This is a genomic window from Corynebacterium sp. HS2168-gen11 (assembly GCF_024834075.1).
Lineage (GTDB): Bacteria > Actinomycetota > Actinomycetes > Mycobacteriales > Mycobacteriaceae > Corynebacterium.
In genome coordinates this window covers 115,344-173,014 of record NZ_JANUXR010000001.1, presented here as the reverse complement: position 1 = coordinate 173,014, position 57,671 = coordinate 115,344, and the positions used below count along the sequence as shown (strand labels likewise).

Below are 57,671 nucleotides of genomic sequence, written 5' to 3'. Positions count from 1 at the left end.
AAGGCAAAGTTTGCTGATTCCATTACGGAATCCTTAGAAGATTCGCAGATCGCAATTTTCCGCGCATTGGTCAAGCAATATTCCGAAGAGCACGATGTTCCTTTGGAAGATATCGCTGCCGCTCTTGCAACTCAGGCTTCTGCTGGTAGTGAGTTCTTAATGAAGGAACTTCCACCAGAGCAACGTCGTGATCGTGGTCGCGATGATCGTCGCGGAGGTCGTTTTGATGATGACCGTCGTGGTGGACGCTTTGACGACGACCGTCGTGGTGGCCGTGACCGTGATCGTGGAAGTTCTCGCTTCGAGCGTTCTGGCAAAGATATGGCGGTATACCGTCTTGCTGTTGGACGTCGCCAGCATGTTCGCCCAGGTGCCATTGTTGGTGCGTTGGCAAACGAAGGCGGACTCTCGAATAAAGACTTCGGTCGTATTAGCATTGCTGCTGATCACACCTTAGTTGAGTTGCCAACAAATATGCCAAGCTCTGTTTTAGACAATCTGCGCGATACTCGCATCAGTGGCCAATTGATTCATATTGAGCGCGATCAAAACGCAGTTATCCCTGCTCGTGAAGAACGCGAAGATCGTGGTGGCTTCCGTGGTGGTCGTGGTGGTGGTCGTGATGACCGTCGTGGCGGTGGTTTCCGTGGTGGTCGTGATGATCGTCGCGGTGGCGGTTTCCGTGGTGGTCGTGATGACCGTCGTGGTGGTCGTGATGATCGTCGCGGTGGCGGTTTCCGTGGTGGTCGTGATGACCGTCGTGGCGGTGGATGGCGCGATTAACCTGAGCCGTTCGATAACCTAGTTTCATGAAAAGGAGCTTTCAAGCATATTGCTTGAAAGCTCCTTTTCATGATTGCAAGACATATAAAAACTTGGTGCCGTGAAAGAGAAAACTTCTGGCACCAAGTTCAGAGTTGGCAATTAGAAACCGAAGGAATGCTTAAACTGCGCAACTAATTTCTGAATCTGGTCTGAGAACAGGCCGAGTACACCTGCGATAGTAGCGAAAATGCCAACGATAGATGCGATAATAGCCATTTTGTTATTCAGACTCGACAAGTTCTGAGTGTCATATGGAGCTGGTGGCTTTGGTGTCGTGCCAGGAGTTTCTGGTGTGGTTGACACCTGTGGATCTACGCCAGAATTACCTGAGCCGGAGTTACCTGTATCACCCGTATTACCGGTATTGCCCGTGTCACCTGAATTACCGGCATTATTACCATTAGTATTGTCGGTCGACTGGTCATTTTGACTTGGTACAGTCGCGTTCGTGACAGTCAGTGGCAAGCTCGCATCCAAGCTACGATTCGTTTGCGAGAGTGCGTGTGCTGCAAAGGTACCAATTGCATACGTTTGGCCCTCTGCTAACACACCAGCTGGAATAGTGACGGTTTTCGTGAAAGCACCATCACGGATTTCAGCAATTTTCACCCATTGTGCACCAATGAACTTCTTGCTTTGAGCTGGAATCGTACCTGGTGTCCAGTCAGTAGTGTTATACACTACAACATAAACACCTTGAGCCGCACCATCACCGGTATAACCGGTGCCTGAAACCTCAATAGTGCCACCTTTTGCAGCATCAATGGTGGTGGTATCGGCAGTGAGCACTGGTTTTGCCACAATTGGATCGGCAAGTTTCAGCAATGCCTTGGTTAATTCAGTCTCACCCTTATACGTGAGAACAGCATACTTCTTGGTTGGATCAAGAGTTTTCGCAGGAATAGCAAGCTCGTGACTAAACGCACCAGCAGTGATTCGAACCTCTTGTTCCAAAATCTTGGTAGTTTCATCTGCAACATCGACAATTGCCAGCATGACGGTACTCGTCTTGCCATAGTCAGTGCCAGAAACCGTGAGAGTTTGTGGCTTGGAGGTATCGAGGAGCTTATCTTCGACGGTCAATTGTGGATCAGCGACAAGGGATTCACCAGTGATGGTTGCTGATGCCTCCGACGTTCCTGCAATGGAGCTACCAATTTTGTTTACTGCGTAGACTTCTGCAGTCCACGTTCCTGCTGGAACATCCGAGATATCTAAGAGCGATTCGTTTGGCCCCACCTGTCGCACGATTGGATCTTTGCCTTCACTGCGCAAAATCACATTAAAGCCGGTCAGCGCAGCACCACCATCATTATCCGATTCGAGCCACGAAACTCGCGCACTGTTGTCAGTTGCGCCAGGATCAATACGAACACTTTGTGGCGCATCAGGTGCGTGTTGCTCAGGAGGCGCGATCGTGACAGTTTGAGAAAATACTGGTTCAGTGTAATTCACATCCCAGTCATTCGATGAAATGTTGGCACGAACCGAAACCACGTACGTACCAGGTCGTAGATCTAAGAATTCGGCATTCCGGAACATCGGCCCTTTTGTCAGTGTCCGTGCTACTTGCGTTTCACGCTGGCCGTTTGTCACTGGATACAATTCGATGCGATATTCTCGGGCTCGAGTATCGGAGCTTGGTGGCTCCCAAGAAGCGACGATCTTTCGGCCTTCAGCACGTGCGGTCACACTTTCAGCTGGCTGACCTTTGAGACGAATGCTCATCGCGCGATCATATCGACGATCGTAAGCAATCGCCTTGCCTCCGGCGATCGTGCCGACGAGATATTGGAGGGAAGGCTGAAGATCAAAAGAGTTTGCAGGAACGGTGATTTGCTTGCTGAAGTGACCATCGTGAATTTCATCTGGAGCAACTTCAATACTGGTTGCATAACCAAAGGTCTCAACAGTTGGGCGATGGCCTGGGTCCCATGAAGCACGGTTACGAACGACAATATACAGTCCGTTTTGTGCTGCGGCACCGGTATAACCAATGCCTTCTACAACAAAGGTATTCTCCTGTGTTGGGTCGACTTCATGAGGCGTCACAGTGAGCTGGATATCTGCTGGATCTTCGGTGACTGTCAGCGCAGTGGATGCTTCAGAAGCAGGGGAGTCACCAAGAGCATTTCTAGCCTTGACAGTTGCTTTGTATGCTTTACCAACGGTGACACCCGAAACGATTGCCTCTTCGACATTGGCAGGTACCACCTTCGTAATTGGGGCAGTGCCGTCTTCTGGAGTCAGAGTGATTTCTTGGGAGAGCAGCCCAAGACCGCCAGTAGAGTTTTGCCGCCACTCAACATGAATGTTTTGGTCACGAAGCAACTCTAAGACAGGAGCATCTGGAGCTTCTGGAACGGTGACATCGGCAGAAACGGTGACGGGCTGAGACTCCGATGGTGTCGAATATTCAGTGTTCGAGGTCCATGTCACGATGCGTGCTTTGTACGTACCAGGGACCACATTGGTGAAGTATTCGGTGGTGTGAACAGTATTCTTTTCGCTCTGGTATGTGCGATCGGTTGCGGTATCAATCAGCTCGACAGTGTAATGGTTTGCGCCGGTGACAGTTTCCCACGTGATTCGCACAGTGGTGCCATCAGCGCGGACATATACTCCCTTGGTGCCTGCCGGTTGTTGTGCACTGACTGCATCAGTTGCAAGAACCACAGGGGCGGTTGTGCCAAGACTTAATGCAAGGACTGTTGTGGAGCTGATAATGGCTGTACGCCAACGTTTGTTATGCATGTCACCACTTTCTTGGAATGGAGTATTGGAGAAGATAAACAACTTCATCTTATTAAGGAGAGCCAAACCTAACTAAAAAATATAATATTTCTCACATGAAAGCGCATTACCATTACGTCATTTATATATTTGTAAAAATATTACAATGGCCTATTTTGGGGGCAATTTTCATAGGTCGATACTTCGTCTCTATGATCAATTCTGTAAGGCTTGGCTTAGCTGGTGAAAACTGTTGTAAAGCGAAGGTAAGAATGAAGATTCACACGATTGGTATTTTAGTAGCAGTTGCTGGATTGTTGATGCTTGCAGGTGATATTTCTCCAGCTCATGCTATGTCGAATGCGACAAATGCGGGGCGCTATGATCTTGCAGCAAATCATGTTGTGCGCATTGGCTCACCTGGGAATACCTGCACTGGAGTGGCAATTGATGAGCATTGGATTCTTACTGCAGCGCATTGCAAATCAACGCAATCTATTTATGATCTGTCGTTTGGCACCAATAAGTCTTATCGCACCTATGGTGACGGCTTCGTGGTCGCACCAGTTGGTGATATCGCCTTACTCAAATCTTCCAAAGGTCTTGGTTGGCACTGCTATGCCGAAGTAGGAGCATCTTCACCTGCAGAAGGAACCGCAGCTGTGGCCTATGGCTGGGGTAAAAATGAATCCAATAGTTTCCCACAACGGTTACGAACGACTGCTGCACATGTCACATCAAAATATCAGAAGGCAGGTTCACAGATGTTCGTCGCAACCTATGAAGATCCGGCACAAGCGCGTCCAGGAGATTCTGGTGCGCCGATATTCGTAAATGGCCAAGTTCGTGGCGTTTTACATGGCGGACTTTTCGATGCGGAAGCGCATTACACTGACGTTGCACAAGCGTTTGACTGGATTGCTGCAACAATTAATGCCGATCGTAGTCCAGATCAGCGAGTCGAGAATCCAACGGGCAGCTGTCATAATAAAAATCTGATTATTAATCCTCGTGCGTTCTCGGCGTATCCAACAAAACAGATCCCAGCGTGGTTGAAGAATCCTCGATATGAGCAAGACCTTGAGAAATGGCTGCGATTATCAGAACCAGAGCGTGCGAAATTTGAAACCGAAATGGCTGGAAAAGTTTCACCGCTCGATCGCATGTTGATCAATCCTCGTGATCCGTATCCTGACACAGTAACTCTGCCAGCACCGCCGACGACGTCTTCTGCAACTCCAACATTGCAGTCACAACCTGCGAAACCATCTGAAGATACCCAAGTAATGCTAACGACTTCGAAAGAACCTGCACCAGCAGTACCATCAACGCAGCAAACACCTGAAACAGACCACACGAGATCTTCCGCGCTGCAAGGCTGGCAAACTGCACTAATTGCCCTGATCACCGCAATTTTTGCGATAGGTGGACTCGTACTTGCTGTGATGCGAACAGGACTTACCAATGCACAATGGCCATTGCGTGGATAATGGTGATTGCGATCATTATATAAGCTTGACGACGCTTCTGTGCATTCTGATTCCTCGCGAATACGCGCATCAGGGCAGTTGTCGCGGATAGAAAAAGCTGGGCGTTGAAAGATATTCAACGCCCAGCTTTGGTCTCAGCTGCGAAGCGACTGTTACATGAACGAAGTCAAACGTGGCAGCATCATTAATAATGCAACAACAACCCACAGCAACGAGAAGATGCCACCAAACATCGACAGCTGTGCTTTGGCTTTGTTCCAATCAGAAACTGCGAACGTACCAGCTTCTTGCTCGTCGTCGTCAAGCAGCTCTAAGGCGCCCATCATATTTTTCTGACGTGGGCTAATTACGAAAAACAGCAGACCCCATGCAATGACCGACAACAAGATGGATGCATGGAAACGTCCGTCAGACCAGTAGTCGCCGGTGAACATCACAGCGAAGCCAAGCAATGGAACCAGTAGTGAGAGCATGCCGTAGGTCTGAGTAGTCTTGTAGAGGACTTGCATTGCACCCATGGCTTTTTGATCGCCGTCTTTAGCTTTGAGAGCTTTGACTTGGAATGAAGAAATGGCAACTGTAATCGGGCCAAGGAATAGTACAGCAGCAAGAATGTGCAGCACAATAATAATGGAATTCATGAGAATAACTCGCTTTCATCGTGTGCTCGCTGTTTGAAGCGAGCACGTTATAACGTAGATCTCACACATTAGCCTAATATGCACTGTTTGCGCATCACAGCAACATCGGATTCTGCAAGATATAACTGGTAGATGGAGGCCACCTCGGCCAAACGATTGACATACCAACAGCGTTGAGCTCGTAATGGAGGTAACCATTTACTTGGCAGTTGATCAGACTTTTCACGATTTTCTTGTTTGGAAACAGCAACGAGATTCTTTGGATCATTCGCAAAGGCTATTCGAGTAGCCTCATCCCAGTACACTGCACCTAAATCCCAGGCAGCGCGTAAAGGAAAAATATGATCCACCTCAATCGCTGCTTCCTGCTCATGTGGGTGTGTGGCAATTATACGGTCGCTGTAGAGATCTTTGCCGCGGAGCGGCTCTCGTACGTGCGCAGGTGTTGAACACCACTGCTGAAACGAAATCGTGTGATCGTTGTGAAGCTGATCGTAAATTATGGCTTCTCGTGTTGTGCACGATCCAATTCCGGTTGGCTGCCAGCCGTGCCCAAAGGCGTCGCGCTGGTACCCATAAATATTGCCACGCTGTGGAACGGTTGCAATCGTTGCCAGATGTCCACTGCTCTGTGCCAGAACGGGCAGTTGTTCAATAAGGAGCCACGTACCAAAGCCAAGGCTGGCAACCGTGAGCACAAGCGGAACTGTCGCAATTTTCGGTTCCAATGATTTCCACGCATATTTTCGACGCATACCGTATTAGACTCATCTACGGTGAAAAATGGTTCCCAATATTTGAAACGCCTTCGCGTTCGAGTATTGGGAACCAAATATGTGTGCTCAGGTGGACTATCCGCTCTGGTGTGATTGGAACGTGTTATTTACTGTTTGGAGAACTCTACTGCGCGATCAAATGTTTCGACTACCTGTGCCTGCGGCGATTTGGTTGCAAGAGAAACCACGACAGTGATGGTGGTTGCTGCAAGCACGCCAGGCACCATCTCATAAATAACGTCGCCAAGCTGTGAGCTACCCCAAATAAACACCACAGCAGCACCGGTAAGCATGCCACTTAATGCACCCGCGATTGTCAGGCGCTTCCAGTACAAACTCAGCAATACTAGTGGGCCAAATGCCGCGCCGAAGCCAGCCCAGGCGAATCCAACCAAACCCAAAATTGAGTCGGAAGGGTGCACTGAAATAATGCCGGCAATAATGGCAACGAGCATCACGGCTGTGCGCGATAAGTTCATTAAGATGCGCTCATCTGGCTTGCGCTTGGCAAAGACCAAATAAATATCTTCAATGAGGGAAGTTGCTGAAACCAAAAGCTGAGAGGAGATCGTTGACATAATAGCTGCAAGTACCGCAGTTAAAATCAGACCAGCGATAAATGGGTGGAATAACAGTCTGCCCATATCTAAGAAGATGGTTTCAAAGGATGTGCGATCGACAATAGCGATGGCAGGGTCTTGGCCGAAAAATGCCGTACCAATAATTGCGACAAAAGTGGCGCCACCCATCGTGAGTATCATCCACGTAATGCCAATTGTTCGACCGTGTTTCGCATCTTGCGGACTCCGCAGCGCCATGAAGCGGACAATAATATGAGGTTGACCGAAATAGCCTAATCCCCATGCCAAATTACCAATAATTGCAGCTACCGAGACGCCAGAGATCAGTGAGAAGAATTGTGGATTACCAGTTCCACCAGTGTATGGGCCGTAATCGTGGGAGGTTGCCCAAGTCCAAATCGAGCTTGGATCGTCCAAAGCGAATAACGCCATCACCGGCACAATGACCAATGAAAGGAACATGATCGTGCCTTGTACGGCATCGGTATAGGCGACAGCTAAGAAGCCACCAATGAAGGTATACACCACAGTGATACATGCAACAATGAGCATGCCGTCAAGATAATTGCCGCCGAACGTTGATTCGAAATACCTGCCACCTGCGACCATGCCAGAGGACACATAGAAGGTAAAGAACACCACAATAATCAGCGCTGAAATCATGCGTAACGCACGTGATTGGTCTTGCAAGCGGTTTTCGAAAAACGAAGGAATGGTGACTGAGTCTTGTGCCATCTCGCTATATGCACGCAGTCGTGGTGCAACCCACTTCCAGTTCGCCCATGCGCCAGCAGCTAAGCCAATAGCAATCCAAAGCTCACTCATGCCGGTGACAAATAATGCTCCCGGAAGGCCCATAAGCAACCAGCCTGACATATCCGAAGCACCTGCCGACATCGCAGCAACAAACGGATGAAGATTGCGTCCTGCCAATACGTAATCGTCATATTCATTGGTTTGCTGGTAGCTCCAATAGCCAATAAACAGCATTACTGCCATATATATGACAATGGCCAGGATGTACCATGTGTACTCAGTCATCTTCAATCCTTTGCAAATATTTAAAGTTCTATCCTATCGAAAAACCTTTGATATGAGGGTATTGGTGATCGCTGACGCTGGAGTACAAGTGTGCGGCTGACATATTGATGATGCTGCAAGCAGCAGCGTCGTCAAGCTCAAAGTCACGAGGATGTTGCACGATATGATGCACCGATCAGCTGCTTCTGTGATGGGCAGTAGACGATGGATTTGAAGGGCACGAAAACTTGTGCCGGTAATGATAGCGCGATTCAGATTGCGTTATTCCGCAGGATGAGGGTGCGTAAATTGAGATAAGTGTCACAAAATGGTGTAAATATTGAACTTTTTTTACACCTATTTATCAGGATTCCCGCGGAATGGAAATGCCGTTTGGTAGAAATAGAAATATGGCTTCTCATTTACTCCACGCGCTTTGGCTCAAATCCTCTGGGCTGCATCTTTGGGTGGAACAAACCGAGGGCCACAAAATCGTGACGCCAGAGCTTATCGACGCAGGTATTTTCCCTCCGGCCATTGATAGTTTGCTCCGGTCTGTACCGTTTCGGCATCGCGTGGAAACCAAGTTGCTCACCCCGAAAGGTCGCGAGGTTAAACTTGCGATGCCAACGCTGGCCTTTGCTCCAGAAGACGCAGTGAAAGTGTTAAGCACACTTGCATCCTTGAATGCAGTCAATACTCCCGTTGAACAACTTGCCACACTCGCACCAGATCTACAATGGCTGGTCCATCTATATCAAGGTCTGGAATCGTTTGTGCGCGCCGGGCGAGTGACGATCAAGCTGCACTATCAGGATCATCAATGGTATCCCATGTGGCAGTTGAGCACTGGGCTTGGTGAACGCGGCTGGCTTGCGCAGATGCTTGCAGCATGTCCACGAGTGATTATCGATAATTCTGGTTCAACTGTCGCGGAAGATATTGCGGCAGAATTGCCACACTGGATTACGAACGCAATTTTGCGTCCATTACACCTTGCCCCACGCAAGCACCTCTGGCATGAATTTCACGAAGCCTTATTGGCATCTAAGCCACTGAAGCGAGGAAATGCTGCACTTGTCAGTGCGCTGAATAAGTGGAAAGACTCAGTGACAAGCAGTGATATTCAATTTGTGATTCAAGTTGAAGAACCGCTGACTGATATCAACACACATCATGATCAGCTGATCGATCATCATCGTGAAGATGCCACCTCTGATTTAGGCGATGTTGACCGCGCATTGTGGGCCGTGCGTGTGTTAGTGCGGAGTGGGCAAGAGACGCCAATTCCTGTTCGGTTGCGTGAATTTGATCGCGCAACCAAAGCTCAACTTGAAGCCATGCGCAAAGAAATGGCATTTATTGCTCCGAATCTGGGCCTACAATCGAACCTTGCTTTGTATGGAATACAGACTCGCACGCAGCCAACACACGAATCAGATATTCTCAACATTCGCGAACCCGATCATGTTCTCCCAGCGAATACTGTTTCGGATACAACGCTTACAGTCGTATCGCAGGAGTATTCATTCGTATCGCAGGAGTATTCATTTGCTGGCTTTGACGCTATTTTTGATCAGCCAGAAACGCCAGCTCTGCCCGAATCATCGCTGGACGCGCACCAGCAAGAACTGCTCCGAGCACTCCAGCAAGTTCCACACGCTGGCGACTTTGATGTGTATTTATCCACAGAAGCGTTTGTTGAATTTCTTAATAAAGATGTGCCGGCATTGCGCAGCCACGGCTATAGCGTGTTAGTGCCAAAAGCTTGGAGTGTGCATGAGGTTCATGCACTGGTAAATGTTTCTAATCCAACAGAATCTACTGGCGTAAGTGCCGTAGGATTCGACAGCATTGTGAACTTTAATTGGAAAATCTCGATTGGGGATCACGCACTTGATGATGCCGAAATGGCACAACTCATTGCTTCCAAAACTGGATTAATTCAGCTGCGTGGCAAATGGGTGATGGCTGATGCTACATCGTTAAAAGCGGTGCGCAATTATATGCAAAAGCTGGCTAAAACCCAGTTCAAACACCTGCTAGCAAAACGCGATGAAGTGCTTGAGTATCTTGCACTCTTAGATCCGAATAGTTCGCGTGCAGCCCAGTTACAAGAAGAACTCGCGGAACTTGAAATAAAATTGCGCGCAGAACAGTCCTCAACTGGAGAGCTTTCTCGTGCAGAGATGCGGCAACTGATTCTCGAACAAGACAAAGAATCACTGATTGCTTACGAAGGCACACAATGGGAATTAGCGTTGTTAGGCCAAACTACCGCCTTTGAGATTCCCGCACCAACGGTTGAAGATATTCCCGATACCGTACATGCTTCCTTGCGTCCATATCAGCATCGCGGTGTGAATTGGATTCGTTGGATGGCGCACAATCATATTGGTGGCGTGCTTGCCGACGACATGGGCCTAGGTAAAACTCTACAAATCCTGACAGTTCAAGCCTTAGATACTCGTGATGCACTGGAACACGGCCATGACAGGTGTATTACTGTGCCAAACAAAGGTGAACCGCAGCCGGAATATGGTCCGTCCTTAGTAATAGCGCCGACCTCTGTGGTTGGAAACTGGGCACGCGAAGCAAAGAAGTTTGTGCCGAGTTTACGAGTGCTTGTGCATCATGGTCAGCACCGTATTCGAGATGCTGCAGATTGCCAGAAGTTCCAAAAATATGATCTTGTGATTACCTCTTATGGCACCGCAAGCAAAGATGCTGATTTGCTCTCGCAAGTATTTTGGCAACGGGTGAGTTTAGATGAAGCACAATCTATTAAAAATTCTGCGACCCGAATCGCAAAAGTCGTTCGTGCGATTCCTGCAAAACACCGCATGGCATTAACGGGTACCCCAGTTGAAAATCGTCTTCTTGAACTGCGCGCCTTACTCGATTTTTGTAATCCTGGCATGTTGGGATCCGTTTCATTTTTCCGCAACCATTTTTCGAAACCAATCGAAGTCACTGGTGATGAACTCGTGGCGGATAAACTGCGTGCGTTAACGCAACCATTTATTTTACGGAGATTGAAATCTGATCCAGCAATTGTGGCTGAACTGCCAGAAAAAGAAGAAAATATTGTCACTGTGAGCATGACTCCAGAACAAGCAGCAATGTATCAAGCTTATGTGCAGCAATTGCAAGTAGCGATTCAGCAGTCAGAAGGCATGAGCAGGCGTGGATTGATTTTAGCGTCGCTGACGAAGATTAAGCAGATTTGCAATCACCCAGCACACTTCTTAGGCGATGGTTCACCGCTAGTCCTGAAAGGTCGGCATCGATCTGGCAAAGTTGAAGAATTGATGATGATTGTGGACAATGCTCGTGCGAATGGCGAAAAAATATTGATTTTTACGCAGTACAAGGCATTCGGAGATCTCTTGGCTCCATATTTGAGCCAGCATTATGATCGTGAGATTCCATTTTTGCATGGGGGAGTGTCAAAGATACAACGTGATCACATGGTTGAAACCTTCCAAACGCCACAAGGACCACCGGCAATGGTGCTTTCGTTAAAAGCTGGCGGTACTGGTTTGAACCTGACGGCTGCAAATATTGTGGTGCATATGGATAGATGGTGGAATCCAGCGGTTGAAAATCAAGCAACAGACCGTGCGTATCGGATTGGGCAAGATAAAAATGTGATGGTCTATAAGCTCATCACTGCTGGCACGTTAGAAGAACGGATCCAAGAAATTATCCAGGGAAAATCTCATTTAGCCAATAGTCTTGTCACGCAAGGTGAAGGCTGGTTGACTGAACTTGATGATGAGCAGCTTGCTGAACTTTTGACCTATCGTACGCAGGAATCGTGATACGAGAGTATGGGAAAGAACGGATACGGAAGGAGGGCCACTCATGGCGCCACGACGCCCGCGCATTGATAATGTGATTTTTGCGAATTTTCATGCCAAACAATCGATTCGACGCGAGCCAGAACAATTAACGCAGGCACAGAAAATACATGAGTATGGCACTTCTGACTTTTCTCGTGCGTTCAGCCGTTTGATTCTTGCCCGTGCCGAACCAAAACGTCTCACGCGAGGGAAAACCTACGCTTTGGCAGGAGCTGTTGAAGACTTAGTGTTTCGCCACTCTGTGATCACCGCGTCTGTGCAAGGATCACAGGTATATCCTTTTGAAGTTGATATTCAATTTCCAATGCGTACAGCAGCTGATTTTGAGCAGCTGTATCAGAACATCTTGGCCAACCAGCGTGGAATTGAACAACTTCGCGTAGGGAATGCATCCGCAGCCGTCTTAGAGTGTATCTTTGCCGAAGCGCCAATGGATCTTCGATTGCGCTGTAGCTGTCCAGATCACGACGCGTGTTGCAAACACGTGATTGCTACCGCTTTATCAGCATGTACTGTGCTTGATAATAATCCAGAGTTGGCATTGCAGTTACGAGATACCAGTTTTCGAGATATCGAACACGAAGTGATTGCCTACGCTGCAACACAAGCATCGCGAGTGCAGCAGGCGACTCCTGAGGAGTTTTGGAAAGGGCGACCATTGCCTGCTATTCCGAATGTGCAACCGCAACCGGTGATTGAAGATTCTGATATATCGCTCTTGCATCAAGCAATGCGAATGGTCAGTTACACAGGTATTGAGGAATTGCGAGCAGTTTCGGAATTGGAAGATCTTTATTATTACCTTGTACATGAAGCTGTTACAGCACCGAATCAAGAAGGATAACGTATGACACATTTTAAATTTTTGCATACCTCTGATTTGCAGCTTGGTATGCAGCGTTGGTTTCTCGAAGGCGAAGCACAAGCACGATATGATAGTGCTCGTAAAGATGTCATTGCGACCTTAGGCCAAGCGGCAGTCGAGCACAAGTGTTCCTGCATTTTGGTGGCAGGCGATGTTTTTGAACATAACGCCATTGACCCAAAAATTCGTGAGCGCGCGATCGCCGAGTTTTCGAAATTGCCAGTTCCTGTCTATTTGCTGCCAGGAAACCATGATCCATTAACCGCCGACAGTATCTTCCGGAGCGTTGAAAAATATGACAATATTCATGTCATTGGTGATAACGCGCTAATTCAGCTTGCGCATGACGTTGAACTTGTCGGAGCGCCGCTAGTCTCCAAGCGCTCAGCTCGTGATCTCGTCGCTGAAGCATTGCGACCATTGGCTCCAACGCAGAAAATCCGTATCGCTATCGGTCACGGCCAAGTATTGGCTCGAGGCAATGATAGTAGCTTTGATGTGATTGATCTTGGATTCGTTGAGCAAAAGCTTGCCGACGCTACCATCGATTATCTCGCTCTCGGTGATACCCACTCGGCGATGAGCCTGAGTGAAACCGGCAAAGTGTGGTACTCCGGAGCGCCGGAAGTGACTGATTTCTTGGAGTATCCGGCCGGCAATGGTGAAAACAACTCAGGGAAAGCCTTAGTGGTTGAGATTGAAAAAGCTGGTACAGCAGCAAGCGTCAATGTTACTGAAATCGAGGTTGGGAAATGGCGGTTTGTGGCACCAACCTGGCAGGTCAATAGTGCTGCGGATGTTGAAGAGTTTTGCCAATGGTTGGATAGCTTCGAGCATAAAGACACAACTGTTATTAAATATGCCTTGATCGGTAGCGTTGATGCGACGACCATGCAATGGCTTGAAGAGCAGTTGACCAAGCAAAAAGTTCTATTCGCTGCACTGTATCATCGCGAGCGGACGCATAATCTCGTGTTAGAGCCTACCGATGAAGATCTAGCGGCAATGAATGTCAGTGGTTTTGTTAAGCAAGCATGTGAAAGTTTGTTAGATGATCCAACGCCACAGGCGAAAGATGCTTTGTCATTATTATTCAAACTGAATCGTGAAGTAGAGGGGCGCTAAAATCATGAAAATTCACGAGATTGAAGTTCGTAATTTCCGTGGAATCGAACATATATCTATTACTGATATTCCAGATACTGGATTGATTTTATTGTCTGGCCCAAACGAGGAAGGTAAATCTACGATCCTCGAAGCGATTCATCTGGCATTAACGATGAAATCCAGTTCAACTGCGAAAAACGTCAAGAGCGTCAAACCAGTTGATCGTGATGTTGCACCATTCGTCTCGCTGCAGTTCACATTAGGTGATCAGCGCATGAAACTGACGAAGCAGTATCTGAAAAGCGCTAAAACCGAATTGCGGCTTTCCAATGGTACAACCTTGACTGCAGATGATGCTGAGAACTATTTGGTGCAGCAAAGAGAACAGTATCTGGATGATTCGTTATTTACGGCAATGTTTAACCGCCAAGATAAGATGGTGGCAGACTTAGCTTATGCGGAGATTACTCCATTGGAAAAGATGCTCCAAGAAGGCAATGATGAGGTCGATCCGCATCAGGGCAATACTCTGGTAGAAAAAGCGTACTTGGAATATCTGAATTATTTTAAGAAAACCGGCAAAGAAAGTACCCGCGTCGTCGAGCTGCGAACGCAGCTACAAGAGGCTCAAGCTGCGACCGCTGTGCTGCGAGAAAAGTTGCATGAGCTTGATGAAGACGTGGTGATTTATGAGACCAATACGCGTCGGCTGACTGAACTTGAAGCTAGCATTCCAGAACTAGACGCTGAGGTAGCGTTACGACGAACAGAGTCGAAACAAGTTGAGCAACTACGCGCGAATCTTGAACAAGCACGTCATAAGTACGAAATTGCACAACAAACACATCGTACGGCACAAGAAGCATTGACTATTCGTGACGAAGTGCTTGCCACAATGAATGCACAGGCAGCAAAAGTAGCAGAGCTGGAAGCAGCAGTGCATGTTGCAACGGAAAGTGCAGAAGCTGCGAAGCGTGCGCAGGATCAGCTTAAACATGAATATGACGAGTTAGTTGAACAGCAGCAGGCTGCAAAACAGGCAGTAGAAGATGCGACGACTCAACTACGGTCGGCGAAAACAGTAGCGCAAGCAGCTGAAGCACGGCAAAAACTTGCAAAGCTTGCAGAACTTGAGCAGCAACTCGAAGCTTTGGCTGAAATACCTGTATTTGAGCAGGATGCGGTTGCAGAGCTGGAAGATGCTTGGCGCGCAAAAATACTTGCTGCTGAAAAATTAAAGTTGAATGCGCCAACAGTAACAGTTGCGGCAACCGTGCCAACTGATATTCATATCGATGATGCGGCAGTAACTGTTGATGCTCAAGAACTCCAGCGCACTTTGACGGACGAGATGGTTGTTCGTGTTGGCGATGTCACGATGACTGTTACACCAGCTGCGACAACGGCACAGGAGGACGCGCAACAAGCAAATCAAGTATGGCAACAGCTATGTGAAAAATATGATGTTGATGATGTTCTGACAGCGCGCGAGCGTCGTCAAGCATGGGCGCAAGCAGAGTTGGAGCAGCAGTCATTCCAACGTGACAAGCGTGCGATTCTTAGTGAATATACGCAAGAAGAGTTAGAAACCTTATCTGCTACAAGTGATGGTGAGGTTGTCGTAAGCGTTGAGGAAGCAGAATCGGCGGTAGCTCAAGCGCAGCAGGTGCGTGAAGAATTGGCACAGCGCCGTGAAGAATTGGATGCAAAACGCGAGGCAGCTGCAACCTCACCAGAGCTTGTGAAGCTTCAGGAAGTCAAGCTTGAGCATGCGCAAGAAGCCGAGTATTTCACACGTGAACAAGCAAAAATTGCTGAACTAGAACAGCGGCATTCGTATGAAAGTTTGCAAGAAGCAGTGGCTGAAGCGACAGCAGCAAAGGATCGCGCGTTTGCAACATTCACGGTTCGCGAAGAAGAATTTGCGGAACTTCGAGCAGATGAATTGCAAAGTTTGCTTGAAATTGCAGAAGCAAAGGCCACGAACACCAGGCATCAGGTGACCCAAGTTCAGCTTGAACTGAGCCGGTTGCAAGCCAAAATTGAGCAATCTGGAAACGTAGCCACACAATACGAGCAGGCCAAGAGCCAAGAGCATCTTTTAGAGCGCAAGTATCATCAGCAACAAAAAGATGCACAAGCTGCACAAACGCTCTATGAGACGTTGAGTCACTATCAAAAGATGGCACGTGAACGCTATACGACACCATTTGTGACCGAATTGCAGCGCTTAGCGCAATTGGTCTTCGGGCGAGACGTGACGTTTAACGTATCTGAGGACTTGAAGGTTCAGTCGCGTATTGACGCTAACGGGGTTTCGATAGATAAAGCACAACTCTCAGGTGGCGCGCAAGAACAGGTTGAGATTCTTTCACGTCTTGCAGTGACGAAAATGATTGCATCAGCTGGTATGCCAATCTTCTTCGATGATGTATTAGGTTCGTCGGATGAAACCAGGCTAGATTTCATGGGTGCTGCTTTTGATGCTGTCGCTCAGAATCAGCAAGTGTTTGTGCTCACCTGCGTGCCGCAACGATATCAGTCGGTGAAGCTGCTGCATGAATATTCGTTACCAGCGTTAAAACGCCAATCAAAGGCATAAGCACTATGTGTGTTGAATCGTACGCTGCGTAGAGTTCAGGTCTGAGCTGGTTGGAACGCTGGCTGCAAGCCTGTATGAAATCTACGTGAATAGTTACGCGCCGAGTGGGTTGCTGTCTTGTCCTGCAACCTGCTCGGCGCACATGCTTGTGCGACGTCCAAGCTCGATCATAGTTTTAGTGTTCTTTTTACGAAATAGCACTGAAGCATGCAGGAGGTGGACATTATAGCCATTCAAACCTGGTTGTTAAGGCTGCTGGTACATACCATGCATGAAGGCCGGTGAGAGCGGAGTGTTGCGTCAAGAATCAAAAGTGAAGGACATATCAACAAAAAAGTATGTTGATATGTGTAATTATTAACAATGCAGGTAGCGCTGTATCATTATAGGTATGACTGAAGTTAGATGGCTCAATGATGACGAGCAAAAGCTGTGGCGTTTGCTACTAGGTGCCATACGGAAAGTACAAAATCACAATGATCGGATGCTGCAGACCGGGCATGATCTTACCAGTAGTGAATTTGCAGTACTTGTCAGTCTGTCAGAAAGCACGGAACAGCGTATGCGTCTGCGTGAATTATGTGCGAATCTCGAATGGGATCGCAGCCGCACTTCTCACCAAGTGACCCGTATGGAAAAGCGTGGCTTAGTTTCGAAGAGTCGGTGCATGGGTGATGGACGTGGTACCCATATTTCTTTAACCGATGAAGGGCGTCGTCGTTTGATTCAAGCTGCGCCGTATCATGTGGAGCTTGTTCGTGAGGTTATTTTTGATTCTATTCCATCAGAATTCGTTGAACCGCTTGTGGCATGTTTGGAAAAGATTAATAGCAAAGTTGAAGCTGACGGTGAATCATCAGCGCCCTAAGCCAGAACTGCAGTGACAACGAAGAGTGGTTTCTTCAGCATTGACGAAGAAACCACTTTTTGTGTTTTGGTACATCAAAATGTGTTGATGCGACAGTTCTAGCCGGAACGGCAAGCAGTAGCTCAAGCTTTTGTTGCTGGAAAATACGTGGTGTCGCGATGTCTGCCGAGGGACACAAGGGGAGTTTTTCGGCTCACGCGCAGTGCTTGTAGCATCAGCGCGAGGATGTATATGGCACAAAGAATTTGCCGTTGCTGTTCCAGGTATTTTGTATAAGCCTGAATACGTGAATGTGTAGCATAGATGCTCAATCAAGATTCGGCACGAGAGTAGCATTCCAATTTTGAGATGCTCTATGTATGAGGAAACGGGATGCGCGTGGCTGGGTGAAGATATAAAAAGTGCCCTCGACAGGATTCGAACCTGCGACCTTTGGTACCGGAAACCAATGCTCTATCCACTGAGCTACGAGGGCAATACGGTTGCGCTTGGCTGTATGCAAGACAACGAAAAGCATTCTATCACGAAATGTAATGATCGTTCTACTTTACAGCTCGATCTGCTGAAAAACATTGTGACCTGCGCAAAGCGGCACCTTCTCGAATAAGAAGGTGCCGCTTTGTGAGAACATGCTACATGCTCATTGATTAATCTACGATTACGCAGATCAAGGTACGTGGACCATGCACACCTTCGACACGATTCAACTCGATATCAGAGGTAGCAGATGGGCCAGAAATCATCGTGACTGGGCGAATAGTTGCACCTAAGCGATCGATCATTTCTGGAACACCGTAGACTACGTTTTCCATGCGTACGATCACAACGTGGCAGTCTGGTACCAGTGTGAGAGCACGACGGCCACACAGCTCATTTGATTCCAAGCAGATGGTGCCAGTTTGTGCTGATGATACGTGGGAATCGGTGACCACAGCATCAACATCGTTGAGAGTGCGTGGATCGATGGTGCGATCATCTGGCAGTGCCTGACCCTTGAAATCAGCGAATAATGCTGGATCTAAACCTTCTGCATAACGAATATCTGCAGCGTTACGCTCGTGAAGAATTTCAGCGATCTTTGAAGCCAAGCTGTCTTGGCTTGCTTCATGCACGATTGCCTTGTAGTCCAACAGGCGATCGATCAGAATCTCTTTGAGTTCTTCACGCGAATACTTGGAAGTTTCATCAAGATTGTACTCACGAATGATCTCAACGTCTGCCGGCATATTGGAGAGCTGGTGAGCATTGCGAATGCGGTTGAGGATTTCTGCTTTTGCATCCATGATTAGTTCTCCTTCGCCTCGTTGAGTTTATTGGTTGGCAGGCCATTCTTACGGGCGTCGGCAAGCAATTGTTTTGCCTCGTCGGTTTCAAACCAGTGACGGAACGCAGTCTTTGGTGGAACAGCGGTATCACGAACATCGGTCCAACCAGCCAAGAAGGAAGGCAAGTGAGTGATTTTACCGTTGAAGCCACCCATGATGCGGCCCATGAAGACCAGGCGAGTAGCAGTATCCCAGAGCTTTGCAGAACCCCATGTCAACTGCATTGCGCCCATCAAGCCGCCTTCGATCTTTGGCTTATGTCCGGAAACTTTCTTGTGACGCAGTTCCAGCAAGGTTTCCACAATTGGAATCTTCACTGGGCAAACTTCGTTACAACGTCCGCAGAGGGAGGATGCATATGGGAGGTAACCGTTTGGATCGTGTGAATTATCGATACCGGTCAACTGTGGCGTCAAGATTGCGCCAATTGGACCTGGGTAGGTCGAACCATAAGCGTGGCCACCAGCGCGTTCATATACTGGGCATACGTTCAAGCAAGCCGAGCAACGAATGCACTTTAATGCTTCGCGACCAATCTCATCTGCCATTGCAGCGGTACGACCGTTATCGAGCAAGATGATGTGGAAGTTCTTTGGACCGTCGTTCTCCGTAACGCCAGACCACAGAGAGGTATATGGGTTCATACGCTCGCCGGTGGAAGAACGTGGGAGCAACTGCAAGAACACTTCGTAATCACGGAAGGTTGGCAGAATCTTTTCGATACCCATAACGGAGATCAACGTTTCTGGCAGCGTCAAGCACATACGGCCGTTGCCTTCAGATTCCACAATGGTTACGTGACCGGTTTCAGCGATACCGAAGTTCGCACCAGAGATCGCAACTTTTGCTTCCATAAACTGCTGACGCAGATACACACGAGCAGCTTCAGCAAGTTCTGCTGGTTCGGAAGTAATCGACTCATCGATGTGATCCATCTTATTTAAGAAGATGGAACGAATCTCTGCACGGTTGCGGTGAATAGCAGGCACTAGAATGTGCGATGGCTTATCCTCGCCAAGCTGAACGATCAATTCAGCCAAGTCGGTTTCTTGTGCGAAGATACCTTCTTTTTCCAGCTGCTCATTCAGTGCGATTTCCTGGGTTGCCATTGATTTAATCTTGACAACCTTCTTGGTATCAGCTTCTTTTACCAAGCGTGTGACAATTTCGCCAGCTTCTTTTGCATCGCGTGCCCAGTGAACGTGGCCACCGCGTGCGGTAACAGCTGCCTCAAATTGCTCTAATAATTCTGGCAGGTGTGCAACAACGTGGCGCTTGGTGGTAGAACCAGCTTCACGCAGCGCCTCCCAGTCGTTGATCTCGTCGATGACAGCTTGACGCTTGTTGCGAATCGTCGTGGTTGCCTTTGTCAGGTTACGACGTTGAGTAACCTTGTTGAGGTCCTCGTGTGCCTTCTTTGGGAATGGCAGGTCACCGCGCAGGTTGGAAATTTCGGACGCACGTGGTGGCATCGTTGGGGTTCCGAGCGAAACGCTCACAGCATTGCCTCCTTGGAGTAAGCAGCTGACGTTGGGGTCCAAGGATGTTCCTTGGTTGAAGCCAAAATTTCAGCCAGGTGAATAGCACGAATACCAACGTGCTGACGTGAAAGAGCACCCACAATATTCATCAAGCAAGAGGAGTCGCCACCGGTGATATATTCAGCACCAGTATTTTCAATATTGCGGCACTTATCAGAAACCATTGCTGCGGAAGTTTCTGCGTTCTTCAAGGAGAAGGTACCGCCAAAGCCACAGCATTCCTCTTTATTTGGAAGGTCAAGCAGTTCCAAGCCCTCCACATTCTGGAGCAAACGGTATGGGCGATCGCCAAGCTTCAAGAAACGTAAACCATGGCAGGATGGGTGATATGTAACCTTGTGGGGGAAGAATGCGCCTACGTTTTCCACACCAGCTACGTCGATGAGGAATTCAGGAAGGTCCAAAGTCTTCTTTGCAGCTTTAGCTGCGCCATCTGCTAAGCCGGCTTTGCCATAACGCTTGGCGACGTGCTCATGCTGTTCGCGCACCGCGCCCACGCAAGAACCAGAAGGGGAGACGACGAAATCAATGGAGTCGTCTTCGAAAGCGTCAACGTAGTTCTCGATCATGCCAACGGCTTCTTTTTGATAGCCGGTGTTGACATGCATCTGACCACAGCAGGTCTGCTTCTCTGGGAATACTACTTCGTAACCCAAGCGGGAAAGAAGTAGAGCAGTAGCTTTGGACGCATCGGGGAACATAGCGTCGCCGATACAGGTGGAAAAGAGCGCAACTCTCATTGTGGTTATTGCTCCTATCTTTGTATGAGTAAAGTTCGCAATCTACACGCCTCTCACCCGGTGTGTATCGAAGGTGATAGTGACTCACCGCGTTCTAGAACGGGAAAGTAGACGTAAGTATTCAAAACTTCCGTACTCTCACATAATTGCAAGCGCGAGGCGAAAAAGATCTAGCTACTAATTTACCCTAAAAATTGTGGGTATGGGTAACTGAAAAGGTTTGGAAAGTTGCCGTCTAGCTGGAGATATATACGAAACATTAGTGTTTCATAAATACTGATTGTGTGCGATTCGACTTAGGGTTGGCTATAAACTGCAGGTGTGTAGTTGTCATCTGGAGCGAATGAAAAATAAATGCGTCAAAAATTTCCGATGTTGAATATGGTTGTTATTTGGGTTCTGTAGTTGTGGTACTTTTAAGCAAGAAAAAACATCCACCCGTATTCCCCCGAAAGAGGGGAATACGGGTGGATGTGAAAAATAACTTTTCGTCCGGTTTAGTTCACGACAGGAATCATGAAGCTCAAGATGTCGGACTGGAGGTAGACCAGGCTGCAAACTACCAAGAGCAAGCCGAAGGACCAGCCAACAACAGCCTTGAAAATCTCGGACTCACGGCCTTCGTAATCAACAGCGGTAGCTGCAATTGCCAATGACTGAGGGGAGATCATCTTACCAACGACACCGCCAGTGGTATTTGCGGCAAGCATCAGGTCAGGATTAATGCCAGCACCTTGCGCAGCGGTTAGCTGCATCTTGCCGAACAGAGCGTTTGCAGAAGTGTCAGAGCCGGTCACAGCGGTACCAACCCAACCAAGGGAAGGAGCCAAGAATGCGTAAACGCCGCCGAGAGAAGCAACATACTCACCAATTGCAACGGTTTGTCCAGAGTAGTTCATAACGTATGCCAAGCCCAGCACCAGGCCAATGGTTACTGCGGACCAGCGCATACGGTACAGGGTGTGGCTAAACTCGTTAACAACTGCGCCGGCAGTCAGTGGGTACTTACCGTTTTCGTTGAAAATCATGTAGATGATGGACACGATAATGCCAGAGAACAGCAGTAGGGTGCCTGGGTTGCGAAGCAATTCAAGGGAGTAAGCAGATTTGATTGGCTCACCTTGTGCATTGACGAGGCGTTCTGCGAGCAGTGGCCAATCGAGGGTGATCTTTGCCTGGGTCAACAGGGTCTTGATTGGGCCTTGCAGGTTTGCAATACCGAAGATGAAGGTCACAACTGCATATGGCATCAGTGCCATCCAGATGCGAATGCCTGGCAGCTCTTCCTTGGTTGCTGCAGGTGGCAGATCCATGCGGGCGCGCATTTCTTCGATACCGCGTGGGTTCCAGAAGCGCAGGAAGATGAATGCAGCACCAAGGGAAACGATACATGCAACAACGTCGGTGAGCTGGTATGCGAAGTAGTTCGACGTTGCCCACTGTGCGACAGCGAAGGAGATACCGATGATTAAGCCAGGGATCCAAGCTTCCTTTACACCCTTGAAACCATCCAAGATGAAGAGCAGTAAGATTGGCACAAATACTGCGATCAGTGGTGCTTGGTGACCAACGATTGCTGCAATGTTCATGGTTTGTTCGGTGCTACGACCAGCAACAGCGCCAACGGTGGTAATTGGAATAGCAACAGCGCCGAATGCCACTGGTGCGGTATTGGCAAGCAATACGACGGTGGCGGCCTTCAGTGGTTTGATGCCAAGAGCAAGAATCATGGTTGCGGTAATTGCAACTGGTGCACCGAATCCGGCGAGAGCTTCAAGCAAGCCACCGAAACAGAATGCGATCAAGATTGCCTGAATACGGACATCGCCGTCGCCAAGCTTGTCGAAGGTGCGGCGCAAATCCTCGAAGCGGCCGGATGCAACGGTGATTTGGTAGAACCAAATCGCAGTCATGATCACCCAGACGACCGGCATGATACCAAACAAGGAACCACGCAAGGTTGCCATCAGGGCGAGATCAAGCGGCATATGGAAACCGAAGATTGCCACCACGATTGCGGTCAGGGTTGCGACAGCTGCCGAAACGTGTGCGCTCGCTTTCATACCAATGAGCATGACAAAGAATGCGAGCAATGGAATAGTCGCCACCAGCGCAGAAAGGCCGAGACTACCTCCAACTGCATCGGTTACAGCGGTAAAGGTATTCACTGCAACTCCTTACTGTAGAAATGTATAGAAACTAAACGAGAGTCAGAACGGGCAAATAATCGTTGCGAAACGCCTGAGTGTATCAGGGTGCAATCGCTCCGTTGCAAAATCTTTTCTTAAAAAGGTCAGTGCATAACCACAGAGCTTTTGAATGGGAAACATCCATCGGTTCTGTCAAAAAGATTTTCTCTAACTATATAGAGTGGCCTATGGGATCATATTCGTGAAATCGAGAATTTAAGTACGAATGCTCCATAACATATAAAGATGTAACTTCGCGGTCACAGTGGTTATTGGCTGCAATGTTTCATGAGCAGGAGATTTGAAAGTGATCTATTTATGTGAGTTACGTCAATGTTGAATGTACTGTTCAACACACCCCTTAAAGTTTCGTGACGTAGATCACGTCAATTGTGATGAAACTTTCCCCTGAATTACCCCCGTTTTTTATCCTATTGTTACTAACGATGCATTGTTCGGGAACTGTTTTTTCTGTGAATACGAGTGAAATTGTGCAAGATTGTGATGATTGTTGTTGTCGTCACTATCATGACGTACATAGGCGGGTGTAGGTTCCATATGGTTATTACGACTTCCGTCGGCTGTTTTTGCGATACAAGGCTTAAGCACTTCAAAAAGAATATGTCTCCAAGATATGTCTAACTCGGGGGTACGAGGTTTGTGAGTGTGTGGCAGTTTTCGTTTGCTACTGGTCCTGATAGCTGCGTGGTGGTGCTGATAAGTGCTGTTGCAGCAGTAATTCGGAAGTCTTGGTGTGTATTTGCAGCGGCTTTATCCTTATTGGCGGACAATATCTTCTGCACCTAAGTCGTAAGTTCATTATGCTATGCGATAGAATGACAGGTTATGACTCCTGCAGATCTTTCTTCATTCATTAAAGACGTCGCCACCACACAACTGGCCGAACGCGGTCTTGATGTTGCCGCACTTCCAGAAACGGTTGTGGTTGAGCGCCCACGAAATCCAGAACACGGCGATTACGCAACCAATATTGCGCTGCAAGTTGCAAAAAAAGTTGGTATGAACCCACGCGAACTCGCGCAAGTGTTAGCAGATGCCTTGAGTCAGTCGGCAGCTATTGAGGTCGCAGAGATTGCAGGACCAGGATTTTTAAATATTCGCTTGGCAGCTGATGCGCAGGGCAAGATTGTTGCTGACGTTTTGGCTGCAGGGGATGCATATGGCCATTCTGATATCTATGCAGACAAGGTAGTCAACCTGGAATTTGTGTCGGCTAACCCAACTGGCCCAATTCACCTTGGCGGTACGCGCTGGGCTGCAGTTGGCGACTCCTTGGGACGCGTCTTAGCTGCTACAGGCGCAACGGTCACTCGTGAGTACTACTTTAATGATCACGGTCGCCAGATCGATCGTTTCACCAATTCACTGGTTGCCGCTGCACAAGGCCTGCCAACTCCAGAAGATGGTTACGGCGGAGAATATATCCACGATATCGCCCAGACTGTGGTTGCTGCAGTCCCAGGCATTTTAGAGCTTGACGACGCCGAAATGCGCGAAACCTTCCGGGCTCACGGAGTTGAGCTGATGTTTGCTCATATCAAGTCGTCGTTGCATGAATTCGGTACTGATTTTGATGTGTACTTCCATGAGAATTCTCTGTTTGAATCAGGTGCCGTGGATCGTGCAATTGAAAAACTCAAAGAAAACGATAACCTGTATTTCAATGAGGGTGCATGGTGGTTACGGTCAAGCAATTATGGCGATGATAAAGACCGCGTTGTGATTAAATCTGATGGTGACGCTGCCTATATTGCCGGCGATATTGCTTATGTTGCCGATAAGTTTGAGCGTGGCCACAACTTAGCGATTTATATGCTCGGTGCTGATCACCACGGTTATATTTCTCGTCTGCGTGCTGCTGCCGCCGCACTTGGCTACGACCCAGCATCTGTGGAAGTCTTAATTGGTCAAATGGTCAATCTGGTTAAAGATGGCGAAGCAGTACGCATGAGTAAGCGTGCCGGTACGGTAATCACCTTGGATGACTTAGTTGAAGCAATTGGCATTGACGGTGCACGCTATGCCATGATTCGTTCTTCGACCGATTCTTCGTTGGATATTGACCTTGCATTATGGACATCCCAATCTTCAGATAATCCGGTCTATTACGTGCAATACGGACATGCGCGGTTGTGCTCGATTGCACGCAAGGCTGCTGAATTGAACGTGGAATATTCTACTGACAATTTAGACTTGCTGACGCATGAGCGTGAAGGTGATCTTATTCGGACAATTGGCGAATTCCCAGCGATTGTGCAGGCAGCTGCCACACTGCGAGAACCACATCGCGTGGCACGTTATGCTGAAGAACTGGCGGCAACCTTCCATAAGTTCTATGACTCTTGCCAGATTCTGCCGAAATCAGACGAGACTGTGGAGCCAATTCATGCTGCACGTCTAGCATTGGCAACTGCGACACGTCAGGTACTTGCGAACGCTTTGAATCTCGTTGGAGTCAGCGCGCCAGAACGCATGTAAGATTTCGCTGCCTTTATTTCTTCGTGTCTAGAGCAAAGTTTAGATGTGAAGAAATAAAGGCAGTTTCTTATATATTCAACGCCTACAGATGTGAGACTGAAGTCTGCATACGTGGGAAAATAGCGAGAATAGTGCGCAAGATTGCAAATATGCACTTGCGAGCATTCTTCTTTTCATACACAGCAATAATGAACGTGCTGCGTTCTAGATACGACAGTACCTTTTGAAGGAAACCATCATGAGTTTTAATGGATTACCCGCACACGTGTGGCCTCGCAATGCAACACGTACTGCTGATGGAGCAGTGGCGATTGGAGGTGTTGATCTTCGTGATATTGCTGCTGAGTTTGGGACTCCAGTGATGGTCGTCGATGAAGATGATTTTCGATCGCGTTGTCGTGATATGGCCCAAGCCTTTGGCGGGGGAGAACATGTTCACTATGCTTCCAAGGCATTTTTAACGTCTCGGATTGCCAAGTGGGTTCATGAGGAAGGTCTTGCATTAGATATTGCTTCTCACGGCGAATTACAAGTTGCCATCCATGCAGGTTTTCCTGCACAGCTTATTGCAGCGCATGGGAATAATAAAGATCGCAATTTCTTATCTGCGTGCGTACAAGAAGGTGTTGGACATGTAATTTTAGATTCGCATCAAGAAATTGCAGAACTTAATGCCGTGGCAGCTGAAATCGGCAAAGTTCAAGATGTACTCATTCGAGTCAAACCAGGTATTGATGCCCATACGCATGAATTCATTGCAACTGCTCATGAAGATCAAAAATTTGGATTTTCCTTGGCATCTGGTTCTGCATTACGAGCAGCCTATAGCGTCGTCGAAGCATCTCATCTGCGTCTTGTGGGATTGCATTGTCATGTAGGTTCGCAAGTGTTTGATGCTGAAGGTTTCTCGCTTGCTGCAGAACGTGTGTTGAAACTATTTGGCACCATTTTGCGTGAGACCAACGTGGGGGAAGAATTTCACATTCTTGATTTAGGCGGCGGCTACGGCATTGCATATGTTGAGCATGAACGAGCATTAGATGTCGCAGCCCTTGCTGCTGACCTATTAGAACGTGTGCAAAAGCATGCAGATCGCCTCGATGTACCAACGCCATTTGTGATGGTTGAACCAGGACGTGCAATTGCTGGCCCATCGACGGTGACCATGTATACCGCAGGCACCATTAAAGATGTCACCATTGACGATAATGCTACAAGACGGTATATCTCGGTCGATGGCGGCATGAGCGATAATATTCGCCCAGCGTTATATCAATCGCAATACGATTTCCGAGTCGTCAATCGTGCAACCAATGGAACTGCAATTGCTTCGCGCGTGGTTGGTTCACACTGTGAAGCTGGTGATATCTTGATCCACGATCAGCAGTTGCCTGCTGATATTGCAACTGGTGATCTCGTCGCATTAGCCGCTACCGGAGCATATTGTTATTCGATGTCCTCGCGGTACAACATGATGATGCGTCCGGCAATTGTCAGTGTGAAAGATGGTTGCGCGCAGCTGATGGTACGCCGCGAAACGATTGCAGATTTCTTCGCATTGGAAGTCGAAGATTTCTGTGACTAAGCGATGGGGGTAACGCCCTGTTTTGCGTATATCTTGGATTACTGCGGTAATCCAGTAGAATTGAAACACTTTAGTTATCAGTTTGCGTGTTCATTAAATTATTGGCACGCAATGGGTACCGCCGACCTCTGTCATGTACCCGTATAGCCTTGTTTGGAGACCCATTATGACCAATACTGTTCCTACGCCATTTAATCCTGGGAAAGGCGCTGGTGCTAGCGTCGGCGTCGCAATTTTAGGGTACGGCACAGTTGGCTCTCAGGTCTTGCGTTTGATGTTAGAAAATGCTGAAGAATTCACGCATCGCGCTGGCGGTCCACTGGAAGTCAAAGGTGTGGCAGTTTCGAATAAAGAAAAGCACCGTGGCTCCTTAGCTGATACCCAAGGTTTACTCACCGATGATGCTCGTAGTCTAATTATGCGTGACGACGTCGATCTCGTGGTCGAAGTCATCGGTGGCATTGATTATCCCCGCGAGTTAGTGTTGCAAACATTGCGTGCCGGTAAGTCAGTTGTGACCGCAAACAAGGCACTCGTTGCAGCCCATTCTGCTGAATTAGCAGCAGCTGCCGATGAAGCTGGGGTGGATTTGTATTTCGAAGCTGCAGTAGCAGCTGCTATTCCAGTGGTTGGCCCATTGCGTCGTTCCTTAGCTGGCGATCGGATCCAATCCGTGGCAGGTATTGTCAATGGCACCACTAACTTCATGCTCGATGCTATGGATGCAGAAGGCGTGGATTATGACCAGATCCTGGCAGAATCCATTCGTCTTGGTTACGCCGAAGCCGATCCAACTGCTGATGTCGAAGGCTATGATGCAGCATCAAAGGCTGCTATTTTGGCATCCTTGGCCTTCCACACTCGCGTAACCGCTGATGATGTGCATCGCGAAGGTATTTCGAATATCACCGCCCAAGATATTGCAGCAGCAAAAGCTGCCGGCTATACCATCAAACTGCTTGCTATTTGTGAGCGTTTAGTCGCAGAAGACGGCAGCGAATCGGTATCTGCTCGCGTCCATCCAACGCTTGTGCCCCGTTCTCATCCACTGGCGAGCGTAAATAAGAGCTTCAACGCAATTTTCGTAGAAGCTGAAGCTGCTGGTCGACTGATGTTCTACGGCAATGGTGCTGGTGGTAATCCAACGGCATCTGCAGTCCTTGGCGATATTGTTGGTGCTGCCCGCAACAAGGTCTTTGGTGGTCGTGCGCCTGGTGAATCCACCTATGCAAACCTGCCACTTGCTGATTTCGGTGATGTTCCAACCCGCTATCACATCGATATGAAAGTAGAAGATCGCACCGGTGTCTTAGCTGAGCTGACCAAAGTATTTGCACAGCATGCGATTTCTTTGCGAACAGTTCGTCAGGAAGAAAGCGGTGATCATGCTCGTTTAATTCTGGTGACGCACACTGCACGTGAAGCCGATTTAGCGGCTACCGTCGAACAGCTGCAGCATACCGATGCAGTCTTAGAAGTAACCTCAGTATTGCGTCTAGCAGGAGAATAAACACTATGGCGATCCCAGTTGGACGCAAAGTAACCGTACGAGTTCCAGGTTCATCAGCAAATTTAGGTCCTGGATTTGATACCCTCGGGCTGGCGTTAAGCATTTATGATGTTGTTGAAATTGAAGTCATTGATGACGGCTTGATCGTAGAAGTCTATGGTGAAGGCGAAGGCGAATTACCACTTGATGCCTCGCATCTCGTGGTTAAAGCCTGTATTGCAACTTTGGCTGCAGCAGGAGAAACTGCACCTGGTTTGAAAGTTGTGTGTCATAACACCATTCCACAATCACGTGGACTTGGTTCTTCAGCAGCCGCGGCAACCGCAGGTGTGATCGCAGGTCATGCGCTTGCCGGTGAAGTGTTTAGCACCGATCAGCTGGTACAAATGGCTGCAGAATATGAAGGTCATCCCGACAATTCCTCAGCATCAGTACTCGGTCATGCAGTAGTGTCCTGGACTGATACTCAAGAGGAGTATCCGCAGTATCATGCGGTAACCTTGCCAGTTCATCCTGAGATTCAAGCGACTGCATTTGTCCCGAATTTCCATGCATCAACCGCAGAAATTCGGAAAGTATTACCATCAAACGTGTCGCATCTCGATGCAAGATTCAATGCTGCACGCAGCGCTTTACTGACAGTTGCCCTGCAGCATGATCCATCATTGTTGATGGCCGCAACTGAAGACCGCTTGCATCAACCATATCGAGCTGAAGTTTTAGCAACCACAACCAAGTGGGTTAAAACTTTACGTGAAGCAGGCTACGCAGCATTTGTATCAGGTGCAGGACCAACCTGTTTAGCGTTATCGACAGAACCTGTGCGCCCTGATTTAATCCAAGCTGCCCAAGACGAAGGCTTAGCTGTTTTTGCATTAACTGTTGCAGATCCAGTGCACTATGAAGTCACTGATGTAAATACAGCACACGCCTAGCACGAAGGCTTGCACAAAAAACATCTCCACTTGATTGGAAAGTGGAGATGTTTTTCATCTCAAGCCGTGAGCGTGAACATGATCGCAGCACAAGAATGGTGGAGGAATATGCACCTACTATGAGCTTCGCTGCCCAGGGCCAGGAAGTGCAATAATATCGAACTCGTTGGCGGCAAGATGTTTGCGAAGATCCACCTTGTCGAACTTCCCAACTGATGTGCGATCAATTTCGTCGACAAACGCCCAATACTCAGGAATCATCCAGGATGGGAACTTTTCACGCAAAATCTGGCGTAATCGTTCAGCAGTAGTCGCAGTAGGCTCAATGCCGCTGGCTAAGATTGTCACGGCAAGCGGGCGTTCACCCCATTTGGGATCTGGATATCCAATGACGGCACATTCCACCACCGCTTGTGCTGCCATAATTTCATTTTCCAAAAGAGTGGAATAAATCCATTCGCCACCAGAACGAATGACATCACGCGCTCGATCATGCACAGTTAAGAATCCATCACTGGTGACTGTGCCCACATCGCCGGTCCGTAACCACCCATCTTCGGTAAATTGCTCTGGTGCCGTATCCACTGTGCCATTACGGAAAATATGTGCCGTCCCACCTGCTTGTTCAGAAGGGGAGCGATAGTAACTGCCAGTAACCCAATGACCGCGAACTTGAATCTCACCGTGCTGACGGTCCGTACCTGAAACATCTTGGCCATCATTGACCACACGATATTCCACCGAAGCCGGGAAACGTCCTTGACTGGTCCGATACGCTTCGCGTGTTTCACCAGAAGCTCCCGCCGGTGGACGCGCAACTGAGCTTACCGACGTCGTTTCGGTCATACCCCAAACTTGAATAACGTCCACACCATAGCGTTCTTCCCACATTCGCATTAATACAGGCGGCACCGCAGAGCCGCCTGAAAAAATTTCCTGCAGTGTCATACGAGCAGGTGGATGGTTTAAATAGTGCACCATTAATTCAATCCATAAGGTTGGCACACCATTTGCCATGCGAGGATGGGTAGCTTCGATTAATTGTGCAAGCGAAGCTGGAGAAAGATCAGCGCCTGGAAAAATTAGTGGAGTTCCAGTCATAAAGCCAGCCACTGGAACACACCAGGAAAGTACGTGATAAATCGGCACACAACATAAAAATGATTGAGTATGTGAAATTGCCAAAGAATCAGTGGTACGCAGCGACAAGCACTGCAAATAGATGGAGCGATGTGAATAAATAACACCTTTTGGCGCACCAGTTGTACCAGTGGAATAACACAAGGCTGCGGCAGCAGTTTCTGGCATTTTTGGCCACGGGTACGTAGTACTACGGCCGTCAAGTAGCGCTTCGTAAGAATAACAGCGAATATGATCCGGAATAAACGATGTTGCTGGCTGAATATCTGCGCGTCCAATAAAAACCACAGCACGAACGGAAGGACAGCCAGTGGCTAGAATGAAACCCAACTGTTTCGCAAGACGTTGATCAGCGATAATCACTTCATCTTCCGCATGGTTAATGATGTGCGTAATTTGATCATTCATCAATTGCTTGTTTAATGGATTAAACACCGCGCCCATACACGCAACCGCAAATAATGTTTCTAAATGTTCGGCACAATTGAACATAAACGACGCCACGCGTTGATCGCTTGTAATGCCAAGTTCATCATGTAAAGCGTGCGCCAAAGCTGCTGCACGAGCCGCGATTTCGCCATAGGTGGTTTCATGCAACGTGTCTGATTCCCACGTCGTTACCTTGGTGCTACGAAACGCAGTGGCGCCATGGATGAAAATGCGGGAGAGATTAAGTGGAAGTTCCTGCATTGTCGAAAGCATCGCGTCACCTTATCGAAATTCATTGCAACGTATCTGTGATATTTCATCTCAGTATAGTGGTTTTCGCCGGCTAGGTGAGGCTGTTGCGATGTGAAGGGGTAAAGCAATAAGGATTTTTTGTGTTGGTTTTACCTGTACCTTATCTGTGCGCTACACTGCATATGAACACTCCAATCAAATACCTTCTGTTAGAACCAACGTTGCACCGTTGATTGCGGGATTTGCAACATGGCCGAACGGCAAAACGTATCGCTAACAGAAACGACGTTTTACACTTAAGCATTCGCGATTGTGTTGTTTGTTCATTCTCACCAATATGGCATGTGCTTATGATGCACAAAAGCAGACGTGAGGATTTTCCTCCCACGTGATTGTGCTTAAGCCCCTGAGAGCTCACTTGTCGCTACCGTCATATCGTTGTTATTTCGATATTGGATTTGGGTAGATCGGCAATATGGAGCAAAACTGAAAGGACATCTGTGACTACAACAGATACCGGCGCACAGCGTAACTTAGCTGCTATGCGTCTGCCAGAACTGCGTAAACTTGCAGCAAACCTTGGATTAAAAGGTGTTTCCGCCCTCCGCAAGGGTGATCTCATCACCGCAATTAATGGTGCGTCTGGTTCGTCAGCAGCATCTGTCACCAAGCGACACGCTTCGGCAACAGCCCCAGCACATCAAGATGCGCCACAAGTTGAATCTTCAGAAGACGCCAAGCCTCGCCGTCGTCGCGTAAGCACAACCACGCAGCCGCAGGCAACCACTGATGACACTGCACAATCAGGCTCTGAAGAAGCTGCTCCAGCTGTCCACACTGAACAAAAATCACGCCGCCGTCGCGTCGTCAAGCATGTCGACGCAACAACCGATGCACCTGCTGAGGTATCTGGCAGTGAAGAATCTGAAGATTCTGACAACCAGAACGAAAACCGCTATGAGTCTCGTTCTGCAGCTCGCCGTGCTCGTCGAAATCGTGCGCGCCGGGATGATCGTGACAATCGTCGTCGTGGCCGTGACAATCGCGAAGAGCGCGATACTCGCGAGGAGCGCGAAGATGAGCAAGCCGTCAACGTAGCAGCTGAGGCACAAGCACCAGCAGATCTCAAGACGGAGCACGAAGAAGCACCATCAGCAGCTGCTGAGCAAACCACTGATGGCGAGCAGCAAGAGCGTCGCGAGCGTCACGACCGTGGTGACCGCAATGATCGTGGTGATCGCCGCGACCGTCGTGGCCGTCGGAATCGCCGTGGCCGTGATCGTGATCGCGAGCGTAATGATGATGACAATCCACGCGAAGTACGTGAAGAAAACTTGCAAGAAATTGGCGGTATTTTAGATATCGTTGATTCCAATGTCGCATTTGTTCGCACCTCTGGTTATCATGCAGGTCCTGCGGATGTGTACGTTAATAGCCAAATGATTCGTCGCTTTGGCTTGCGTGCCGGAGACGCCATTACCGGTGCCGTGCGCATGCATGATGGCAATGAAAATCGTGGTGGCTATGGCCGTGGTCGTAATCGCCAAAAGTACAACCCATTGGTACGCGTGGATACCGTCAATGGCATGACAGTAGAAGAAGCAAAGGCACGTCCAGACTTTGCAAAACTGACGCCACTGTATCCAAACCAGCGTTTACGTTTGGAAACTGAGCAAAAGATTCTCACCACCCGCGTGATCGACCTGATTATGCCAATTGGTAAAGGTCAGCGCGCATTAATCGTCTCTCCACCAAAGGCTGGTAAGACGACAATCATGCAAAATATTGCCAACGCAATTGCAACGAACAACCCAGAGTGCTACTTGATGGTTGTGCTTGTCGACGAACGCCCTGAAGAAGTTACGGATATGCAACGCAGCGTCAAAGGTGAAGTGATTTCTTCTACCTTCGATCGTCCGCCTTCAGAGCACACCGCAGTTGCAGAACTTGCAATTGAGCGGGCAAAGCGCCTGGTTGAACAAGGTCAAGACGTTGTAGTGTTGTTGGATTCGATTACCCGTTTGGGCCGTGCCTATAACAACTCTTCACCAGCATCAGGTCGTATTCTGTCTGGTGGTGTGGATTCCAATGCGCTGTATCCACCAAAGCGTTTCTTGGGTGCAGCTCGCAATATTGAAAATGGTGGATCGTTGACCATCATTGCCACTGCCATGGTAGAAACCGGTTCCGCTGGCGATACCGTGATCTTCGAAGAGTTTAAGGGCACTGGTAACGCTGAGCTGAAGCTGGATCGTAAGATTTCGGAGCGTCGCGTATTCCCAGCTGTGGATGTCAATCCATCTGGTACTCGTAAAGATGAACTCTTGCTTGGCCCAGATGAGGCACGCGTCCTGCACAAGCTGCGTCGTATCTTGTCTGCACTCGATAGCCAGCAAGCAATTGATTTGTTGATCAAACAGCTGAAGAAAACCAAGAGTAACCGTGAATTTATGATGCAGGTTGCATCGTCATCAATCATGGCTGCCGACAACGAGGAGGCTTAAACCTTGGCGAATCAAGTATCTGCTGTTGATGACATTGTTTCTGAATATCAAGGCATTGAAGCGCAAATGTCTGATCCAGAAACTATGGGCGATCAGGCATTATTCCGTAAACTTTCCAAGCGTTATTCTGAGCTGCAACCAATTATGCAGGTCAATAACAAACTTGAAGCTGCGCGTGCTGATTATGCTGATGCCAAAGAAATGGCATATGAAGACAATGACTTCAAAGCTGAAGAAGAACGACTCGCCGCTGAAGTTGTCGAATTGGAAGAAAAGCTCGCTGACTTATTAGCGCCACGCGATCCACATGACAGTGAAGATATTGTTATGGAAATCAAAGCTGGTGCTGGTGGCGAAGAAGCCGCACTGTTCGCTGGTGAACTGGTACGTATGTACCAGCGCTATGCTGAAAAAAATGGCTTTGCAACTGAAGTGCTTGACTTAGCAGAATCTGATCTTGGTGGTGTCAAGGACATGACCTTATCGATTCGCTCTAAGCAGCCATCACGTGATGGTGCATGGTCAGTCTTTAAATTCGAAGGCGGCGTGCACCGCGTGCAGCGTGTGCCAGTCACAGAATCGCAAGGTCGCATTCAAACCTCTGCAGCCGGTGTGCTGGTTTATCCAGAACCAGATGAGATTGCAGAAGTTGAAATCGACGACAAGGATTTGCGTGTCGACGTCTACCGTTCCTCCGGTAAGGGCGGTCAGGGCGTGAATACGACTGACTCTGCAGTGCGTATTACTCACTTGCCAACTGGCATTGTGGTGACCTGTCAAAAGGAACGCTCGCAGATTCAAAACAAGGCTCGTGCAATGCAAGTGCTGGCAGCTCGCCTGCAATTATTAGCTGAAGAGCAAGCGAATGCTGAGGCAGCTGAAGGTCGTGCGGCACAGATTCGTACCTTGGATCGCTCCGAGCGTATTCGCACCTACAACTGGCCTGAGAATCGCATTTCTGATCACCGCATTGGCTATAAATCGAATAATCTTGATTCCGTTCTCAACGGTGATCTGGATGATTTATTTACAGCTTTGCGTGATGCTGAACGCGCCGCACGTCTTGAAGCGGAATAACACCTGATGCGCCAATTATTAGCGCAAGCTGAAGCCACCCTTACTGCGGCAGGGGTGGCTTCGGCGCGTCATGATGCACGAGCACTTGCCGCATTTGTGCTCGGTGTTGAGCCACTTGAACTGATGTTTTGCACATTTGATGCTGCCACATTTGTTCCAGCTTTTGAGCAGCTCGTCGTCAAGCGTGCACAACGAATCCCACTGCAACATTTATTAGGGTCAGTACAATTTGGGCCAGTGATGCTTAAGGTTGGACCAGGGGTGTTTATTCCGCGTCCGGAAACTGAAATGTTGGCGCACTGGGCGGTGACTGCAGCTCAAAGATTGGATAGGGAACAGCCACTGAAAATTGCAGATTTTTGCTCGGGTTCCGGGGCAATTGCAGCGTATTTGGCGCAAGCATTGGGAACACGTGCAACTATCTATGCGGTAGAATTAAGCGATCATGCGCTGGAGTATACCCGTGCCAATCTAGCAGCATATCCGCAGGTAAAAGTGCTACAAGGCGATGTTACGCAAGCAGATCTGTTGCCAGAAACAATGGATATGATTATCTCCAATCCGCCATATGTGCCAGAATCGCCCGATTTAGCGCCAGAGGTGTATCACGATCCGCATATGGCAGTGTTTAGCGGTGCTGATGGGCTTGAAATGATGCCGCATTTGATTGATGCAATGCTTGCGCAGTTGCGTCCTGGTGGCATCCTGGGGATTGAGCATGATGATACAACTCAAGAAGCAGTCATGCAGATGCTAGCCCAACGGAGATGTCGCGATATTATCGGGCATGAAGATTGGGCAAGAAAGCCGCGCTTTGTCACCGCACAGAGTAAGCTAGAGAACAACCTTGAGAATGTGTGAGAGCGTGACTCATACCAACAAGAATGGGAAACTATTATCGTGAGCAGAATTTATGATTGCAGTGATCCTGACAGTCGCAAGCAGGGAATTAAAGCCGCTGCCAGTACTGTTGGTGACGGACGTTTAGTGGTACTTCCAACTGATACGTTATATGGTCTCGGCTGCGATGCTTTTAATATTAAAGCGGTCGAGCGACTCCTCAAGACCAAAAATCGAGGACCTGATATGCCAGTTCCTGTGTTAGTTGGCAGTTGGGAAACAGCGCGCGGATTAGTGCATTCATACGATAATCAGCTGCGCACCTTAATCGAAGCATTCTGGCCAGGTGCGTTATCAATCGTGGTACCACAAGCACCATCATTGGTCTGGAACTTAGGCGATACCCGCGGTACCGTGATGATTCGTATGCCACTGCATGCTGTTGCGATTGAATTATTGCGTGAAACTGGTCCAATGGCAGTATCCTCAGCCAATATTTCTGGACAAGCACCAGCAACGACTGCACAAGCAGCGCATGATCAGTTGCGTGGAAATGTGGATGTTTACCTTGATGGCGGTGAAGCAGACCAGGGTGTGGCATCTTCGATTATTGATTTGTCTGGTAATACACCACGACTTTTGCGCGAAGGTGCAATCACTGCTGAGCGGATTGCAGAAGTTCTCGAGATCCCGGTAGAAAGCTTGCGATAAATGGGCGCTGGTGTTGCAGGTGTCCCACTGCGCGAACTTGGCTTGGTGCTGTTAGTTGCAGCAGCCTTGACCTATCTGACGACAGGAATCATTCGTCACGCAATGATCAAATCTGGTCAGATGGGTGAAATCCGTGATCGTGATGTGCACACAGTGCCAAAACCGCGACTAGGTGGCATTGCAATGTTCACTGGTTTTATCGGAGCAGTATTTCTTGCAGACCAGCTTCCAGCCTTGACTCGTGGTTTTCAGCCGATCACACCAGAAATGAATGCAGTGATCTGGAGTGGTTTTGTCATTGTGATCGTCGGGGCCATCGATGATCTTATTGACCTTGACGCGGTGACGAAACTGATCGGCCAGATCTTAGGTTCATTGGTGATGAGCTTATTAGGCCTGACCTGGACGCTGCTCTATGTTCCCTTTGGTGGGGGAACTACACTAGTGCTGGATACGTTTTGGTCAACCTTGCTCACTGTATTTTTTACGGTTGCGTTGATTAATGCCATCAATTTTGTTGATGGTCTTGACGGACTCGCGGCAGGTTTGGGTATGATCGCAGGCGGGTCGATCTTAGTATTCGCCTTAACTATTTTGCATGATCAAGGTGGTACGGTTTCAGCGTATCCACCAGCAATTATTGCAGCCGCCTTAGTCGGTGTATGTGCAGGTTTCTTGCCGCATAACTTTGAGCCATCGCGAATTTTTATGGGTGATTCGGGTGCGATGCTCATTGGGTTATTGCTGGCAGCGGCATCGACGTCGGCATCTGGCAAAATCAATATGAGCTTATACGGCGCCGTTGATGTGATTGCCTTAATGTCACCGATGATTGTGGTAATTGCTGCTGTCTTTGTTCCATTTTTAGACTTATCCATGGCAGTTGTCCGGCGCGTGCGCCAGGGAAAATCGCCATTTGCAGCCGATAAAATGCACTTGCATCACCGACTGTTGTCATTAGGACATACCCACCGCCGAGTGGTGCTTGTGCTATATATGTGGGTATCCGTTGTCGCATTTGGTGCGGTCGCTTTTTCGATTGTGCCACCGCTGGTTGCCATTGCGGCGATGATATGCGCTGGCATCGGTGCATTGATATTTACTTGGGGGCCTGTTAAGCGTGCTCGCCATGAACCGCCAGTTTTGAACGCATACTCATTGGAAAACTCTTCTCATTCTTCGTCACTGCAACTCTAAAGAAAGAAAGCTTCATGACCCCATCGCCATCAATCTATGATGATCAACGTCGTCCGCTTATTCGTGCCTTGAAACTTGGCAGTGGTGCGTTAGTGGTCATGACGATTCTTTCGCTTGTACTATGGGGCTACTTCAAAGACCTACCTGGCATTTTTGGCGTGCTGATTGGCGCAGCCATTGGTGGCAGCTTTGTGTTGCTGACCGTTATATCCGTGTTGCTGACTGCAGGCACGAATGCTTCGACCACTGGTGCGGTGGTATTAGGAAGCTGGCTGGTCAAAATTGTGCTCTTTATTGGCATTATGTACTTCCTTCGTGGCATGACGTTCTATGACAATATCGCTTTATTCGTCACGGTAGTGCTTGCCCTGATCGTGGTACTAGGCGCTGAAACTTATGGAGTGATCACTTCAAAGGTGACTTATATTAGCTAATCCTTTTGATACAGAGTTATCCTCATGTTGCTTGACGACGCCTACCTGGTTCCGCATATTCTGTTGAATCATCCTCGTGTCTGTGCGCCTGATCAGCACGGCATGGAATATCCCAATTATTTGGGTGAATGAACATCTTCAAAGTATCAGCCCCTGCGAAAGTGGGGGCATTCTTGCTGTGTGAGCTGGGCATTTCGCTGTTTAATTGGTGATTCACGGCTCAAAATGGGGGCGCAGAATAGGGGTAGATATTGAAAAAGGTATCGGTTTCAAGTGGGGAAGTGTGAGTATGGAAACGTCAAAAGAGGGGGAAGGAAATTACCCCCGCCCAAAAGTGTGATCGACGTTACATAATTCCTAGACGTGCAGCTAACTGGCATTATTGCCAGTTTTAGTGCAATAGCGGGTGCTGTGAGTCATGCTCCAATGGGAAAATTTGCCTTTTAGCTGCTAGTCTTATCGTGGGTTCACTGGAATATCTCTGCCTATTGGTAGTGGTTGCTTCGAACCCCAGTAGCTATTGTGCTGATGTGCGACGGAGTCCACGATTGTTACTGAAATTTTCTATAGACGTCCATCGCACCGTTTTGTCACCTGACGAAACGGCCCGAACACGGGAGAGAACGCTGAGCGTTACAGTATTGGCCTTGAAGGGCGAGTTTCACCCGCCTGTAGTGGACCACGAATTTTTCCCGGATGCCATTTGGTTCGCCGATGTGGCGAACGGCTGGTTCACAATCGACCGTCTGATGTTCGTCCGCCTGTTGATGGCTGCAGTCCTGGCAATTTTCTTCCTCGTTGCAATGCGAAGCCCGAAGCTCATTCCTTCTGGCTTGCAAAACGTAGGTGAGCTGTTGTTGGACTTTGTCCGAGTCAACATTGCTGAAGAGATTCTTGGCAAGAAAGAGGGTCGTCGGTTCCTTCCGGTTCTCACGACTATCTTCTTCGTCGTTCTGTTCCTCAATGCACCTTCGGTCATTCCGCTGCTAAACGTTTCTCCGAACGCGCGCATCGGTATGCCACTGGTCTTGGCTTTGTTTGGCTATGTAGCTTTCATTTACGCAGGTGCCAAGAAATACGGCTTTTTCAAGTACGTAAAGTCTTCGGTGGTTATTCCTAACTTGCCGCTTGGTTTGCATTTCTTGGTTATCCCATTGGAGATTCTCTCCACGTTCATCCTGCGTCCTGCCACGCTGACAATTCGTCTCATGGCAAATATGTTGGTTGGACACATTATCTTGGTTCTGCTGTTCTCTGCTACGAACTTGTTCTTCTGGCAGTTGAATGGTTGGACTGCATTGTCTGCTGTCACACTTGCAGCAGGCGTTGCGTTCACGTTGTTCGAGATGCTTGTCATCTTCCTGCAGGCATATATTTTCGCTTTGCTGGTTGCTGTGTACATCGAGCTTTCGCTGCACGCTGACGAACACTGACCTAAATCGTGCATCCGTTAGGATCACCCAAGTCTTTATTTATCACCACTTAAGCCCGGTTCCACTGGGTATCTAGAAAGGGAACGACACAATCATGAACGAAGTCATCCTGGCTCAGGAAGCTGCTGGTATCACCGGCTCTATTGCTACCGTTGGCTATGGTCTTGCAACCATCGGCCCAGGCCTTGGTATTGGCATCCTCGTTGGTAAGGCTCTTGAAGGTATGGCACGTCAGCCTGAGATGGCCGGCCAGCTCCGTACCACCATGTTCCTCGGTATCGCATTCGTTGAGGCTTTGGCTCTCATCGGTCTTGCTGCAGGCTTCATCCTTTAATACACACACGACACGAAAGATAGAGATTCATGACGAACGTCTCTTATATTTGGGCACATGCAGGTGGTGAAACTCTCCCTTTGGAGAACCATCCAAGCGTAATCCTGCCAGCCATGTACGACATCGTCTGGTCTGCCGTCGTGATCGTTGTCATTGGGCTTCTGTTTGCGAAGCTCGTCCTCCCGAAGTTCCAAGAAGTTTTAGTTGAGCGTGAAGACCGCATCAAAGGTGGCATTCAGCGTGCAGAAGCTGCACAGGCTGAAGCAAAAGCTGCTCTAGAAAAGTACAACGCACAACTTGCAGAAGCTCGTGCTGAAGCTGCAGATATTCGTGAAGAAGCTCGTAAGAAGGGCAAGCTGATCGAAGCTGAGCTGAAGGCAAAGGCAACTGAGGAGAGCAACCGTATCATTGAGTCTGGTGAGAAGCAGTTAGCAGCACAGCGTGAGCTAGTTGTTGAAGAGCTTCGTCGCGAGATGGGCCAGAATGCGATCAACCTAGCTGAGCGCCTCATTGGTGAGCAGCTGTCCGAGGACGTCAAGCGTTCCGGTACCATTGATCGTTTCTTGGCTGAACTCGACACCGTAACCCCGGCAGGAAAGTAGGCCCCCGTTATGCACGCAGCAAGCCGCGACGCACTGGCATACATCTCCGAGTACCTCGACAATAATGTCAACGATGGAGACAATGTCGTAGCTGTTGCCGCTCAAACTGGTTCTGAACTGTTTGACGTTGTTGAAGCACTTGATAGTGATCGCGCTTTGCGTGTTGCTGTTGCTGATGCTTCGCTGTCTGCAGATCAACGATCTGGTTTGGTTTCTGCTGTGTTCGCCGGAAAGGTATCTCAGTTTACTTTGGATCTGCTGATTGTAGCAGCCCGCCAAGTATGGTCTTCACCTCGTGAATTCCGTACCGGCTTGGTAACACTGGGACGCCGTGCACTGCTGCGATCTGCCGATAAACAGGGTCAATTATTAATTGTTGAAGATGAACTCTTCCGCATTTCTCGTCTGCTAGACAAGGAAGCACAATTGACTCTTCGGCTCGACGATCGCAGTGCGGATCGCGTCGCAAAGCGCGACCTGCTGGCGAAGGTGCTCTATGGCAAGGTCACTGCGGTGACTGAGGCTTTGGCACTTCAGGTCATTGGACGTCCAGAGAACAATGCGATTGATGACCTCGATAGCGTTTCGAGGTTCGCAGCATCCCTATGGGGACGCGAAGTTGCATATGTTGTCTCGGCAGCACCACTTAACGACACGCAGAAACAGGCACTGGCAGACAAGCTAGAGCGAATTTATGGTCGTGCGATGAGTATCCACTTAGAAATTGACGAGAGTCTACTAGGTGGCATGGTTATCCGCGTTGGCGACGAAGTTATTGATGGATCTACCTCGGGTAAGCTCGAGCGGATGCGTTCTAACCTCGTTTCATAACACGACAAAGACATTGAAGAAATTACTGGAAGAAACTACCGAGAGCAGGAAGAACATGGCGGAGCTTACGATCTCCTCCGATGAGATTCGTAGCGCGATTGCGAACTACACCTCGAGCTACTCCGCGGAGGCCTCCCGTGAGGAGGTCGGCGTGGTTATTTCCACCGCTGATGGTATTGCACAGGTCTCAGGCCTCCCATCAGTTATGGCAAATGAGCTCCTCGAGTTCCCAGGCGGCGTCATCGGCGTCGCACAGAACCTCGACACTGATCGTGTCGGCGTGGTTGTACTGGGTAACTACGAGACCCTTAAAGAAGGCGATGAAGTAAAGAGGACGGGCGACGTTCTCTCCATCCCGGTCGGCGATAAATTCCTCGGCCGCGTCATTAACCCACTTGGCCAGCCAATCGACGGCCTTGGTGCGATTGAAGCTGAAGAGGACCGCGTCCTTGAGCTGCAGGCACCAGGCGTGTTGCAGCGTCAGCCAGTTGGTGAGCCAATGCAGACCGGCATCAAGGCTATTGACGCTATGACCCCAATTGGTCGTGGCCAGCGTCAGTTGATCATTGGTGACCGCAAGACCGGTAAGACCGCAGTCTGCATCGATACCATTTTGAACCAGAAGGCAAACTGGGATTCCGGCGACAAGAGCAAGCAGGTGCGATGCATCTACGTTGCAATCGGTCAAAAGGGTTCCACGGTTGCTGCTGTGCGTAAGACCCTTGAAGAGCATGGTGCGTTGGAATACACCACCATCGTTGCTGCTCCTGCATCTGATTCCGCAGGCTTTAAGTGGTTGGCACCATTTGCTGGTGCGGCACTTGGTCAGCACTGGATGTACCAGGGCAATCACGTCTTGGTGATCTACGATGATTTGACGAAGCAAGCAGAAGCTTACCGCGCAATTTCCCTGTTGCTGCGTCGTCCACCAGGCCGCGAGGCTTATCCTGGTGACGTCTTCTACCTCCACTCCCGTTTGTTGGAACGTGCTGCAAAGCTTTCCGACGACTTGGGTGCAGGCTCGATGACCGCGCTGCCAATTATTGAAACCAAGGCTAACGACGTTTCTGCCTTCATTCCTACCAACGTCATTTCCATTACTGACGGCCAGGTATTCCTGGAGTCTGATCTGTTCAACCAGGGTGTTCGCCCAGCTATTAACGTTGGTGTGTCCGTTTCCCGTGTTGGTGGCGCAGCACAGACGAAGGGTATGAAGAAAGTTTCTGGTTCCTTGCGTCTTGATTTGGCTGCATACCGTGACCTGGAAGCATTCGCAACCTTTGCTTCAGATTTGGATCCTGCATCCAAGGCACAGCTTGACCGCGGTGCACGCTTGGTTGAGCTGCTCAAGCAGGCAGAAAATACTCCACAGGCAGTTGAGCATCAGATTGTTTCTATTTGGCTCGCTGGCGACGGCCACTTCGACAACGTTCCCGTCGAGGATATTCGTCGCTTCGAAGCTGAACTTCTTGATCATCTGCATGCGGCAGCACCAGAAGTATTTGAGCAGATTGCCGGTGGCGCACAGTTGTCTGAAGAATCACAAGCCGCACTGGTTGCACAAACCAATGCATTCAAGGCTGGTTTCCAGACCACTGATGGCACCCCAGTTATCAATGAGGCAGAGGTTGAGGCTTTGCCTGCTGAACAGGTTAAGAAGAATAAGCTGACGGTTAAGAAGTAAGAGCATGGCTCTTTACTTCATGACAATCATCAAGGAAAAGAAGGGAGGCGTTTAACATATGGCAAATCTTCGCGAACTACGTAACCGAATTAAATCTGTGAATTCGACCAAGAAGATCACCAAAGCTCAGGAGCTGATCGCAACTTCGCGTATCACCAAAGCTCAGGCAAAGGTAGAAGCATCGGAGCCATACGCCACCGAAATCCACAATGTGATGGAACGTCTGGCCGCAGCAAGTTCTCTCGACCACCCAATGTTGCGTGAACGTGAGAATGGTAAGCGTGCTGCACTGCTGATCGTGTCTTCAGACCGCGGTATGTGTGGTGGCTATAACTATAACGTTTTCAAGAAGGCTGCAGAGATGCAGAAACTGCTTGAAGAAAATGGTTATGAAGTCGTTCGCTATATCACCGGTAACAAGGGCGTTGGGTACTACAACTTCCGTGGCGGCGAATATGCCGGCGCTTGGACTGGATTTTCACAAGATCCGACCTGGGCAGAAACCCACGATTTGCGTCACCACCTCGTAGACGGCTTCTTGGCTGGCTCCGAAGGTATGACACGCTATCGTAGTGGTTTGAATGTTGCGGAAGGTGTAGAGGTTCAAGGCTTTGACCAGGTACACGTTGTGTACACCGAGTTCGAGTCTATGCTGACCCAGACTGCACGTGCACATCAATTGCTGCCAGTTGAGCCTGTTATTGAAACAAGCGAAATTGAGCCAGGTAAAGATATACTGTCCGATTCTGGTACACCAGAACCAGACTACGAGTTTGAGCCTGATGCAGATACCCTCTTGGCAGCACTGTTGCCAAAGTATGTTTCGCGCAGCCTGTTTGCAATGCTTTTGGAAGCAGCAGCTTCCGAGTCGGCATCCCGCCGTAATGCAATGAAGTCTGCAACTGACAACGCAACCGAGCTGGTCAAAGACCTCTCGCGCGTGGCTAACCAGGCACGTCAGGCACAGATCACTCAGGAAATCACAGAGATCGTCGGTGGCGCTGGCGCGCTCGCCGAAAGCGGAGAAAGTGACTAGATTATGACCACAGCTCTAGCAGAGCAAAACAACCAGCAGGCGGGTACCGTCGGCCGCGTTGTGCGCGTCATCGGTCCGGTCGTCGACGTGGAGTTTCCGCGTGGCGAGTTGCCGGCACTGTATAACGCGCTGACTGTCGAGGTCACCCTCGAAGCAGTCGCAAAGACCATTACGCTTGAGGTTGCACAGCACCTAGGTGACAACCTTGTGCGTACCATTTCGATGGCTCCTACGGACGGCCTCGTTCGTGGTGCAGTAGTTACCGACTCCGGTAAGCCAATTTCGGTGCCAGTTGGTGACGTCGTTAAGGGCCACGTCTTTAACGCCCTCGGTGACTGCCTCGACGAGCCAGGTCTTGGCCGTGACGGTGAGCAGTGGGGTATCCACCGCGATCCACCACCATTCGACCAGCTCGAAGGTAAGACCGAGATTCTGGAAACCGGCATTAAGGTGATCGACCTGCTGACCCCTTATGTGAAGGGCGGCAAAATTGGTCTCTTCGGTGGTGCAGGTGTGGGTAAGACCGTTCTGATTCAGGAAATGATTACCCGTATTGCACGTGAGTTCTCCGGTACCTCCGTTTTCGCAGGTGTTGGTGAGCGTACCCGTGAAGGTACCGACCTCTTCCTTGAAATGGAAGAAATGGGCGTGTTGCCTGATACCGCACTTGTGTTCGGCCAGATGGACGAGCCACCAGGAGTTCGTATGCGCGTGGCATTGTCCGGTTTGACCATGGCGGAGTACTTCCGCGATGTTCAGCACCAGGACGTGCTGTTGTTCATCGACAACATCTTCCGTTTCACCCAGGCAGGTTCTGAGGTTTCGACCCTTCTCGGTCGTATGCCTTCTGCTGTGGGTTACCAGCCAACCTTGGCTGACGAAATGGGTGTGCTCCAGGAGCGTATTACCTCCACCAAGGGTAAGTCGATTACCTCGCTGCAGGCCGTTTACGTTCCTGCTGACGACTACACCGACCCAGCTCCAGCAACCACCTTCGCTCACTTGGATGCAACCACCGAGCTCGATCGTGCAATCGCTTCGAAGGGTATTTACCCTGCTGTGAACCCACTGACTTCTACCTCTCGTATCCTCGAGCCAGGTATTGTTGGTGAGCGCCACTACGAAGTCGCACAGCGCGTGATTCACATTCTGCAGAAGAACAAAGAACTCCAAGATATTATTGCCATCTTGGGTATGGATGAACTTTCTGAAGAAGATAAGATCACTGTGCAGCGTGCACGCCGCTTGGAGCGTTTCTTGGGCCAGAACTTCTTCGTTGCTGAGAAGTTCACTGGTATCCCAGGTTCCTATGTTCCATTGGCTCACACCATTGATGCATTCGAGCGTATCTGCAACGGCGACTTCGATCACTACCCAGAGCAGGCCTTCAACGGCTTGGGTGGCTTGGACGATGTTGAAGCTGCATACAAGAAGCTCACTGAAAAGTAAGAGGGAGGCACGCACATGGCTGATGTCACCGTAGAACTGGTCTCTGTCGAGCGTATGTTGTGGAAAGGATCCGCAACTATCGTGACAGCACAGACCACCGAAGGTGAGATCGGCGTGCTGCCTGGCCACGAGCCAATGCTTGGGCAATTGCTCGAAAATGGCGTCGTGACTATCCGACCAACTGAAGGCAAGAAATTAGTTGCCGCAGTTCAAGGTGGGTTCCTCTCTGTTTCGAAAGAGAAAGTCACTATCTTGGCTGATTACGCGATTTGGGCAGATGAAGTTGTAACTTCTGAAGCTGAAGCGCGACTTGGCGATAGCGATGAAATCTCCAAAGCACGAGCTGAAGCCGAGCTAAAGGCAGTACGTCGTAGTACACAAGCATAGATGTAGACCTGTACGATTACAGGACTGTCTTTCTTGAAACTCAAACCCCATCGAACCTAAGTGTTCGGTGGGGTTTGAGCCTTATGATGGGCGTGTACCAAACTAGTGCTGAAGTGTGTAAGATCAGGAGAAAGCTTGCTTGCATATTCATGATCAGTGGAAGGATACGTTCTCCATGATGGCTATCATCAGCACTATGAGTATCGTGGTGTTCGGTCTGGGGTTTGTGGTACTTTGCGCGCTTATTATGTGGCGCTTTTTTGCACTTCGTTCAAGTGGCAGTAATGCCATCGTCCGTCGTTTGCCAGCCAGTGGAACTAGTGGTTGGAGACACGGGCTTTTTTTCTACAGTGGAACAAGTTTAAGGTTCTACCAAGTTCGCTCAATTAGCCCATACGCTGATATTGAATTTGAGCGCTCGCGGTTGCATGTTGTGGGTCAACGTGAACAATTGCCAGAAGAAACCGACATTATGGATACATCTGATCCGATCGTGATCGTTGAGTACCAGGGTGAACAATATGAAGTGCAGCTGTCTGCTCGCGGTCGCTTAGCCTTTATTGCCTGGATTGAGTCTGCTCCAGATGCTCGAATGGTGCATATCAATCTTCATGAACTTCGTCGAAAGATTGGATATAAGCATTCATAGCAGTTTTCGACTAGGGTAGTTGATCATGCGCCTTGTTATTGCAAACTGTTCTGTAGAGTATGTTGGTCGATTGGATGCCCATTTACCGGCAGCCGATCGACTTTTAATGATTAAAGCTGATGGCTCTGTTTCTATTCATGCAGATGATCGGGCGTATAAGCCACTGAATTGGATGACTCCACCATGCACGCTCAAAGAATCGGTAAAACCACCTACACCTGTAAACGGCAGTCAAGAAATCGCAGCATATTGGGTTGTCGAAAATAAAAAAGGTGAACAGCTACGCATTACCTTGCATGCTATTCACTCAGATTTGTCCTATGATCTGGGCGAAGATCCAGGTCTGCAAAAAGATGGCGTAGAAAGCCACTTACAAGAACTTCTTGCTGAGCATATTTCCACCTTAGGCGAAGGCTACCAACTCGTTCGTCGCGAATATCCGACTCCGATTGGTCCAGTGGATATTTTTTGCACGGATGGCACTGGAATGAATATCGCGGTTGAGGTGAAACGCCGTGGTGGCATTGATGGAGTGGAACAACTGTCTCGCTACCTCGAAATGCTGAATAGAGATCCTTTGCTTGCACCGGTCAAGGGCATTTTTGCAGCCCAAGAAATTAAAGCTCAAGCGCGCACGTTGGCAGAAGATCGTGGTATTCGTTGTGTAGTCCTCGATTATGATGCATTGCGCGGAGTGGAATCGTCTGAGCTTCGACTCTTCTAATACACGTATGGCTCGTAAAAATCGTCGATCAAATATCACCCCTAAGCGTAGCTTACCTGCACATGGCGCGGTGTTTTTCGGCACCCATGAAGTCGAAGGACCTTCGTGGACCAATGGTGAGATTTATTTGATGCGTTTGATGGGGTCAAACGCTGCGCAGAAGTTTTATATTTGTCCGGGCTGTAATCAAAATATTCCGCCCGGAATTACGCATGTGGTGGCATGGCCGCGCGATTATGGTCATGGTTTGGACGATCGTCGTCACTGGCATCGTGCATGCTGGGATCGGCGCTAGAAGAAGCTTGTCGACGCCACCGGGCATTCGGCCCCTGTGTATCGTCAAACAGCGCGCCCGGCCACTGTGCGTCGCAAAGCAGTGAAAGTTGTACACGACTGTCACTACCACGATGCGCCACTGATCGACGGTAGGATAACAACCATGATTCTTGCATTTTCTGTCGCACCTACTGAAGTTCCAAATGCGCAAGCAGAAATGAGTGAGGCCGTAGCGGCTGCTGTGAAAGTGGTTCGTGAATCAGGGCTTCCGAACGAAACCAATGCCATGTTTACTCTCATTGAAGGTGAATGGGATGAAGTGATGGCGGTGGTGAAACAAGCCACTGATGCAGTACTTGCAGTTTCGCCTCGCGTGGGGTTGGTCATCAAGGCTGATATTCGGCCAGGATATACCAATCAGATCCGCGCTAAAGTAGACTCAGTGGAACAACATTTAGCATCTGAGCAGTCAGAACTATAAGCGTGTACGCACATTCAGAACAGTGTGAATTAAAAAATTGTGATAAATAGAAAGCGGTGAAGGTTACGATGACCACTCCACAGCGGTTTATCTCTGGGGCAATTGATTTAAGCGCCGTGAAAGCTCAAGCTGAAGCGCGTGCACAAGCACAGCGGGAAGGTGTGCCAGCTGGCGGAATCCCAACCTCAGTCGTGGTGACTGCCGCTAATATTCAAGATGAAGTGATTGTTCGATCAACCCAAGTGCCAGTGGTTGTCTTAATAGGCACTGCGCGTTCGCCGGAATCGGAACAACTGCGACAAGATTTCATCGAACTTGCTGCACGCGCAGATCATAGTTTTATTTTTGGTTATATCGATGCCGATGCAACCCCTGATGTTGCAGCTATGTTTGGTATTCAAGGATTGCCGACGGTTGTTGCTGTGGCATCGGGACAGCCAATTGCCAATTTTGAAGGCGGCCAACCACGCGCTGCATTAGAGCAGTGGACCCAAGCGGTTGTGGAAGCTGTGGCAGGACAACTTACCGGGCTGCCAACACAGGAAGAGGCTGCACCAGCGGAAGATCCGCGTTTTGCCCCTGCAACAGAAGCACTCAATAACGGTGATTTTGCCCAAGCAATTGCAGTATATGAGTCGATTTTGGCGCAAGAACCGAAAAATTTCCTCGCCCAGCAGGCGCTGGAAAACGCCAAATTCCTGCAACGTTTGAAACAACAAGATGCAACCACCGATCCAATTGCGTTTGCCGCCGAACACCCATTAGATCTGGATGCGCAATTTGCAGCTGCAGATGCGCATATTGCAGCAGGCCAGGCAGCCGCTGCGTTTCAGGTGTTGTTGGATCACTTCGAGTTAGATAAAGCGCAAATGCGTGCTCGCATGTTGGAATTATTTGCCTTGTTCGAAGCAACTGATCCAATTGTGGTTCAGGCTCGTGCAGCAATGGCAAATAAATTGTTCTAGGGTTCAAGCATCATAAGCTGCACGAATAGTGGTACAAACGGTATTTGCCACATGCTAGTACCAAAGTTGATCTCGCACGCTTGGATTCCCAATGCCTCCGAGCGTTAGTGTTTCGAATGAAGGAGTATCTGTGATCCATCGTCGTCTCCAAATATTGGCGGTGAGCATGTGCTGTGCTGCTACCAGTCTGGTTGGATGTACTTCTTCACCGGTTGATCACGCCATTTCCATTGCTGCGCAAGCTCCAGGAGTATCGCTGCTGCCAGGTGATATCACAGAAGGTCCATATGCACGCCTGCTCTATACCGGTTTGATTCGCTTCGATGCGCAAGGAAAACTGCATCACGCATTAGCAGAGTCGATCGAAACTACTGATGATCAGCATTTTACGATCACGCTGAAGCAAGGTGAAAAATTCTTTGATGGTACCGAAATCCAAGCACGACATTTCATTAAGGCATGGGAATATGTCGTCGCCAACCGACAAGAAAACTCCCAAATGTTTCACCTTGTTAAAGGTTTTCATGAAGGCGCAGGTAATTTGCCTGGTCTTGCGCAGCGCTCACCGTATGTGTTTACTGTCAGCCTTACGCAGCCTGATCCGCGTTTTCAGTGGCGTTTGGCGCAGCCTGGATTTATGCCATTGCCAGATGCAGCGTATGACGATATTGCAGCTTTTCGACGCAGTCCGCAAGCCAATGGCCCGTATGTGGTAGCAGAGCATATTCGTGGCAAAACCTTGTTACTGCAACCCAATACATTTGCACTGACACCATCGAACAATGAGGGATTACGGTTTAATTTCTTTAATAGGCCAGAGTTGGTGCTTGAAGCATTTAACCAAGGTCGCGTTGATGTGGTGGATATGATTCCGGTGCATATGCTGGAGGAATATCCGGATCCGATTGTGCAAGAATCGCCTGCGATTGTTGAGCTGAGCATTCACGAACAAACCCCACATTTTGGTGGTGCTGAAGGAAGACTGCGTCGTCAAGCGTTATCGCTTGCCCTTGATCGTGATGATTTAGCCCAATTTGCGATGCAAAATATTGTCGAGCCTGCCGAAGGATTTGCCTCGCCTGCGATTCCTGGATATAGCCCAGGCGGGTATGCGGTATTTACGCATGATCGAAACCGTGCTCGGCAGTTGTGGCAGGAAGCTGATGCTTTATATGGCCAGTTCCAAGGCGAGTTGCCGGTGTATTACAGTTTCGATTCTGATGCACGGGCATGGGTAGAAAAAGCGGCGAAGGACTTTGCGCTAACTTTTGGTATTAAGAGCTTTGCTGCACCTTGGCCAGATTTTGAAACCTATCGGGCGCACTATCATGAACAACGACTCGGCGGAGCCTATGTCACTGGGTGGACATTGGCATACCCTTCACTGGTGGATTATTGGGAACCGAATTTCGCTTCTGATGGATGGGGCAATGATGTTGGCTATTCCAATACACAGGTTGATGAAGATTTAGCAGAGTTTGAGCAGCTGCGCGATCCTGAACTTGCTGCAGAGATCGAAGAATCGTTAGCAACGGATCTGCCAGCGATCCCAGTATTTGTGCGTACTGTCAGAGTGCAATTTGGCTCGAAGTTGCAAGATGCTGATTTATCGTGGGATGGCTATCCAGACTATCAAGCGCTGCAACGTCGGTAATATGTGAAACACGGGGTTTCCTTGATGAAGATGCATTAAGGAAACCCCGTATTGTGTTGAATATGACCGTATCGTTAGTGGGTGTTACCAGTCCAGCGGTAGAACTGTGCGCTCATAGCAGGAATATGTACGGTTAAGGAGTGGTCGTAGCCATCCCATGGGGTATCCCAAGCAGCCACGTTTTGTTCTAACAAAGTATTAGAACCTTGGTAGACGCCAGCGTCGGTGTTGAGAATGCACTTCCAGTTACCAGATGCTGGGACACCGAATTTATAGGTTTGCTGAGCAGCACCACCGAAATTATAGACGCACAGGACCATATCGCCGTCATTGCCGTAGCGCACGAATGACAAGACATTGTTGCTAGCGTCGTCATGCTTGGTCCAGCTAAATCCAGCAGGATCATGGTCTTGGGAATATAATGCCGGTGCGCTTGAATACAGTTTGTTCAGATCTGTGATCAAACCAGTCAGCGATTCATGATATTCGCCTTCCCAGCCAACCAGATCATCCCAGTCGAGTGAACGTCCTTCGCTCCATTCCATAACCTGACCAAATTCTTGGCCTTGGAACAGCAGTTTCTTACCTGGATGGCCGTACATGTAGGCGTACAAGGTACGCAGGCCAGCGGCTTTCATCCAAGCATTGCCTGGCATACGTGTCCACAAGGAACCCTTGCCGTGAACGACTTCGTCGTGGCTAAATGGCAGGCAGAAGTTTTCAGAATAGGCATAGACCATTGAGAAGGTAATTTCGCCGTGATGCCATGCACGGTGAATTGGATCGAGCTTGAAGTACTCCAAGGTGTCATTCATCCAGCCCATATTCCACTTCAGGTTGAATCCCAAACCGTTGAAATCAGTAGGAGTGGTCACCCCTGGCCAAGAAGTTGATTCTTCGGCGATGGTGAGCACACCAGCATGATGCTTATGCACTGTGCCATTCATTTCTTGCAGGAATTGCACGGCTTCGAGGTTTTCGCGTCCACCAAATTGGTTTGGCAGCCATTCGCCGTCTTTACGGGAATAGTCCAAGTACAGCATGGATGCAACAGCATCTACACGCAGACCGTCGATGTGGAATTCCTCGAGCCAATACAAAGCATTTGCTACTAAGAAATTGCGGACTTCGTTGCGGCCAAAATTAAAGACGTAGGTGCCCCAGTCTGGTTGTTCACCACGACGTGGATCTGGATGTTCGTAGCAAGGTTCGCCATCAAAACGGCCGAGTGCAAAGTCGTCTTTCGGGAAGTGCGCTGGAACCCAGTCCATAATGACACCAATGCCTTCTGCATGGAAGGCGTCGATAAGCGCGCGTAGCTCATCTGGGGTACCCCAGCGTGAAGTAGGAGAGTAGTAGCCAGAGACTTGGTAGCCCCACGATCCACCGAATGGGTGTTCGGCGATCGGCATGAACTCGACGTGCGTGTAGCCTAAGTCTTTGACATACGCGACTAGCTCAGTCGCCAGTTCTTTATACCCAAGGCCTTGACGCCACGAGCCCAAGTGCACTTCATAAACACTCATTGGCTGGGCGTAGTAATTAGTGTTGGCACGTTTTTCCATCCAGGCAGCATCGTTCCATTTGTAGGTGGATTCGACAACGATAGAGCCAGTGCGCGGTGGTTCTTCAGACAACCGTGCCATTGGGTCAGCTTTATCAATATGCCAGCCCTGTTTGGTTTGGATTGCAAATTTGTAGACGGTGCCAGCACCAAGATTTGGAATGAAGAGTTCCCAAAGACCAGATTCACCCATTGAACGCATTGGGAACTGGTTTGGATTCCATCCACAGAAATCACCAATAACAGCAACGCCGGCAGCATTTGGTGCCCAAACTGCAAACGACACACCAGTTACTGGGCCACTTGGTGTTTCAAGAGTCCGCACGTGAGAACCCAGAACATCCCACAGGCGTTCATGACGACCCTCACGGATGAGGTGAATATCAAGCTCACCAAGTGTGGGTAGGAAATGATATGGATCTGCAGTGGTGGTAACGATGTCGTTGCCCCAAGTAACTTGGATGCGATAGTCCGGATGAGATGCGCCATTTGGAACGATCACCGAGAAGATGTCATCGCCAATTGGTAGGAGTTCAAGGGTTGTCTCATCGGAAATGACTTCGACTTTCTTTGCGCCAATCTGACGAGTGCGGATCAGAGCATCGCCGTTGGCCATAGGATGCCACCCGTAGACACTGTGTGGATCATAATGGCGGCACTGAGTTAGCAAAGATCGAGTGGAATCGTCGATCGCGATTAAAGAAAGGTCGCTATTTGGTGTATTAGCCATTGTGCACTCGCTTCCTGCAGCAAACTATTGAAAAGGTACTTCGAAATATCTTGTAGGTATTTCTTTCTGGATTCAGTTTACCTTGCTTAGTTTCTGGACGTGGTCTCTCTGGGGCTAATTTTGGGGGGTCGAAATCAGAGAGAAATACCACAGTGTGATTTTGGCTTTTTTCATTGGTTGCGTTTGTAGATACCCGCTGAACGGGGGGGAAGCATCAACATTGAGTAACTGCAGAGCAAAAGAAATATACGAGTTGATACGGCTATCAGATCATGTTCCTAGGTTTGAAACATGGCGATGTGTAGCGTGATCAAAGGAGGTGACTGAAGCGCGAGGTAGCTAAAGCACGGCATGGTCCAAGCGCAGTGTGGCAGCTCAATCGAAAGGCAGCTCAAGCACGAAGCGGCTTAGCTTTAGCCCGAATGATCAGACCCCCCTCACACTGCTGCATACAACAGCGTGAAGGGGGGCAGCATGAAGAGACTCAAACAGTCAGCATTTTTGAGAACTTATGGCCGGTAGCCTTGGATATTTCGCTTGCGAATATCACTCAGTGCAGCACCGCTGACTTTTGGCAATGCCAAAATATGCGCAACATCTGCAGTCGGATCTAGGCGCACAAAGGTGCGTTCTGCCCATGGGAATTGCTTATCAGTGACAAGATCATGTGCTTCGAAGGTTGCGTCATGGTGCTGACCAATCTTCGACATATCCAGTTCCACAACAGTTTCTTGTACATGTTGCGGATCAAGGTTAATAACCACTAAAATTGCATCACCGGTGACTGGATCGACCTTGGTATAGGCCAAAATCCGATCATTTGCGGTGCGATGGAAATGAATTTGGCGCAGTTGCTGCAAAGCTGGATGCTTGCGTCGAATCGTATTGAGCAACGTAATAAACGGCTCAAGCGAATTGCCTTCTGCGAGTGCGCGCTCATAGTCACGTGGTCGCAGTTCATACTTTTCGCTATCTAAATATTCTTCGCTACCTGCATGAACAGCCTCATGCTCATAAAGTTCGTAACCAGAATACACGCCCCATAGTGGCGAAAGGGTTGCCGCCAAAGCCGCACGAATCGCAAACATAGCACGCCCGCCATATTGCAAGGAGGCATGCAAAATATCAGGAGTATTAACAAATAAGTTTGGACGGCACACATCCGACATTAGCGCGATTTGCTCACCGAATTCACGTAATTCTTGCTTGGTGATCTTCCACGTAAAGTAGCTATACGATTGTGAGAATCCCGCTTTTGCCAGGCCATACAGTCGAGCTGGACGCGTAAAGGCCTCCGCCAAGAAGATCACATTTGGATTCACCTCATGAATCTTTGCAATGAGCCACTGCCAGAAATTCGCAGGCTTGGTATGTGGATTATCAACTCGGAATGTGGTGACACCCAAATCTACCCAGAACTTTACGACGCGATAAATCTCGCGGTAAATGCCCTCAGGATCATTATCAAAATTCAGTGGATAGATATCCTGGTATTTCTTTGGTGGATTTTCGGCATAGGCGATTGTGCCGTCGGCAAGCTCTGTGAAAAATTCACGATGAGTTTGTGCCCAAGGGTGATCAGGAGCAGCTTGCAAGGCAAGATCTAGTGCGACTTCCAAGTGTAATTCTTTCGCGACCTTGAGCAGCTTCTTGAAATCATCCAAGGTGCCTAATGCTGGATGAACGCTATCATGGCCACCTGCAGCAGAGCCGATAGCCCATGGGGATCCCACATCACTTGGTTCTGGAGTTAAGGAATTATTTCGGCCTTTTCGGTTGATCTCGCCAATTGGGTGAATCGGTGGGAAATAAACCGTATCAAAACCCATCCTTGCAACACGTTTTAATGCCGCAGCTGTGGTTGCAAAAGTACCGTGAACAGGATTGCCGTCGGCATCCCAGCCACCGGTTGAACGTGGGAATAACTCATACCAAGAATTCACCAGTGCGCCTCGGCGCTCAACATAAACTTGGTGTTCTTCACCACGAGTGAGCAGTTCACGCACAGGATGATCGTGTAGGATCTCTAATACTTCTGCCGAGAGACCAGGTGCAACTCGAGTACGCAAAGGTTCATCGGAGGCACGCAATTCCTTGGCAACTGCCAAGAGTGCTTCACGCTGGGTTTTTGCGGTAACTTGCGATGCGGCTTGTTCAAAAAGATTTGCGCCATGCTCGAGGTCGTTATAGAGCTGTTCTGCGGTTTGGCCAGCTTCGATCTTCTTGATTACCGCATGACGCCACGTTTGCATTGGGTCTGACCATGCCTCAACCCTAAACGTCCATAGGCCTTGGACATCTGGAATGAAAAAGGCGTGTTGGGTATCTACATCGTAGCGATCCATGCGCATGGTGATGTGCATTGGTTTTGCTGCAATATGCGAATTGCTCGGACCTTGCACAGTTAAGGTCGCGGCAATGGCATCGTGGCCTTCGCGCCAAACTTGGGCACTAATTGGAATTAATTCTCCAATTACGGCCTTAGAAGGATATTTCCGATCGGAAATTTTAGGTCGAACATCCTCAATAGCTAAGCGTCCTGACATAGCAACCACATATTCTCCTTGTTGAGTGCTCGAGTTTTTGGCGACAACTCGATATTCCATGCAAGCCCTTCTACATAAGAGAAGAAACTTCTTTCTTCTAAGCGTAGTCAAGCTGTGTCACTTCCACACGAGAACGACAAATTAGTGGAGAATAATCACTATGACCAACCCAACATCTTTTCCAGCTACCTCCGATGACCTGCGGAATCCTGATCTTCTTCTTGATTTTGAAGATGTAAGTTTTATTCGAGAGGGTAAACCTTTACTCGCACATATCACCTGGCAAGTTGAGCTTGACGAACGTTGGGTGGTTATTGGGCCAAATGGTGCTGGTAAAACCACTCTCATGCGCTTGGCTGCTGCAGAAGAATATCCTTCGAAAGGTAAAGCTTGGATTATGGGTGAGCGCATCGGTCGAACCGATATGCGTGATCTTCGGGCGATGATTGGCATTTCATCAGCTGCATTAGCCCACCGCATTCCGGAACAAGAAATCGTCTTCGACTTAATTGTTTCTGCCGGCTATGCAATTTTAGGTCGATGGCGCGAAGAATATGACGGCCTTGATCTTGATCGGGCCCATGAGATTCTCGAGCAGGTTGGTGCCTTGCATCTGGCTAAGCGGCGCTGGGGAACCTTGAGTGAAGGCGAACGCAAGCGTGTAATGATTGCCCGTGCCTTAATGGCGAACCCTGAACTGCTGTTGCTCGATGAGCCTACTGCCGGTATGGATCTTGGTGGCCGCGAAGATTTGGTGGGATACCTTGGTGATCTCGCACTCGATGCGGATGCCCCTGCAACGGTGATGATTACCCACCATGTGGAGGAAATCCCAGATGGTTTTACCCACGCCATGTTGCTTGATGAAGGCGAAGTGGTTGCTCAGGGGTTAATAGAAGATGTCATTACCAGTGAGAATCTCACCAAAACTTTCCACCAACCAATTCAAGTTGATCGTCTTGATGGCCGCTATTTTGCAAGGCGAGTTCGTCGTCGCCCTGCGCATTACCACACCCGTTAAGCCGCATGTCGCATATGCCTCATGCGAAAGTTGCAGTCGTGTGTGCGTTGCAATACGTAAGGGGAGGGATGTCTGCTTTTCTTACTGACTACGACAATGCGAGACTAGTAATCACAGCTGTGTCGGTGCGCGATATGAACGCAGGTATGCATATCTCTATCCACAAACGCACACCTGCAATCTCAACTTCCACAAGTACCACGATGTTCCCTGGTGACGGTGTTCATCGCTGCGATCAAGAACATCTTGATTCGGAAACTTGTTGGCCTGAAGCGCTAGTAGAGCACCAGAATGTTTGTTTGGGCATGCCTGTTATTACTCCACAAGAGCTGAATATGGCTGCCGAAAGCGAACTGTTTGAAAATATAGATACATTCTTCGCACATCAGCGTGATGGCAGCCGGATTGCTGACGCAAGCTGGTATCACCACCAGCACTTGGTGCTCGAAAGCCATCAACTATCGTTGAAAAGCACGAACACAGCAAATTCTGGTTTCTATCCTGGGTAATGCTTGCCGTGATCCACGATCTGCAGAATACTTTTCTTCCACCCCACCAACGAGGTTTATCTTATGAGCGTAACTGTCGATGAAGTGCGCTTTTTACTGGCACATGACGCGCACATCATGAAAGTCGCCGCAAGCTTGCCATTAACTAAAGCTTCGGCGCTTGACGACGCCACTGCTTTTCGCCAACATTTTGGCACCTATGGTCGCGCTGCAATGGAACTAGCCAGGGCGCGAGCCAGTACTACCGGAAAATTGCCACCTGAAATGTTCATGTGTGCCGAATCCGCCCAACAAGCAACCCCAATGGCAGTTGCAAACTATCGAGCCCAAAAACTCTCCCAATTTGCACGCGATATTCACGATGTGACCTGCTCAATTGGTACTGAAGGCGTTGCTCTTGCCGAAGCAGGTTTGTCCTATACCGGTGCAGATCTTGATCGTGCCAGACTAGAAATGGCCAGAGCCAACGTTCCAGCCGCCCGTGGATTCTTCCAAGCAGATGCACTGTTACCAG

At 49.0% G+C, this 57,671-nt stretch carries 45 protein-coding genes and 1 tRNA gene (2 of these 46 cut by a window edge); 34 read left to right on the top strand and 12 right to left on the bottom strand.

All coding sequences use genetic code 11. The annotated features are described in order from the left end of the window. Nucleotides 1-783: the final stretch of a DEAD/DEAH box helicase gene (locus NXS99_RS00715; protein ID WP_259286749.1), read on the top strand. 1,377 nt of this gene lie to the left of the window's left edge; 783 of the gene's 2,160 nt are visible here — the last part of the coding sequence; the start codon falls outside the window, past its left edge; it ends in the stop codon at nt 781-783. Between the two features lie 141 nt (nt 784-924). Here NXS99_RS00715 and NXS99_RS00710 read toward each other — a convergent pair whose 3' ends face one another. After that, the gene (locus tag NXS99_RS00710) at nt 925-3,579 is read right to left on the bottom strand and encodes a fibronectin type III domain-containing protein (RefSeq protein ID WP_259286748.1); all 2,655 of its coding nucleotides are present in this window, start codon (nt 3,577-3,579) and stop codon (nt 925-927) included. 191 nt (nt 3,580-3,770) lie between these two features. Between NXS99_RS00710 and NXS99_RS00705 the strand changes: the two genes are divergently transcribed. Further along, the gene (locus NXS99_RS00705) at nt 3,771-5,048 is read left to right on the top strand and encodes a trypsin-like serine protease (RefSeq protein WP_259286747.1); all 1,278 of its coding nucleotides are present in this window, start codon (nt 3,771-3,773) and stop codon (nt 5,046-5,048) included. Nucleotides 5,049-5,200: 152 nt separating this feature from the next. Here NXS99_RS00705 and NXS99_RS00700 read toward each other — a convergent pair whose 3' ends face one another. The 3 genes from NXS99_RS00700 to putP all read right to left on the bottom strand — a co-directional run bounded on the left by NXS99_RS00700 (nt 5,201) and on the right by putP (nt 8,087). Then, nucleotides 5,201-5,689, bottom strand: coding sequence for a DUF2269 domain-containing protein (locus tag NXS99_RS00700; RefSeq protein WP_259286746.1), 489 nt, complete (start codon nt 5,687-5,689; stop codon nt 5,201-5,203). A gap of 68 nt (nt 5,690-5,757) precedes the next feature. Further along, on the bottom strand, nt 5,758-6,444 hold the full coding sequence (locus NXS99_RS00695) for an HNH endonuclease family protein (RefSeq protein WP_259286745.1): 687 nt from the start codon (nt 6,442-6,444) through the stop codon (nt 5,758-5,760). 128 nt (nt 6,445-6,572) lie between these two features. Beyond that, a complete protein-coding gene (gene putP / locus NXS99_RS00690; RefSeq protein ID WP_259286744.1) occupies nt 6,573-8,087 on the bottom strand; it encodes a sodium/proline symporter PutP in 1,515 nt (504 codons plus the stop codon). Nucleotides 8,088-8,476: 389 nt separating this feature from the next. Here putP and NXS99_RS00685 point away from each other — a divergent pair, with 389 nt between their 5' ends. From NXS99_RS00685 to NXS99_RS00665, 5 genes are all read left to right on the top strand, one after another. Then, nucleotides 8,477-11,890 (top strand): DEAD/DEAH box helicase, encoded by a 3,414-nt coding sequence (locus tag NXS99_RS00685; RefSeq protein WP_259286743.1) that lies wholly within the window; start codon nt 8,477-8,479, stop codon nt 11,888-11,890. Between the two features lie 43 nt (nt 11,891-11,933). Next, nucleotides 11,934-12,776, top strand: coding sequence for a hypothetical protein (locus NXS99_RS00680; protein ID WP_259286742.1), 843 nt, complete (start codon nt 11,934-11,936; stop codon nt 12,774-12,776). Between the two features lie 3 nt (nt 12,777-12,779). Further along, nucleotides 12,780-13,922, top strand: coding sequence for an exonuclease SbcCD subunit D (locus tag NXS99_RS00675; protein ID WP_259286741.1), 1,143 nt, complete (start codon nt 12,780-12,782; stop codon nt 13,920-13,922). Nucleotides 13,923-13,926: 4 nt separating this feature from the next. After that, nucleotides 13,927-16,506, top strand: coding sequence for an AAA family ATPase (locus NXS99_RS00670; RefSeq protein ID WP_259286740.1), 2,580 nt, complete (start codon nt 13,927-13,929; stop codon nt 16,504-16,506). Nucleotides 16,507-16,897: 391 nt separating this feature from the next. After that, a complete protein-coding gene (locus NXS99_RS00665) occupies nt 16,898-17,374 on the top strand; it encodes a MarR family winged helix-turn-helix transcriptional regulator (protein ID WP_259286739.1) in 477 nt (158 codons plus the stop codon). A 402-nt stretch (nt 17,375-17,776) separates the two neighbouring features. On the opposite strand, the gene NXS99_RS00660 is transcribed toward NXS99_RS00665, so the two are convergent. The 5 genes from NXS99_RS00660 to NXS99_RS00640 all read right to left on the bottom strand — a co-directional run bounded on the left by NXS99_RS00660 (nt 17,777) and on the right by NXS99_RS00640 (nt 23,148). Then, nucleotides 17,777-17,849, bottom strand: a tRNA-Arg gene (locus NXS99_RS00660). A 172-nt stretch (nt 17,850-18,021) separates the two neighbouring features. Beyond that, the gene (locus tag NXS99_RS00655; protein WP_259286738.1) at nt 18,022-18,657 is read right to left on the bottom strand and encodes an LUD domain-containing protein; all 636 of its coding nucleotides are present in this window, start codon (nt 18,655-18,657) and stop codon (nt 18,022-18,024) included. Nucleotides 18,658-18,659: 2 nt separating this feature from the next. Beyond that, nucleotides 18,660-20,198, bottom strand: coding sequence for a LutB/LldF family L-lactate oxidation iron-sulfur protein (locus tag NXS99_RS00650; RefSeq protein WP_259286737.1), 1,539 nt, complete (start codon nt 20,196-20,198; stop codon nt 18,660-18,662). Next, entirely contained in the window at nt 20,195-20,980 is a 786-nt protein-coding gene (locus tag NXS99_RS00645; RefSeq protein WP_259286736.1) for a (Fe-S)-binding protein, read from the bottom strand. Before NXS99_RS00645 ends, NXS99_RS00650 begins: the two co-directional genes overlap by 4 nt. Nucleotides 20,981-21,477: 497 nt before the next feature. Beyond that, nucleotides 21,478-23,148 (bottom strand): L-lactate permease, encoded by a 1,671-nt coding sequence (locus NXS99_RS00640; RefSeq protein ID WP_259286735.1) that lies wholly within the window; start codon nt 23,146-23,148, stop codon nt 21,478-21,480. An 867-nt stretch (nt 23,149-24,015) separates the two neighbouring features. Between NXS99_RS00640 and argS the strand changes: the two genes are divergently transcribed. The 4 genes from argS to thrB all read left to right on the top strand — a co-directional run bounded on the left by argS (nt 24,016) and on the right by thrB (nt 29,698). Further along, nucleotides 24,016-25,668 carry an arginine--tRNA ligase gene (argS, locus tag NXS99_RS00635; RefSeq protein ID WP_259286734.1) on the top strand — a complete coding sequence of 551 codons (1,653 nt, stop codon included), beginning with the start codon at nt 24,016-24,018 and terminating at the stop codon, nt 25,666-25,668. Between the two features lie 238 nt (nt 25,669-25,906). Continuing rightward, nucleotides 25,907-27,253 (top strand): diaminopimelate decarboxylase, encoded by a 1,347-nt coding sequence (gene lysA / locus NXS99_RS00630; RefSeq protein ID WP_259286733.1) that lies wholly within the window; start codon nt 25,907-25,909, stop codon nt 27,251-27,253. A 166-nt stretch (nt 27,254-27,419) separates the two neighbouring features. Next, on the top strand, nt 27,420-28,763 hold the full coding sequence (locus NXS99_RS00625; RefSeq protein ID WP_259286732.1) for a homoserine dehydrogenase: 1,344 nt from the start codon (nt 27,420-27,422) through the stop codon (nt 28,761-28,763). Between the two features lie 5 nt (nt 28,764-28,768). After that, nucleotides 28,769-29,698 (top strand): homoserine kinase, encoded by a 930-nt coding sequence (thrB, locus tag NXS99_RS00620; RefSeq protein WP_259286731.1) that lies wholly within the window; start codon nt 28,769-28,771, stop codon nt 29,696-29,698. Nucleotides 29,699-29,815: 117 nt separating this feature from the next. On the opposite strand, the gene NXS99_RS00615 is transcribed toward thrB, so the two are convergent. After that, nucleotides 29,816-31,540, bottom strand: a complete 1,725-nt coding sequence (locus NXS99_RS00615) for a long-chain fatty-acid--CoA ligase (RefSeq protein ID WP_259286730.1) — start codon at nt 31,538-31,540, stop codon at nt 29,816-29,818. A 479-nt stretch (nt 31,541-32,019) separates the two neighbouring features. Between NXS99_RS00615 and rho the strand changes: the two genes are divergently transcribed. From rho to NXS99_RS00515, 20 genes are all read left to right on the top strand, one after another. Then, entirely contained in the window at nt 32,020-34,023 is a 2,004-nt protein-coding gene (rho, locus tag NXS99_RS00610) for a transcription termination factor Rho (RefSeq protein ID WP_259286729.1), read from the top strand. A 3-nt stretch (nt 34,024-34,026) separates the two neighbouring features. Beyond that, the gene (gene prfA / locus NXS99_RS00605; RefSeq protein ID WP_259286728.1) at nt 34,027-35,100 is read left to right on the top strand and encodes a peptide chain release factor 1; all 1,074 of its coding nucleotides are present in this window, start codon (nt 34,027-34,029) and stop codon (nt 35,098-35,100) included. 6 nt (nt 35,101-35,106) lie between these two features. Next, nucleotides 35,107-35,961 carry a HemK/PrmC family methyltransferase gene (locus NXS99_RS00600; RefSeq protein WP_259286727.1) on the top strand — a complete coding sequence of 285 codons (855 nt, stop codon included), beginning with the start codon at nt 35,107-35,109 and terminating at the stop codon, nt 35,959-35,961. 39 nt (nt 35,962-36,000) lie between these two features. Next, on the top strand, nt 36,001-36,651 hold the full coding sequence (locus NXS99_RS00595; RefSeq protein ID WP_259286726.1) for an L-threonylcarbamoyladenylate synthase: 651 nt from the start codon (nt 36,001-36,003) through the stop codon (nt 36,649-36,651). After that, nucleotides 36,652-37,848, top strand: coding sequence for an MraY family glycosyltransferase (locus tag NXS99_RS00590; protein ID WP_259286725.1), 1,197 nt, complete (start codon nt 36,652-36,654; stop codon nt 37,846-37,848). It abuts the gene before it with no gap. Between the two features lie 14 nt (nt 37,849-37,862). Continuing rightward, nucleotides 37,863-38,282 (top strand): hypothetical protein, encoded by a 420-nt coding sequence (locus tag NXS99_RS00585; protein WP_259286724.1) that lies wholly within the window; start codon nt 37,863-37,865, stop codon nt 38,280-38,282. Between the two features lie 647 nt (nt 38,283-38,929). Next, entirely contained in the window at nt 38,930-39,715 is a 786-nt protein-coding gene (atpB, locus tag NXS99_RS00580; RefSeq protein WP_259286880.1) for a F0F1 ATP synthase subunit A, read from the top strand. A gap of 94 nt (nt 39,716-39,809) precedes the next feature. Beyond that, nucleotides 39,810-40,049 carry an ATP synthase F0 subunit C gene (locus NXS99_RS00575; RefSeq protein WP_259286723.1) on the top strand — a complete coding sequence of 80 codons (240 nt, stop codon included), beginning with the start codon at nt 39,810-39,812 and terminating at the stop codon, nt 40,047-40,049. Between the two features lie 29 nt (nt 40,050-40,078). Continuing rightward, the gene (locus NXS99_RS00570; protein WP_259286722.1) at nt 40,079-40,651 is read left to right on the top strand and encodes a F0F1 ATP synthase subunit B; all 573 of its coding nucleotides are present in this window, start codon (nt 40,079-40,081) and stop codon (nt 40,649-40,651) included. 9 nt (nt 40,652-40,660) lie between these two features. After that, complete coding sequence (locus NXS99_RS00565; protein ID WP_259286721.1) at nt 40,661-41,482, top strand: F0F1 ATP synthase subunit delta; 822 nt, start codon at nt 40,661-40,663, stop codon at nt 41,480-41,482. A gap of 55 nt (nt 41,483-41,537) precedes the next feature. Beyond that, on the top strand, nt 41,538-43,166 hold the full coding sequence (gene atpA, locus NXS99_RS00560) for a F0F1 ATP synthase subunit alpha (protein WP_259286720.1): 1,629 nt from the start codon (nt 41,538-41,540) through the stop codon (nt 43,164-43,166). A 58-nt stretch (nt 43,167-43,224) separates the two neighbouring features. Beyond that, complete coding sequence (locus NXS99_RS00555; protein ID WP_259286719.1) at nt 43,225-44,202, top strand: F0F1 ATP synthase subunit gamma; 978 nt, start codon at nt 43,225-43,227, stop codon at nt 44,200-44,202. 3 nt (nt 44,203-44,205) lie between these two features. After that, on the top strand, nt 44,206-45,651 hold the full coding sequence (atpD, locus tag NXS99_RS00550) for a F0F1 ATP synthase subunit beta (protein ID WP_259286718.1): 1,446 nt from the start codon (nt 44,206-44,208) through the stop codon (nt 45,649-45,651). Nucleotides 45,652-45,666: 15 nt separating this feature from the next. After that, complete coding sequence (locus tag NXS99_RS00545) at nt 45,667-46,038, top strand: F0F1 ATP synthase subunit epsilon (RefSeq protein WP_259286717.1); 372 nt, start codon at nt 45,667-45,669, stop codon at nt 46,036-46,038. 175 nt (nt 46,039-46,213) lie between these two features. Beyond that, entirely contained in the window at nt 46,214-46,687 is a 474-nt protein-coding gene (locus tag NXS99_RS00540) for a DUF2550 domain-containing protein (RefSeq protein ID WP_259286716.1), read from the top strand. Nucleotides 46,688-46,712: 25 nt separating this feature from the next. Next, nucleotides 46,713-47,411 (top strand): endonuclease NucS, encoded by a 699-nt coding sequence (gene nucS / locus NXS99_RS00535; protein WP_259286715.1) that lies wholly within the window; start codon nt 46,713-46,715, stop codon nt 47,409-47,411. A 7-nt stretch (nt 47,412-47,418) separates the two neighbouring features. Beyond that, nucleotides 47,419-47,706, top strand: coding sequence for a hypothetical protein (locus tag NXS99_RS00530; RefSeq protein WP_259286714.1), 288 nt, complete (start codon nt 47,419-47,421; stop codon nt 47,704-47,706). A 144-nt stretch (nt 47,707-47,850) separates the two neighbouring features. Next, nucleotides 47,851-48,168 carry an MTH1187 family thiamine-binding protein gene (locus tag NXS99_RS00525; RefSeq protein ID WP_259286713.1) on the top strand — a complete coding sequence of 106 codons (318 nt, stop codon included), beginning with the start codon at nt 47,851-47,853 and terminating at the stop codon, nt 48,166-48,168. A gap of 68 nt (nt 48,169-48,236) precedes the next feature. Next, complete coding sequence (locus NXS99_RS00520) at nt 48,237-49,133, top strand: tetratricopeptide repeat protein (RefSeq protein ID WP_259286712.1); 897 nt, start codon at nt 48,237-48,239, stop codon at nt 49,131-49,133. 130 nt (nt 49,134-49,263) lie between these two features. Next, entirely contained in the window at nt 49,264-50,787 is a 1,524-nt protein-coding gene (locus tag NXS99_RS00515; protein WP_259286711.1) for an ABC transporter substrate-binding protein, read from the top strand. 74 nt (nt 50,788-50,861) lie between these two features. Here the strand turns inward: NXS99_RS00515 and glgB are convergent, their stop codons facing one another. Both glgB and NXS99_RS00505 read right to left on the bottom strand, forming a co-directional pair. Then, the gene (glgB, locus tag NXS99_RS00510; RefSeq protein ID WP_310593296.1) at nt 50,862-53,081 is read right to left on the bottom strand and encodes a 1,4-alpha-glucan branching protein GlgB; all 2,220 of its coding nucleotides are present in this window, start codon (nt 53,079-53,081) and stop codon (nt 50,862-50,864) included. A 509-nt stretch (nt 53,082-53,590) separates the two neighbouring features. Beyond that, nucleotides 53,591-55,627, bottom strand: coding sequence for a maltotransferase domain-containing protein (locus NXS99_RS00505; protein WP_259286878.1), 2,037 nt, complete (start codon nt 55,625-55,627; stop codon nt 53,591-53,593). A 160-nt stretch (nt 55,628-55,787) separates the two neighbouring features. Between NXS99_RS00505 and NXS99_RS00500 the strand changes: the two genes are divergently transcribed. The 3 genes from NXS99_RS00500 to NXS99_RS00490 form a co-directional block, all read left to right on the top strand. Further along, nucleotides 55,788-56,648: an ABC transporter ATP-binding protein gene (locus NXS99_RS00500; protein ID WP_259286710.1), complete on the top strand. Its 861-nt coding sequence runs from the start codon at nt 55,788-55,790 to the stop codon at nt 56,646-56,648. A gap of 14 nt (nt 56,649-56,662) precedes the next feature. Continuing rightward, entirely contained in the window at nt 56,663-57,157 is a 495-nt protein-coding gene (locus NXS99_RS00495) for a hypothetical protein (protein WP_259286709.1), read from the top strand. 63 nt (nt 57,158-57,220) lie between these two features. Next, nucleotides 57,221-57,671 carry the start of a class I SAM-dependent methyltransferase gene (locus tag NXS99_RS00490; protein WP_259286708.1) on the top strand. It continues 710 nt past the right edge of the window, so 451 of the gene's 1,161 nt are visible here — the first part of the coding sequence; it begins with the start codon at nt 57,221-57,223; the stop codon falls past the right edge of the window.

Coding starts and splice junctions, on each gene's coding strand:
- nucS (WP_259286715.1), top strand. CDS start 46,713: ATGCGCCTTGTTATTGCAAACTGTTCTGTAGAGTATGTTGGTCGATTG.
- putP (WP_259286744.1), bottom strand. CDS start 8,087: ATGACTGAGTACACATGGTACATCCTGGCCATTGTCATATATATGGCA.
- lysA (WP_259286733.1), top strand. CDS start 25,907: ATGAGTTTTAATGGATTACCCGCACACGTGTGGCCTCGCAATGCAACA.
- NXS99_RS00675 (WP_259286741.1), top strand. CDS start 12,780: ATGACACATTTTAAATTTTTGCATACCTCTGATTTGCAGCTTGGTATG.
- NXS99_RS00645 (WP_259286736.1), bottom strand. CDS start 20,980: ATGAGAGTTGCGCTCTTTTCCACCTGTATCGGCGACGCTATGTTCCCC.
- glgB (WP_310593296.1), bottom strand. CDS start 53,081: ATGGCTAATACACCAAATAGCGACCTTTCTTTAATCGCGATCGACGAT.
- NXS99_RS00520 (WP_259286712.1), top strand. CDS start 48,237: ATGACCACTCCACAGCGGTTTATCTCTGGGGCAATTGATTTAAGCGCC.
- NXS99_RS00590 (WP_259286725.1), top strand. CDS start 36,652: ATGGGCGCTGGTGTTGCAGGTGTCCCACTGCGCGAACTTGGCTTGGTG.
- NXS99_RS00680 (WP_259286742.1), top strand. CDS start 11,934: ATGGCGCCACGACGCCCGCGCATTGATAATGTGATTTTTGCGAATTTT.
- NXS99_RS00495 (WP_259286709.1), top strand. CDS start 56,663: ATGCCTCATGCGAAAGTTGCAGTCGTGTGTGCGTTGCAATACGTAAGG.
- NXS99_RS00575 (WP_259286723.1), top strand. CDS start 39,810: ATGAACGAAGTCATCCTGGCTCAGGAAGCTGCTGGTATCACCGGCTCT.
- NXS99_RS00625 (WP_259286732.1), top strand. CDS start 27,420: ATGACCAATACTGTTCCTACGCCATTTAATCCTGGGAAAGGCGCTGGT.
- NXS99_RS00705 (WP_259286747.1), top strand. CDS start 3,771: ATGATCAATTCTGTAAGGCTTGGCTTAGCTGGTGAAAACTGTTGTAAA.
- NXS99_RS00505 (WP_259286878.1), bottom strand. CDS start 55,627: ATGTCAGGACGCTTAGCTATTGAGGATGTTCGACCTAAAATTTCCGAT.
- NXS99_RS00695 (WP_259286745.1), bottom strand. CDS start 6,444: ATGCGTCGAAAATATGCGTGGAAATCATTGGAACCGAAAATTGCGACA.
- NXS99_RS00570 (WP_259286722.1), top strand. CDS start 40,079: ATGACGAACGTCTCTTATATTTGGGCACATGCAGGTGGTGAAACTCTC.
- NXS99_RS00600 (WP_259286727.1), top strand. CDS start 35,107: ATGCGCCAATTATTAGCGCAAGCTGAAGCCACCCTTACTGCGGCAGGG.
- NXS99_RS00525 (WP_259286713.1), top strand. CDS start 47,851: ATGATTCTTGCATTTTCTGTCGCACCTACTGAAGTTCCAAATGCGCAA.
- argS (WP_259286734.1), top strand. CDS start 24,016: ATGACTCCTGCAGATCTTTCTTCATTCATTAAAGACGTCGCCACCACA.
- NXS99_RS00555 (WP_259286719.1), top strand. CDS start 43,225: ATGGCAAATCTTCGCGAACTACGTAACCGAATTAAATCTGTGAATTCG.
- NXS99_RS00585 (WP_259286724.1), top strand. CDS start 37,863: ATGACCCCATCGCCATCAATCTATGATGATCAACGTCGTCCGCTTATT.
- NXS99_RS00545 (WP_259286717.1), top strand. CDS start 45,667: ATGGCTGATGTCACCGTAGAACTGGTCTCTGTCGAGCGTATGTTGTGG.
- NXS99_RS00615 (WP_259286730.1), bottom strand. CDS start 31,540: ATGCTTTCGACAATGCAGGAACTTCCACTTAATCTCTCCCGCATTTTC.
- NXS99_RS00670 (WP_259286740.1), top strand. CDS start 13,927: ATGAAAATTCACGAGATTGAAGTTCGTAATTTCCGTGGAATCGAACAT.
- NXS99_RS00500 (WP_259286710.1), top strand. CDS start 55,788: ATGACCAACCCAACATCTTTTCCAGCTACCTCCGATGACCTGCGGAAT.
- NXS99_RS00655 (WP_259286738.1), bottom strand. CDS start 18,657: ATGGATGCAAAAGCAGAAATCCTCAACCGCATTCGCAATGCTCACCAG.
- NXS99_RS00530 (WP_259286714.1), top strand. CDS start 47,419: ATGGCTCGTAAAAATCGTCGATCAAATATCACCCCTAAGCGTAGCTTA.
- atpD (WP_259286718.1), top strand. CDS start 44,206: ATGACCACAGCTCTAGCAGAGCAAAACAACCAGCAGGCGGGTACCGTC.
- NXS99_RS00700 (WP_259286746.1), bottom strand. CDS start 5,689: ATGAATTCCATTATTATTGTGCTGCACATTCTTGCTGCTGTACTATTC.
- NXS99_RS00710 (WP_259286748.1), bottom strand. CDS start 3,579: ATGCATAACAAACGTTGGCGTACAGCCATTATCAGCTCCACAACAGTC.
- NXS99_RS00665 (WP_259286739.1), top strand. CDS start 16,898: ATGACTGAAGTTAGATGGCTCAATGATGACGAGCAAAAGCTGTGGCGT.
- NXS99_RS00685 (WP_259286743.1), top strand. CDS start 8,477: ATGGCTTCTCATTTACTCCACGCGCTTTGGCTCAAATCCTCTGGGCTG.
- NXS99_RS00540 (WP_259286716.1), top strand. CDS start 46,214: ATGATGGCTATCATCAGCACTATGAGTATCGTGGTGTTCGGTCTGGGG.
- atpA (WP_259286720.1), top strand. CDS start 41,538: ATGGCGGAGCTTACGATCTCCTCCGATGAGATTCGTAGCGCGATTGCG.
- NXS99_RS00565 (WP_259286721.1), top strand. CDS start 40,661: ATGCACGCAGCAAGCCGCGACGCACTGGCATACATCTCCGAGTACCTC.
- thrB (WP_259286731.1), top strand. CDS start 28,769: ATGGCGATCCCAGTTGGACGCAAAGTAACCGTACGAGTTCCAGGTTCA.